Consider the following 57081-nt stretch of genomic DNA (forward strand, 5'->3'; position numbering starts at 1 on the left):
CTGTAAACGGTAACGCGCCACATTGGCTTCCAGCATCCATTGATCCCGTTCGCCGGTTTGACCGTCCAGCCGAAAATTGGCGTTTTGCGCGTTCATATAGTCGGCGGTATCGCCGACACCGTTCAGCCGCGCGCTGGCGTCGCGGTTGACCGCGTTCAAGGTGCCCCGCCAATGTACGCCGTCCGCCAGTTGGCCGCCGTAGCGAACCCCGCCGAAACCGCGCTCCTCGGTGCCGCCGCCGCCGTACAACAAGCCGCCCTGGGTGTCGCGAGCCGAGCGGGTTACGATGTTGACGGTGCCGTTCACTGCGTTGGCGCCCCATAAGGTACCGCTGGGGCCGCGCAGCACTTCGATACGCTCGATGTCCTGCAGCGCCGGATTCTGCTGGCCCCAATACACCCCGCTGATCAATGGGTCGTAAACGCTGCGGCCATCGATCATCACTTGAAGTTTATTGGCGTATAGATCGTTGAAGCCGCGCGCGCTGACGGCCCAATTGGATGCATTGATTTTCGCCACGTTCATGCCCGGCACCATCCGTAACACGTCCGGCAGGCTATTGGCACCGGAACGGCGTATATCTTCGCCGGTAATCACGAAGGCCGCCGCCGGACTGTCCTTGACCGATTGCTGGCGACGCGCCAGACCGGAGACATCCAACTCAGTCAGTTCCTCCCAACTCAGAGGCAGCAGTTCGGCCGTGGAACTGATCGCATCGCTGCCCTCGTCGGCAACGGCCGGTCGGCAAGCCGTGCCTAACAGGCAAAGTATCAGGATCGAATATCGGCAATCGCCAGTGTCGCGCATGACCAATCACTCTCGGTAAGCAATTTACCCGAACATTATACGTTAGCCGGCGCTTCGGCATGCCGATAGCATTGACGGCGCCAAGACCGAACAACATCATCAGCCCCGTCGCCGCGAATATTGGTAAATCGCATCGGGTTTCCAATCCTTTTCCGATACGCCGTCGATTCGACTCGCCCCAGCACTATCGGCGCGATCGAGCGCCAAGGGAATGCTTTAGCCTATCCGGTACCGGGATTCGACAATTCAAGCTTACTCGGTCCGTAACGCCCGCAACGGATTCAGGCGCGCGGCGCGGATCGCCGGCACCACGCCGGCGGCGACGCCTATCGCCAACGACAAAAAAAACGCCGAGATCAGATAACCCCAGGCCAATTCAACCGGTAAACCCGGCAACAGCGCCCGTACCGCCAGCACCACGCCGACGCCGACCGCGAGGCCGCCCAAGCCGCCGCTCATGCTCAACAGCAAGGCTTCGCTGAGAAACAGCCGGAACACCGTACCCCGCTCGGCGCCGATGGCACGCAACAAGCCGATTTCACCGACTCGCTCCGAAACCGCGATGGTCATGATCGTCAAAATACCCACCGAACCGACCAACAGAGAGATTCCGCCCAGCGCGCCAACCGCCATGGTCAGCACGCCCAGCACCGAATCCATTTTTTCCAGCATCTGATTTTGGCTGACCAGCGTGAAATCTTCGCTGCCGTGCCGCGCGATCAATCGGCGTTTGATGGCCTGTTCCACGGTCGCCACGCTCACTTCGCCGCTATACAACAGGTCGATCTCCATCAGGCTCTGCCGGTCGAACATTTCCATCGCCTTGTCGGCGGCGACAAATACCGTGTCGTCCAGGTCAAAGCCCAGCATTTGGCCTTTGGCCTCCATGACGCCGACGATCCGGAATCGGTCGTTGCCGATCCGCAGCCGTTGGCCGAGCGGACTGCTGCGTCCGTACAATTCGCGATACACCTTGCTGCCCAGCACCGCGAAGGCCCGCGAGGCGTGACCGGCGGTGTCGGGCAGGAAGCGGCCGCTGGCGACCCCGAGTTGCCAGACTTGCGGTAAGGCCGCGCCTACGCCAAACACATTGGCGCGGCGCTGGCGATTGCCGGCTTCGATCCGGGCGTTGCCCTGCACCAACGGCATGGCCGCGACGACATTGTCCAGCCGGCCCAAGCTGACCGCATCGGCCACCGACAACGGCCGCACCGTACTGATCGTCGCGCCGGACAAGCCAAAGGTGGTGGTCTTGCCGGGAAACACCGCCAGCAAATGGGTGCCGAACTGGGTAAATTCCGCTAACACGAAACGGTGTATGCCTTGGCCGATCGCGGTCAGGGTCACGACCGCGGCGATGCCGATGATCAGACCCAGCGCGGTCAGCAAGGAGCGCTGCTTATGGCTGAACACGCTGGTCCGAGCCAGCATTAAGGTATCTAGCCAGCTCATGCTTAGCGCCGTCCCAAGGCCGTCACCGGGTTCATACCGGCCGCCTTACGGGCCGGCAACACCCCAAAGCCCAGGCCGGTCGCCAGTGCCACCGCCAGCGAAGCTGTCCAGGCCCAAGCCGGCAAATGCAGCGGGAAATTAGGATACCACCAGCCCAGCGCGGCGATACCGGCGTTGCCCAATAGATTGCCCACTAAAGCGCCGGCCAACGACAACAAGGCGGCTTCGGTCAAGAACAGCGCTTGCAGCTCGGCGCGCCGGGCGCCCAAGGCCTTCAATAGACCGATTTCGGCGGTACGCTGGCTAACGCTGACCAGCATCACGTTCATCACCAGCACGCCGGCCACCGCCAGGCTGACCGAGGCGATGCCGGCCACCGTGTAAGTCAGTGCGCTAAGAATCTTGTCGAAAGTGTTAACCACGCTGTCTTGAGTAATCACGGTAATGTCGTCCTCGCCTTCATGGCGCGCTTGGATGATGCGGCGCACCTCGTCGACAGCTCGGTGCATCGCCGACTCGCTATGCGCCTCGATCAGAATTCGGAACAAGGAGTGACTATCGAACAAGGCCTGCGCCGAGGCCACCGGCACGATCACCAGTTCATCGAAACCGGTACCGATCGACTGGCCTTCCTCGGCCAGCACTCCAACGACCCGGAAGCGGCGGTCGTTGATTCTAAGCCATTCGCCAACCGCTCGACGTTGGCCGAACAAATCCTCGCGGATTTTCTTGCCGATGACGCAGACCGACAGTTCCCGCCCAGCGGCGGCTTCGGGCAGAAATCGGCCCTGGGCAACCGTTAAATGTCGCACCCGCAGCAAGGCATGGGTCGAACCCATGATGTTGGTTTCCCGCTCCAGGCCGGCCACCGACACCGGCGCCGAACCGATATTGACCGGCGCGATCGCGGCGATATTGCGGCTGCGGAACAGGGCTTCGGCGTCGTCCAACGTCAGATCGCGCGGCGTTTCACCGAGCAGCGGCGGGTGGCCGCCGGTGGTTTCGCTACGGCCCGGCAATACAATCAACAAGTGGGTGCCCAGCGACTCGAATTCGTTGACCACATACGTGCGGGCACTGTCACCCAGGGCGGTCAGGATATTCACCGACGCCACGCCGATACTCATCGCCAGCACAATCAAACCGGCTCGTAACGCTTGAGCGGCGATGGCCTTGCCGGCCTGGAGCAGGGTGTCTCTCAAGCGCATGGGTTCACTCCGAGTGAAGAAGGAATTAAAAAAAGGCGGTTATCATTCAGCGCGAAGTAAAAAACACCGTCTCCCGACGGAGCAGGGGAATGAACACCTCAGCGTCAGCTACGCCGTTCGCTGAGCGGAGTCGAAGCGATATCGCTGGCTTCGGCTCCGCTCAGCCAACGCCTTATTTCAGCTCCGCTCAGCCAACGTCCTATTTCAGCTCCGCTCAGCCAACGTCCTATTCGGCTCCGCTTTGACAACTGCTCACATCGACTGTAACCGTTCAACTTAACGCCAATGGTAACCAACTTACCCCAAGCGACATCTGAACAGTTAAAAAAGGCGAATGTTTGTCGCTATTCTCGCGGTAAATGCCGCCCGCGTATACCTCCAACCCGAATCGGGCCGCCGAAGCACCGTCAAAAGCAGGTAAACTAAGCCTTTATCCATTCACCCGACCGTGTCCAAATCCACTTCGCCGCGGGCCGCCCGGCTCGTTTCCAGCGCCGCGCGCCGTCGGCAAACCTTGGGCTTGCTGGACATGATTGCCGCCTGTTTATTGTTCTCGTTGATGAACGCCGGCGTTTACGCCAGCCAACGACTGGACCCCGGCTTGCCGGCGGTGATGGCCAGCTTCATTCGGATTCTGTGCAATCTTGCCGTACTGATCCTTCCCGCATTGGCAGGCCGTCGGCTGACAGCCTTGCTGGGCGACTGCCGGCCGTCGCTATGGTTACGCGGACTGTTCGGCGCCAGCGCACTGATGTTGTCGTTTACCTCGATCGCCTGGATCGGTCCCGGCGAAAGCACGTTTTTAACCTCCAGCAGCGGCGTATTCGTCGCCTTGCTCGGCCCTTTCCTACTGGCGCAGAAGAACTCGTTGGCGGTCTGGCTGGCCATCGTCGGCGCCTTTAGCGGGGTCGGTTTGCTATTCGACTTTCGGCAAAGCGGCAATTTGCTTGGTCAGGCCACCGCGCTCGGCGCCGGCTTGTTGTCGGCGCTGGCCTATTTGATGCTGGCGCGGGCCGGACGCAGCAACCCGGCGACCACGGTGATCTTTTATTTTTGCTTGGCGGCGCTAATCCTGCACGCCGCCTATTTTACGGCGTTCGGCTTCCGCTGGCCGGCCAGTCCGGAGAGTTGGGGCTTGCTGATCGTGGTCGGTCTGCTCGGCAGCGGCGCCCAGCACTATCTAACCCGCGCCTACCAATCGGCACCGGCGGCCTTGGTCAGCTCGGTCGGTTATCTGACGCCGGTGCTGAGTCTGAGCTGGGGCGCGATCTTCTTCGAACAAATCCCCAGCTCAACCGCGCTGCTCGGCGCGGTGTTGATTTTATTGTTTGGCGTGTTGTTGCCATTTTTGCGCTAGCGGCGGGGATTTGCTAGCCACTTGCAGCCATCTTTCGAATTGATAGTTCCATGTTTGCGAGTAGGAATTCCGCCATGTTGCTTAAGCTTGCTTTCGGCGCGGGACGACCATCAAAAAACGGCATAAAAAAGCCCTCGCCAACTTAACGTCGGCGAGGGCTCGGTCGGTCCGGTTAGTTATTCAGCGTCCATTTCGTCGGCCGACAGCTTCTGGCCGGGGATGTAGTTGGGGGCCACGCTGATCAAAATGGTCAGGAAGGTCGCAATATACGGCACCGACTGCACCACCAATACCGCCACCCACAAGCGGCCGCTCAGATTGTCGAACTGTGGTTCCATCCGCATCGCGACCGCGCCGGCCAGCAGCAGGATCAGCAGCAGCAGTTCCTGCCAGATAATCAGCAAACCGGCAACTAGTGGGCCTTGCTGCTCGTATTTGGGCGTCCGCATGAACGGTTTACCGGATGTAAACAAGCCTTGCAAAGTGCCGCGCGCCACGGTGTGGGTCAACGACAAACCGGCCAAGGCCGCGCCCAAGGCTTGCCAGAGCGAGCATGCCACCCTGGCCTTATACAGCCACAGCCCACGTAGGATCTTGAACGCGAACAAACCTATCGTCGGCAACAGAAAGGCGTTGACCGGCAACTCGCTATGTTTCGGATCGTAAAGCAGCAAGGCCGTCAATACCAGGCTGGTACCGGTGAACAGTAGGGCCAATGCGTCGGAAAACCAGGGCAACCAACCGGCGACGAAGTAGTAGCGCTGCGCCGACGTCAACGAGGACTTCTTATTGGGCAAGAAATGCCGCCAATGTTGCTTGATGATCTGCATCGCACCGTAGACCCACCGGAAACGTTGGGTCATGTACCCGGAAAACGTATCCGGCATCAGACCGCGACCGAAGGATTCCTTGCAATAAACCGAGTCGTAACCAGCCTCGTACAAGCGCAAACCCAGTTCGCTATCCTCGCAGATACACCATTCGCCCCACGGACCGACTTTCTCGAAAGCCGACTTACGCACCATCGTCATCGTGCCATGCTGGATAATCGCGTTGTACTCGTTGCGCTGCACCATGCCGATATTGAAAAAGCCGGCATATTCCCAATAGCACATATTTTTGAAGGAACTTTGGTGAGAATCCCGATAGTCTTGCGGCGATTGCACAAAGCCGACGTTTTCCTGATCGAAGTAGGGCACCATGGCTTTCAGCCAATCCGGCGACAGGATGTAATCGCTGTCGATGACCGCGATGATTTCTGCGTCTTCGGCGGTGTTTTCCAGTGCGTAGTTGATCGCGCCGGCTTTATAGCCCGGCCAATTGTCCAAATGGAAGAAGCGGAATTTCGCCCCCAACCGGTCGCAATCGTCGCGGACCGGCCGCCAAACCGCCGGGTCCTTGGTATTGTTGTCCATCACCAGGACTTCGAAGTTCGGGTAATCGACCTTGGCCAGCGCGTTCAGCGTCTTGCGGACCATTTCCGGCGGCTCGTTATGGATCGGCAAATGAATGGACACTTTCGGATAGCGGAAATCCGTCGGCGGCGTTAACGGCGTAAAGGTACGTCGGCCCTTGCGGTGCCATAACACTTCGGCGATTTCCAGACTCTCGGTCAACAGCACCAAAATCGCCATCGCCTGCATCATCAACAAAATCGCCCAAAACACCACGGAGAATCCGGTCTGATATTGCGCGGCGGCGATAGACGCGGACCAAAACAGTACCGACGCCGCCAAGTTGGCGACGATGCCGAAAAACAGCTTGCCGGGTAGCTTCAAGCTCTTGCGGGTGAACAGGAACGCCGCCATCAGGATAATGCTCAACAAGGCCGCGCCGCTGGCCCAGTTGCGCCAAGTCGGGTTGGCCAGCACGTCGCCTTCCATCGGAAACTTGGGTTCTCGATCGACGTTGAACACGCCCCAATACGCGCCGGCGGTCCCTTCGATCTCGATTTTCCAAGGTTGGTCGAAGGCTTCGACAACGTAATAAATCAGTTTTTCTTCGGTGGCGCGATTCAAAAATCCGCGCAAAAATTTAGCCTGATTGGCCAACGAAGCGGTCGAGTGTTTGTAGGGCTGTCCGTCCGACGGCCAACCGACCTCGGAAATCACGATTTGCTTGCCGGGGTACATGGCTTGCAATTCGTGATAGCGCATGAATACGTAATCGACCGCCTCTTCGATCGGAATGCCTTCCCAGTAGGGCAGAATATGCACACCAATGTAATCCACTTCGGCAACCAGCTCGGGATGGGCTTCCCACACGTCCCAGGTTTCCGCGGTACTGACCGGCTTCCAGGTGCGTTTTTTCACCTCGCGGATGTACTCGATCAACTCCTCGATTTCGACGTTCTTGCGGATCTGGGTCTCGTTGCCGACCAGCGTGCGAACAATGGCTTTCGGATATTGGTTGCTAAGCTGGATCAGCGCTTCGATTTCCCGGCGGTTTTTCTCGCGGTCGTCGTCTATCCAGGCGCCCATCGCCAAGTTCAAACCGTTCTTGGCCGCCAGTTCCGGCACGACTTCCATGCCTTCCAACGCGGTATAGGTTCTGATCGAATGCGCCTTGTCCGACAGCAGGTTAATGTCTTCGGCGATTTGTTCCTGGGTCGGGTATTTGCCTTCGCGCGGGTTGGAATCTCGACGCATCGGGCTGAAGGTCAGCCCCATCATGGTTTTATTCCAGGACGGGATTTTTAGGGGATTGTTAATGTAGGACCAGATACCGAGGTTGACGGCAACCAGAAACACCAATGAAAAAAAGGTGGCAATTTTGGCTTTCATTTCGGGTGACAAACTCCGCTAGGGAAAAATTATTGTTGTTATGGCGGTTATCGAGACGCATCGGTCGCACCGACGGACGTTAACGCCGCCACGCCGGGCATTCCCGGCGGACGGCGAATCGGAGGGCACCTCCCGGATCGTCCAATACCGCGATACAGCCACCGGTATTGGAAGCGAACGCGCTTAGGCCAGTCTTAAGCGCTCCGGAGAGACAAAGGAACGATTACTTGAGAGAGACCGTTTCAACGCGGCCTTTCATTTCGATGTTGAGTTTATCTTCCTTAGCCAGCCAGCCCAAGGCCCGCTGTACCTCGTTTTTGCCCAAACCAGTCTCGGTGGTGATTTTGTTGACACTGGCCTCACCGTTGGTATTCAAAAATTGCCAGATTTTTCCGGCCGCTTCACCAATTATCTCTACCATTTCAGCTCCTCACACTTTAAGCAACAAAAAAATCGGGTATTCGGTCCGGCGCCACGCGGCAGACATACAACAAACGCTAAAGCGCGATTAACGTTCGTCGGGCAACACAATATTGAGTTCCAATGTTTCCTGATTGCCATCCTGCTCGAAATTGACGGTAATCGCATCCTGACTGACATTGACGTATTTACGAATCACCGCGAGCAACTCCTGTTGCAATTGCGGCAGATAAGAAGGCTGATTTCGCGAAGCGCGCTCGTGGGCGACCAGAATTTGCAGCCGCTCCTTGGCCAACGATGCGCTACTGGGCTTGGATGACCGGAAATAATCTAACAGACTCATCACTTACTCCCGAACAGCTTGCTAAACAAGCCCTTCTTCTCTTCCTCTATGAATCGGTGGGGACGATCCTCGCCCAAATAACGCGCGACGATGTCGGCGTAAGCCTGACCGGCGTCGCTTTGCTCGTCCAAAATCACCGGGGTGCCTGAGTTGGAGGCATTCAATACCGACTTGGACTCGGGAATCACGCCCAACAGATGCAGCGACAAAATCTCCTGCACGTCATCCACGCTCAACATTTCGCCCAGCTTGACTCGATCGGGGGAATAACGGGTCAGCAACAAATATTCCTTGATCGGCTCGTCACCCTTCTCGGCGCGGCGCGACTTGCTAGCCAGTATACCCAGCATCCGATCCGAATCGCGCACCGACGACACTTCCGGGTTGGTCACGACGAAGGCATCGTCGGCAAAGTACATGGCAAGTGTAGCACCGCGTTCGATTCCAGCGGGCGAATCGCAAACGATGTATTTAAAATCCTTGGCTAGTTCTTCGAGAATGCGCTCGACGCCTTCCAGGGTCAGCGCATCCTTATCGCGGGTTTGCGAGGCGGGCAAGATATAGAGCTGATCGCAACGCTTGTCCTTGATCAGGGCTTGGTTCAAGGTTGCTTCGTTGTTGATCACATTGACCAAATCGTAGACCACTCGCCGTTCGCACCCCATGATCAAATCCAGATTACGCAGACCGACATCGAAATCGATAACAGCGGTTTTATGGCCTTTCTTGGCCAAACCCATCGCGATCGCCGCGCTGGTGGTGGTTTTACCCACGCCGCCTTTTCCTGATGTTACTACGATAATTCTGGCCAATGTCGTTCCTCCTAGAAATCTAAAGTTCTTTGATGATCAGCTTCTGGTTCGCCAGACTGATTTGTACCGGTTTATGCGGGGCGTGCTGACTCAAATCGTCGCGGAGCTGGTAGGTGCCGGCAATCGAAATCAACTCGGCTTGCAAATCGGAACAAAAAATCCGACTCTCGGCGTTGCCTAGCACGCCAGCCAAGGCGCGTCCCCGCAACGAACCGTAGACGTGGATGTTGCCCTCCGCCATGATTTCGGCACCGGCGCTGACAGTCGCGGTCACGATCAAATCGCCTTTGGCGTAAACGCGCTGTCCGGAACGTACCGGTTGAGTGATTAATTTATTTTCGACGTTCGACGCGGCGGGGGCCGATGGTGGCGGCTCCGGCGTCGGCAATGGCTGCTTGGCAGGCTCTTTGCTGATTAACGGTGTATTGCTACCGTGCAGCGAATGCACCGGCAAATTCATCGCCAGCGCTACTTGGTTTTGTTGCTCGTTACCGCCGCGGATGCCGACCGGCATGAAACCGTGGGAACGCACGGTCGCCACGATGTCGGCGAAATCTAGTACCAGATTCTGCGCGTTGAGCTTTTGCAAATCGATCAACAGCGGCGAATTGCGAAAGAACTCCGGGGCCTGGGCGACTTTTTCCTTGAGTTGCTCGTCGATTGCGGGCAAGTCGTTTCCGGACAGCAGCAGCACCGGGACGGTCAATGAGGTGCTTTTAAACTCCAAAGCTGTTTTTTGCGAGTTAATGGTGCCGGTGGACATCGATTTGGGAAAATCAGCTCATGTATGACCCCGAATGTTAGCATTTTCCGTGACAAAAAGCACAATCGCTTACAGTAAAAACAGCGTCGCCAAACCTAAAAAGGTCATAAAACCAACCACATCGGTGACCGTTGTCAACAGCACCCCGCCAGCCAACGCCGGATCGACACCGATTTTTTGTAACAAAACCGGAATCGCCACACCGGAAAAGGCCGCGCAGACCAAATTGATCAGCATCGCCGCGCCGAGCAGGATACCAATGTGCGGATTGTGAAACCAAACTCCGGCCACGGCGGCGACGACGACCGCCCAAATCAGCCCGTTCAACAAGCCGACCGAAATTTCCTTGAACAACAAGCCGCGAGCGTTGCCGCCGCTGATCTGGCCCAGCGCCAAGCCTCTAACCACCAGCGTCAAGGTTTGACTTCCGGCGATACCGCCCATGCTGGCGACGATCGGCATCAATACCGCCAAAACCACGATTTGCTGTATCGTATCTTCGAACAAATCGATGACCCAGGCCGCCAGAAACGCGGTCAACAAATTGACGCCCAGCCACAAGGCCCGGCGTTTGGCGCTGGCCACGACCGGCGCAAACATGTCGTGTTCCTCGGTCAAGCCGGCCATGCTCATCAGCGAATGATCGGCTTCTTCGCGAATCACATCCAGGATGTCGTCGATCGTAATCCTACCCAACACTTTACCGTCGTCGGCCAGTACCGGTACCGACAGCAATTTGCGCCGCTCGAACAGCGCGGCCACGTCTCGGCTCGGGGTTTTGTAGGAAATCCCCGGACTCTTGGTATCCATCAACTCGGAAACCTTGGTGTGCGGATCGTGCGTCAACAACTGGCTGATCGCCAACACCCCCTGAAAACTATCCTTGCGATCGACGACGATCAGGCTGTCGGTGCCGGCCGGCACCCGGCCGCGCAGCCGCAAATAGCGCGACACCACATCCAAGGTAACATCCGCCCGTATCGTCAAGACGTCTTGAGACATCAAGCCGCCCGCCGTATGCTCGCGGTAACTGAGGGCTTGTTCGAACCGATTGCGGTTGTGCACTCCGATCGATTCCATAACCTGAGACAGCAAGGGTTCCGGCAAGACATGCAACAAGTCCACCATGCCGTCGGCACCCATTTGCTCGGTCGCGGCCATCAAATCCTTACGGTCGGTGATCGCCAACAACGCGGTCGCAACTTCGACATTCAACTCGATCAACACCTCGCCCATGACACCGGGCGGAATCAAACGCCACAGGCTGGCGCGCGGCTCCGGTTCCAGCGCCTCCAACACGAATGCCGCTTCGGCCGGATATAGCGAACGCACCAGATTGCGAATTTCGATCTGCGAGCCCTTGGCCAGAATCGCCGTAGCGCGCGCCAAGAGATGTTCGCCGTTTTCCGGCAGGGTGGGTGTTGTCATAAGCTGAAACCGGAAGGTTAGGAGGCCGGGAAACGTAACTCCCGATGCCTGACGATAATGTTAGGGGTAAGGGTTTTAAAGTGTTGCCCCAGCGTCTCGACCAAGTATACCGAACGGTGTTGACCGCCAGTGCAGCCGATCGCGATCGTCAGGTAGCTGCGATTGTCGGACTCGAAACGCGGCGCCCAACGGCCGACGAAATAACCGACATCGTGCAGAAATTCCTTGACGGCCGTTTCGTGCTGCAAAAATTCGACCACTTCGGCGTGTTTACCGGTCAAACCCCTTAGCTGCGGCACCCAATACGGATTCGGCAAACTGCGGGCGTCGAACACGAAATCGGCATCCAGCGGCATGCCGTATTTGAAGCCGAAAGACTGAAACAAAATGGACAGCGAACTCTTGCCTTTCTCGCCCAAGCGGTTTTTCAACAAGTCCCGCAACTGATGGTAATGGGTAAAACTGGTATCGATGACGATATCCGCGATCACCGCCACCGGATGCAACATTTGCCGTTCGATGTCCAGCGCCTCGCGCAACGGCAAGCTTTCGGTGGTCAACGGATGTTTGCGCCGAGTTTCGCTGTAACGCTTCAGGATGATGTTTTCGTCGGCTTCCATGTAAACCACTTCGCAATCGATACCCTTGCCGCGAATAAATGCGATGCAATCGGGGAAGTCCGCCAGTTTTTCGGTGCGATTGCGAGCGTCGATGCCGATCGCGGTCTTGGCGTACGTGGCCGGCGCCTTCGCCATCACGTCGTCGACAAACTGCTGCAACAGCACCACCGGCAGGTTATCGATGCAGTAGTAACCGCAGTCCTCCAAGGTATCCAGGGCGATACTTTTTCCGGAACCGGACAAGCCGCTGACGATGACGAGTTTCATGATGAGAATTCGAGACGGGGACGCCAAACCGTCCCCGCGAACCGATAGGAATTAACGGTGATTTTGGTTTTTTTCTTTGTGTTTGACGATTTGTCTGTCCAGTTTATCGACCATGTTATCGATCGCGACATACATATCTTCCTGGACATCCTCGGCATACAGTTTGGCGCCGCTGATTTGCACGGCCGCTTCGGCTTTTTGCTCCAGTTTCTCGACGGTCAAAATCACGTGAACGTCCACGACGTTGTCGAAATGACGCTTGATCTTGCTGATTTTGTCTTCGACATGAGCTTTTAACGAATCGGTAACTTCTACGTGATGACCGGTGATACTAACTTGCATGGAATACTCCTGTTTTTAAAAATTATGCTTCCGTACTCAGATAAGCCTTTTCCGCTGGCTGGTTGGCGGTATCGACATCGCTTCCCGGTATTTGGCAATGGTGCGGCGGGCGACGTTGATGCCTTTTTCATTCAATAAGTCGGATATTTTACTATCGCTTAATGGCTTGGCCGGGTTTTCGGAACCGACCAATTCTTTGATCAGCGCCCGAATCGCGGTCGCCGAACATTCTCCGCCGCCATCGGTACTGACATGGCTGGAGAAGAAGTATTTGAATTCGATGACGCCGTGCGGCGTGTGCATGTATTTTTGGGTGGTGACCCTGGAAATCGTCGACTCGTGAAGTTCCAGTTCCTCGGCGATATCCCGCAACACCATCGGTTTCATCGCGATCGCGCCGTGCTCGAAAAAATCGCCCTGCTTTTCGACGATGCTGCGCGCGACCCGCAACAAGGTGTCGTTGCGGCTGTGCAGGCTTTTGATAAACCAGCGCGCTTCCTGCAGATGGTTTTTCATGCTGACGTTGTCCTGGCTGTTGTCGGCCCGCTTGATCATTCCGGAATAAAACGGATTAATCCGTAATTTCGGGGCGATTTCCGGATTCAGATTGACTTGCCACGCCCCGGCTACCTTCGCGACGAACACATCGGGCACCACGTATTCGACGCTAACTTCCTGGACTTGACCGCCAGGCTTGGGGTCCAAGGTGCGGATCAAGGCCAACACGCCCCGCAACACGTCCTCGGTCATACCGACGCGCTTGATCAAGCGGGCTTGATCGCAAGTCGCCAGTAAATCCAGATGCCGTTTCACAAAATCCAGCGCATCCTCACGGTAGGGTGTCGTCGCCGGCAACTGCAGCAACTGCAAACGCAGGCAATCGGCCAAGTCCAAAGCCGCCACGCCGACCGGGTCGAAATTCTGCAGCATGTGCAACACGGCCTGAACCTCGTCGATTTCCAGGTTGTCGAGCTGCTCCTGCAAGCCCTGACAAATGTCGTTCAGATCGGTAGCGATGTAACCGTCGTCGTTGATGGCATCGATAATCGCCGCCGCGATCGCGTAGTCGCGGTCGGAGATGGGCAGCAACTCCAATTGCCAGAATAAATGATCGTGCAGACTTTCGGACTTACTGCGGAAGCTTTCGAATTCCGGCGTGTCGCCGTCGTCTCCGCCACTGGGCAAACTGCTTTCGTAAACATCGTCCCAGCTGACGTCGACCGGCAATTCGTCCGGCATGTCGGTTTGCGACCCCTCGCTGGTGACTTGATCGGGGTTTTCGGCTTTCTTTTCTCGAAAATCCAAATTCAGCGACTCTTCCTCTTCCACCTCCAGCATCATATTGGATTCAAGCGCCTGCTGGATTTCCTGCTGCAAATCCAGGGTCGACATCTGCAACAATTTGATCGCCTGCTGCAATTGCGGCGTCATCGTCAGACTCTGACCGATACGGAGTTGTAAGGATTGCTTCATGTGTATTTAAAAATCTATAAGCTAAATTTATCGCCCAGATACACTCTGCGCACTTCCGCATTGTCGACCAGTTCGCGGGATACACCCTCCGCGATAACCTTGCCGTCATTCAGGATGTAGGCGCGATCGCATATCTCCAATGTTTCTCTGACCTTATGCTCGGTAATCAAAATACCGATGCCGCGCTGCTTCAGATGCGCGATGATTTTTTGCAATTCCAGCACCGAAATCGGATCGACGCCGGCAAACGGTTCGTCCAGCAAAATAAATTGCGGCTCGCTGGCCAAGGCACGGGCGATTTCAACCCGGCGCCGCTCGCCGCCGGACAAGCCCAGCGCCAGTTGCTTGCGCAAATGGTTGATATTAAATTCCGCCAGCAGTTCGTCAATCATTAGCTCGATCTGACCGTCGGTCAAGTCGTCGCGAATCTGTAACACCGCCCGCAAATTATCCGCCACGCTCAATTTGCGAAACACCGACGCTTCTTGGGCCAGATAGCCTATCCCCAAGCGAGCCCGCCGATGCATCGGCTGGTAGGTGATGCGCTGATCGTCCAGGTAAATATCGCCCTTATCCGCCCGAATCAAACCGACCAGCATGTAAAAGCTGGTGGTCTTCCCGGCGCCGTTGGGGCCGAGTAAGCCGACGACTTCGCCGGTATCGACCTGCAAACCGACACCATCAACCACGTTACGGTTGTTGTAGCGCTTGTACAACTGCTCGGCAAGCAAACGCGCCATTACGGAGCCTTTTTGGTCTTGGGTTGGATCACCGAATGCACCCGCTTGCCGTCGGTGCTCTGCTCGCCGGCCTTCAACAGCGAGTTCTTGGTATCGTACTCGATATACTCGCTGGACTGTTTGGCGTCGCCCTGCCAAACCGAGGCGTTCTTCATGAAAATCAGCAGATTTTTTTCCGGGTAGAATTCGTTGACCAAGCCTTCGCCGTGCATTTCGTCCTTGCCGACGGCGGGCAACTGTTTGAAGCGCGACGGCTTACCGGTGGCAATTAGCTTGGTGATGGCTCCGTCCTTCAGGTAAACCACCAACTGATCGGCATCGATACGAATCGTGCCTTGCGTCGCGACGACGCCGCCGGTATAGGTGCTGACCTGGGTTTTCTCGTCGTAGACGGCATTGTTCGAGTCGATGTAAATCGGTTGTTCCGAATCCGACTCCAGCGCAACGACCGCCGGCGCGAGCCATAACAGGCTCCAACCCAGCATTTTACTTAATTTCATAGCGACCTTTCACTTTGGACAACAATTTCAGGTGAATCGGACTGACGAAAGTCGCTTCCATACCTATTCCCGCCGTTTTATTGGGCGGGCCGATAATTTCGGCCCAAGCCGCTGTCTCCGCATAATGGCTGGCGAGATTAACCCGCAAATCCGAAGTATTGACGGTCAGCGCCGCGTTGGTTTTGGACGCCTCCCGATTGATAAAAACCGTGCCGTTCAATTGCAAATGTTCGCCGTCGGCGGCCATCACGCCACTATCGGCTTTAATCACCCAGGGCATTTGGTTGGGGTTGTACAGCGTCATCACCGGCTTTTGCAAATGGGTGCTGCCGTCGGTTTTAAAATGCTGCATCCGCTCGGCAGACAGCTCGTTTTTAGCGATACCGTCCAGACCCATTTCCTGTTTGTAATAGACCTCGCTGAAAAAATCGGGACTGTTTTCCTCGATCTTGATCTGCTCCTGACGCAGCTCATGCATTTCCGCCAGCCACCAGGACAACGCCGCCGCCAGCGCGACGTAAGCGTACACGGCCAGATTGCGGATGCGTCCCTTCATAGATAGGCCTGCAAAACCGAATCGAAACGCCCCTGCACCTGCATGATCAGATCGCAAACCTCGCGCACCGCGCCTAATCCGCCAGCCGCTTCGGTTTGCCAGTCGGCGTAACGTTTGACCGCGAAATTGGCATCGGCAACCGCCACCGCGAAACCCACCTGGCGCATAATCGGCAAATCCAACACATCGTCGCCGACATAGCCGACCTGCTCGGCTCGCAACCCCAACAACTCCAGAATCTCGGCGAATGCGGCTCGTTTGTTCTCGTGGCCCTGGTACACGTGTTCGACGCCCAGACCACGCATGCGCAACGTCACCGAATTCGACTTGCGGCCGGAAATGACCGCCACCTCGACGCCGGTCTGCCGCAACAACTTGATACCGTGCCCGTCGCGGGCATGAAAACATTTATATTCTCGCCCCTCGTCGTCGAAAAACAGCCGGCCGTCGGTCAACACGCCGTCGACGTCCAAAATCAACAGCTTGAGGTTTTCAATGACTTGCAGCTTTTGTCTATCCAATCCAAACATGTCGCAATGCCCTCAAACGATGCCGGCCCGCAGCAAGTCGTGGGTATTGAGCGCACCCTGCAAGACCCGCTCGTGATCGACAACCAACAAGGCGTTGATTTTTTTGGTTTCCATAATGCGCATCGCCTCCGCCGCCAACATTCCGGCATCGATGACTGTGCCGGGTCGGCTCATGACTTGCGCGACTTGGGTAATGTGAACATCGAGATTTTTCTCCAGCATCCGCCGCAAATCGCCGTCGGTAAAAACTCCCACCACCTTGCGATCGGCATCGACCACCGCCGTCATGCCCAATTTCTTTTCGGTCATTTCCAGCAAGGCCCGACTAACCAAGACGTCGTCGGCCACCACCGGCACTTCGTCGCCGCGATGCATCATATCCTCGACCCGCAACAGCAGGCGCTTGCCCAGGCTACCGCCCGGATGCGACAACGCAAAATCGTCGCGGGTAAAACCGCGGGTTTCCAATAAGGACACCGCCAACGCGTCGCCCATCACCAGGGCCACCGTCGTGCTGGCGGTCGGCGCCAAGCCCAAAGGACAAGCTTCCTGTTCCACCGAGACGTCCAGATGCACGCTGGCCATGCGAGCCAGCGTCGAATCGGCATTGCCGGTCATCGCCACCAAGGGCACGCCCAGTCGCTTAATGATAGGCAAGATCGTCAAAATTTCCCCGGTCTCGCCGGAGTTGGATAATGCCAACACCACGTCCTGGCGAGTAATCATACCCAGATCGCCATGGCTCGCCTCGCCCGGATGTACGAAAAACGCCGGCGTCCCGGTGCTGGCCAGCGTCGCGGCAATCTTACCGGCAATATGCCCGGACTTGCCCATGCCGGTCACGACCACCCGTCCCTTGCAGTCCAACAACAAATGGCAGGCCCGCACGAACGCCTCGTCGATCCGTTCCGCCAGACGCGCGACGGCCTGCATTTCGGTCTGAATCACCGCCAGCGCCAAGGCCTGAATATCGTTATCGCCGCTCACCCGTTACCCTGCCCCAAAACCGCAAAATAAAAAGGAACCATTATTGCATGTAACCGCCGATAATTTCACGCAACACTTACATCCCAGCGACGATTACACCGCAAAACCGGGCGCGCAAATCCTCAATATTAACCTAACGATCATGAAACGATTTGTCACTGCGGACAATGAATAAGGAAGGGCGTCGTAGCGGGTTCAGTGGCGATCGAAGGCGTTCCGACCCAGGTATGCCGGTCCTTTGCCCAATGGCTTTCATAAACAGTCACCAAAATTGGGAAAAAATCCGCAAGCTCACGACAAATCCAACCGTCGCAAGACTTGCCGAGCATGCAAGCTGGCGGCGAACGACAACCCGAATTCGGCCAACATCCGGCACCTAGAAACAGACGCTAGACTTCTAGTTCGAGAAGATCACCGCGATGACGGACCATGCAGCACATCGACAAAATCATCAAATTCCATAATCGGCTAAAACACCGGCGCACACCGATTTCCGGAAAAGAACTCGATAAACAACTGGGATGCTCAAAATCCACTCGACAACGCCTGACGAAGGAACTGCCCGACCATTTAAACGCGCCGCTGATCTGCAACCGCTCGGCGGGCGGTTATTACTACGACCGTACCGACCCGCGTTACCCGTTCGAACTGCCCGGCATTTGGCTGACCGCCGACGAGCTGCAAGCCTTGATTGCCTGCCAGCATCTGCTCGGCAACCTGGCGCCTGGATTGTTACGCAACGAAATCGGCCAACTCCGCGACCATCTGCAAAAATTACTGGACCGCTCGCCGGGCATCAAAACCCAGAAACTGAGCCGGGTCAAAATCCTCAGCCACGCTTACCGCTGCCGCGACGGCGACTTGTTCCTAACGCTGGCCCAAGCCCTGTTCGAGCAACAACGGCTACTGGTTCATTACCACGCCCGTAGTGACGACCAAACCAGCGCACGGACCATCTCGCCGCAAAACCTGGTTTTATATAAAGACAACTGGTACTTGGACGCCTACTGCCACCAACTCGACGAACCGCGCACCTTCGCGCTGGACCGAATCAGGTCCGCAACCGCCAGCGGCGAACCGGCGCTTCTGCTGGAGCCGGACACACTGCAACAACACTTCGCTCCGCCTACGGCATCTTCGCCGGCACCCCCAAAACATACCGCCATCCTCAATTTCTCCGCCAAGGCCGGCCGCTGGGTAGCGGACGAAACCTGGCATAGCCGACAAGAATCCGAGTGGCTGACCGACGGCCGTTACCAACTACGCATCCCCTTCAACCGCCACGAAGAATTGCTGATGGATATTCTGAAATACGGCGCCGAGGTGGAAGTGGTGGAGCCAGGGTTTTTGCGGGAGTTGGTGAAGGCGGCCGCAGAGAAAATGTTAGCGATGTATCGGTCGAATATCCGCGCTGACCGTGCGAGTTTGGTCAATAAACTGATCAAATTACCCGGCATCAAGGTCTGTCTGGAAGCCACCGGTATTTACCATTTCGATCTCGCTATTGCGCTACATGACGCCGGCATTCCGGTGATGGTGGTTAATCCCAAGGCTTCGCATAACTTCGCCAAGGCCTTGATGAAAAACAGTAAAACCGACGCCGTCGATGCCAATACCCTCGCCGAATATGTCGAGCGCATGGATTTCGTCGCCTGGACACCCCCTTCGAATCAGGTGTTGGCCTTGCGTGGTTTTGCTCGCCGCATCGACGCACTGACGGGTCAAAAAGCCGCCGCGAAAAATCATCTGCATGCGCTGAGTGCGACAGAGGAAACTCCGAAGGCCTTGCTGCGCGATGCCAAATTGGCGATTAGTCAGCTGGAAAAACGTATCGATACGTTGGCTAGCGAGGCGCTGGCGTTGATCGACCAGTACCCGGACCTTCAACGAATATTCGAACTGCTGACCGGCATCAAAGGCATTGCCCAAACCAGCGCCATCGCCTTGATGGGCGAGCTGCTGCTATTGCCGCCCAATCTATCGCACCGCGAATGGGTCAAGTTTGCCGGACTCGACCCCAAGGCCTTTGAGTCGGGCAAAAGCGTACACAAGAAAATGCGGCTGTCCAAGGCCGGTAACCGACATATTCGTTCGGCGTTGTATATGCCGGCCTTGAGTGCCAAACAGCACGATCCGCATGTGCGGGCGTACGTCCAACATTTGCTCGACAACGGCAAGAAACCTTTGCAAGCCGTCTGCGCCGTCATGCGTAAATTACTGCATGCGATCCATGGCATGCTGAAGCACGATCAGCCGTTCGATAACACACGCTTTTATGCCATTCCGGTACCAAATGTCGCGCAATAAAGAAACGACGAAATTTGTTGATTTTGAACAGAGTATCTACGAGCTGAAGCGGGTGGACCGGATAATTGACAGCTTTATCGGCGGATGACGCTTCGCTTATCCGCCCTACGGCCCTCGTCGCCGAAACCTTGCCGTTCGGCAGGATAACGTTTTCCAAAAAAGCTCGACGGTTTTGTCGGAGAGCTAGAAACCAGAATCGCTGAGTTCGGAACATCCGTCGTCGCGTTCCAGACCGCAAGCGGCGGCATGAACCCACCGCGCTAGCGTCGTCGCTAAAAACGAATGCCGGAACCGACCGAAATCCGCCGCTTTTGCGGATGGGCGATCAGATACCTTCGGGCAATTTCGCCGCCATCATCGCCCGCCGATCCAGTTTTATGCCGTCGGCAACGAAACTGCCGTCGCCGACTGCGTGCAGGGTGCGGCGTTCCGCGCGTTCGTCGTCCAGGTAAGCGGCCAGCCCCTCCAGCACGACGATGTTATGGCGTTCGACGATGTCGATCACCCGGCATTCGATGTTCGCCAAGCATTCTTGGATTAAAGGCGCCGCGACGTGCTGGCCGCGTAGCGCGGTCAAACCGAATTTGGCGAATTTGTCGGTATCGCTGCCCGAGCAAATGCCTATGCCGACCACCCGGTCGAGCAAGTCCAGCGTCGGAATCGCCAGCACACAGGCCTTGGTGTCGCGAAGCGCTTGATAGGAATGGTTCCACGGCCCGGTTGCGATCGCGAACTTGGGCGAGAAGTCCAACACCATGGTCCAGGAAACAGTCATCACGTTGTCGCGCCGGCCGGCGTTGGTCGTCACCCACACCACCGGGCCGGGTTCGATCAACGTGAAGGCTTGGTTGAGGGGCAGGGTTTTCATCCGGCTAGACTCCGAAAGGGGCGCCGGTAAAGCCGTCACAGCTTCACAAGCGGTCGTGATGCATCGCGTACCACGGGTACCGGCATAAGCTTATCACCGTAGCGAAGCCGGAAACAACGCGGTAGGTTCGTACTGGTTGGTAAGCGCTTAACAACAAATCACCATGCATTAAAATAGCGAGATTTCAGGTGTGGTGGTAGCGACAGAATGCGGGCAAGAGCAATAGAATTGAACGAAAGCGAACGAGAGCAGCTCCAGCAAATTATCAAAAAAGGGAGCGATTGGCGAGAACGGGAGCGGGCACAGACCATTTTGATGTTAGCCAATGGCCAGACAGTCATTGCGATTGCAGAACAGCAAGGCGTGAAACCGGAAGCTATACGGGAGCGGCGGCGGAAGTGGTGGAGAAATGGGCTGAACAGTTTACCGGATCAACCCCGCAGTGGTGCACCAAGTAAATTGACTGACGCGCATCGATGCCGGCTCAAAGAATGGATCGATGCGGAACCTTTAAACTGCCGGGCATTGGTCAGTCGTCTAACGACGGAATGCGACGTGACGATTAGCGCCAGCACCTTGCGGAACGAGTTAAAACGGATGGGCTATGTATGGAAGCGCACCCGTTACAGTTTAAAAAAAAGCGTGATCCCGAGCGCTTCGAGCGGGCCCAACACGACATTGCCGCACTGATTCAGCAAGCGCAAGCCGGCGAAATCGAATTGGCCTATGTGGATGAGGCCGGATTTGCACCACAACCACCGAATCGTTCGGCTTGGACCAAAAGCGGAGAAGTTCATGCCATTACCGCTAAACGCGCGCAGCGGATGAACGTCATTGGCGCTTTGCTTTCATCGGGTCGATTAATGCTGACTAAGCTGTGGCAAAGCGTCAATGGTCTGTGGTTTTTGGGCTTTCTGATGGCATTGGTCCAACGCGTCAGCAAGCCATTGGTGGTGATTTTGTAAGCGGTCCTTTAACAGCATCTGTATAAACAGCTCGAAAGGAACGAAGATAGTGTCCACTTATAATCAGGTGGACACCTATGAAGGAGCATAACACGCGATTATCGCGGCCATTAATCGTGGGGCACGGGCGAGACGGCCGTTGCCTTTATGATCCGGAAGCCAAGCGGGAGCTAGTGAAAGTTTGCTTGCATTCGGGCACATCGGTTGCCAAGATCGCTCTGCAATACGGTATCAATGCCAATCTGCTGCGCAAGTGGATGGGGCATTACCGAGAAACAGGACATCCGAATCCGAACAGTCCATTAACGTTGCCGGCTTTTGTGCCCGTTCAGTCGCTGAGCGCAGAGAAACCGGCTGAGTCAGCGCTCAGTGCGGAGTTGCCCAACGGCGTTAAACTCGCGTTACAGCCTGTCGCACTGAGCGACCTGCCGGTGATTTTGAAGGCGTTGGCCGAGCTGCCATGTTTCGTTTCGACGCAGGATTGAAGGTCTACCTGCACCGCGAGCCGGTCGACGGCCGCAAGGCCATCAATGGTTTAGCGCTGCTGGTTGAGCAGGCATTAGGCTTGAATCCGTTCGAGCCGGCCATCTACGTGTTCAGCAACCGCCGGCGGGATCGGATCAAACTGCTGTTGTGGGACCGCACCGGTTTTTGGTTGATGCTCAAGCGGCTGGAAGCCGACCGTTTTCACTGGCCGAAAGAGGCAGCAGTTGTGATGTTGACGGTCGAGCAACTCCACTGGTTGTTAGCCGGTATTGACTTGGCCGCGATGCGGCCGCATCCGGCACGAACCTATACCCAAGTGGGCTGAAACGCGGATGTAAAGCCGGTAAAATAACGGCATGACGCCCACCATCACGCTGTCCACCGAAGACTACCAAGCCTTGCTGGCCGAGCAGCAACGGCTGGCGAGTCAACTGCGGTTGGTGACGGTCGAGCGGGATTTATTGAAAGAACGTGTGGATGCCTTTCTGCATAGGCTGTATGCCGCAAAATCCGAGGCGCGGGCCAATCCGGCCCAGCGCGACCTGTTCCTGAACGAAGCCGAAGTGTTGGCGCCGAACGGTGCTCCAATCGCCGAGGAAGCCACGCCCGAAGCGGTCGAGGTGGCCGGTCACCGCCGTAAGAAACGCGGTCGCAAACCGCTCGATCCGCATCTGCCGCGTGAGATCGTGCGCCATGAATTAGCGGAAGCCGAACGCATCTGTGCGCATGACGGTACTCGTCTGGTGGAAATCGGCGCTGAAATCAGCGAGCAGCTCGACATCGTGCCGCAACAGGTGCGAGTCATTCAACATCACCGCGTCAAATATGCCTGCCCGTGCTGCGATGAAAGCATTCGCGTGACGCCGGCACCGGTTCGCATCATCCCCAAAGGCTTACTCACCGAAACGGCATTAGCCTGGGTCGTCACCGCCAAATACCAGGATAGCCTGCCGCTGTATCGGCAAGCCGCGCTGTTGAGCCGTTTCGGCGGCGATCTGTCGCGCAACACGCTGGCGGCTAGCATGGTGCGGGTTGGCGACGCAGTGCAACCCATCATCAACTTGCTGCGCGACCATCTGCTCGATGCCGATCTGATCCTGGGCGACGAAACCGTGGTTCAAGTGCTCAAAGAATCCGGCCGAGCCGCGCAAAGCAAAAGCTATCTGTGGGCACAAATGACCGGCTCCGGACCGCCGATTCGGCTGTTCAGCTACACGCCGGGGCGCGGCGGAACGCATGCGCAGCCGTTGTATGAAGGCATCAAACCCGGCGCGGTACTGATGAGCGACGGCTATGAGGTGTATAACGCCATTGCAGCCAGCCGGGGTGCGATTCACCTCGGCTGTTGGGCGCATGCGCGGCGTTATTTTGTCGAGGCCGAAGCCGCCATTCCTAAAGCCGCGCGCGGCCCGGAGCAACTGGCGACGCAGTTTATCGCGGCGATGGGTGAACTGTACGCGATTGAAACTCAGACGGAAGACCTGAGCGTCGAACAGCGTGGGCAGCGGCGCCAGGAGCAAAGCCGACCGGTTTTGGTCAAAATCGAAGCCCTGCTGCTACAACATCTGCATGCGGTAATCCCCGGTAGTTTGCTGGGCAAGGCTTTGCATTACTTGTCATCGCAGTGGTCCAAACTGATCCGCTTCGTCGACAACGGCGCTTGGCCCATCGACAACAACCTCTGCGAAAACGCCATACGCCCCTTCGTGGTGGGCCGCCGCAATTGGTTGTTTTGCGATACGGTGGCCGGCGCCCGTGCCAGCGCTAATCTTTACTCGTTGATCGAAACCTGCAAGGCCAATAGCGTCGACCCTTACACCTATCTGGTCGATCTGTTCCGAAAGCTTCCCACCGCAAAAACTGTCGAAGAGTTCGAAGCGCTGTTGCCTTGGAATCTCGACGCCCTAACGGACTAATCGTACGCCAACGGTTAAGTCATTGTCCGTTTCAGTTCTAGTGCGTCCTTCAAAGATCGCTTACGTGATTTTAGATAATGCGTCCATTCATACGGCCAAAAAACTGAAGCCGTATTGGGATTTGCTGGAAGAGAAAGGTATTCGATTTTATTTCCTGCCGCCCTATAGCCCTGAGTTGAATCGGATTGAATTGCTGTGGCATAAAATGAAATATGAATGGCTGCCATTCAAAACATTTATGCCGGATGAGCTTGAGCAGGCTATTGACGAAATTGGCCGAGGGTTTGGCTCACAATACACGCTAACTTTTTGCTAAGAGCTTATTGCGTAGCCTTGATGCAGTGTTAGCGGAATCGAGGGTGTCGGCGGTTCTGTCACGTGACTAACATCGGCGAGTTGTGGGGGATAGCCGATTTCATCAAGGCTTGTTACGGCCTTTGCGATAAGTTGTTTGTCCCATATTAGACTATTCCTTTAATAGGCGAGCTAAGGTGTCGAGCATGTCAAGATTCGAAATTGATATTTTTTGATTATTAGATAAATATCTGTATTTTGATATATCGTCTCTAAAATCGATGCATTTTAGTAAGAATAGAAATTCTATAAAAACGCCAAATAGCAAGTAACTCAGGTTAAAGCTAGATTTCGCCGTGTTATATACTTCAATGATCCCGGCTCCACCAGGATTGTTTGCATTGCTCTGGATAATAGATATGAACTTTGAAAAATCCGATTTTAAGTCAGAGCTAAATAAGTCTAATATCCCTTCATGCTGTAAGTCCTGCGGCAGGAGATTGCCGCTAGATATTTTGTCAATAAATTGATCCAGGTTGTCTTCGTTGGATAAGTGTTCGCTTAATGTAGTCCGATTACCGCTATTAATACTGTTGTTAAGCATAAGCGCTACTAACACTCGGCTAGTTCTTAAATTGCCAGCCGTCCTTGAGGTTGTAAGGTCATTCTGTGTTTTCATTAACTCACCGGTTAAGGAGTTGTTCTGCTCTTTTGCTTTGCTGATTTCAAGGTTGTGGTTGCCAATAATGCTGTTTAGATATTCATGGCTAACTATGGTTGTCTTTCTTCCATCATATATTTTTTTATTCCGATGGTTCTCTATTTTATCCGTTAACAAGGTTATGTATAAGTCAAAAATCGGGTAAATAAATAGATACGATATGGCTGCCAAAAAAGGGAAGACCAAGTAATGGGCCCAGGCTTCGTTGATGAAAAATACACATTTGGTATACAGTATGTTATCGATATAAAAAAATTTGTCAGGAAATGAGTTTTCGCTAAATATTATTGATATAAAGCGATAATTAGAAATCAGCCAGGATATGCTAAATGCAATAAAAAACTTACTTCGGAGTCGTTCGATAATTAAATCGGAAAATTTGTCCAGAAAGCTCTTCATGGTTGTATTAAATGGGATTTGAGAGTTTAGCCAACGTCATGTGGAAGAAAGGCCGTAAGGCGTAATTGTAGGGCGTCAATAGGCGAAGCCGTATTGCGCCACATGTTGGCTTTTAATCATTCGGCGCATTACGCTATCGCTAATGCGCCCTACGCGGGCTGGTTAGCGATTATTGATCGGGAAAACAATACTGACATTCTTATATATCTCCTCTAGCTGACCGGCTTCCAAACCAAGAATGGCATAAAGCCTAAAATCACCGGACTGACCAACCATTTCAATTTTCATAGTAATGTGGCCTAGTGATGTGCTTGTAGCCGAAAGACTAAGTTCACCGTCAAGCGCTGACCATACTTTCTCCCCTTTCCACCCTTTCCATGATTCAGCCATTTCTCGGAATAAGAGGGTAGGTGGACCCGAAAAATATGTAGTTGAATGAACCTCTCCAACAAATGGCGCTCCAGTAAGCGATGCAACAAATTCGATTGCGTCGCTTGTGCGCCTCGACAACCGAAAGCTGAGGATCGTGGAATCGTCACATGACTTAATTGAAACTGTGTCCATGCTGATAGCTAGCGCCACAATTCACCAGAGGCAAAAACATAGCGAGGAACGAGCGGCGCTTTTTCCCGTCCGAGTGAAATTGACTTGTTATGCTTGTTTCCATATTTTGTTTGTCATTTCATTATATTCCCTAATAAATTCATCATCTAAATTTTCTGGATTACAAAATATCAACTCAGGCAACTGATCTTTTCTCAATATACTCTCGTGAGGTTCATAGCAATCTTTGTCTGTAGGATTGTTTGTTTCCCTCTGACAAGGTCGAAATAGCGCCGCACAACCACCATGCAAAAACGTTACACCATTATTAATTGCCGCCACAGCATCCTCAAAACTGCCATAAGATTTTCCTGATAAGTCTGCCGTACCGCCGGGTGGCGTCCAACAGAAACAATACTGTTCAGGGCAAAAGTCAAATTTAGGCTTTTCGTTTACATCCCATTTCTTCATTATTTTTCGAGCATAACGTTAAAGCTGTGCACTGCAAACGAAGTGCAGCGTAGTTTGCATCCGAACGAGCGCCTTGTTAGCCATTAGCCTGATGCCGCAATAAAGACTCTATGAGTGCACCACTTCTTAATGACTTATTAAATAGCTCATTTGATAAATTATCTATATATTCTTTATGCTCAATGGACTTCTCGTGTTCTTCAATTAGACTGACCATAAATTCCTCCTCTGTTCCTTCGCACTCTTTGGGCACAATAATGTATTGTGTAAAGTTCATGGCTCTATTGAAGTTCATAGAGGTATCGGACAATATACTTCTACACCTGTCAATAATTACCATTTCTTCTTCGACTAGCTCTTTGGGAAGGATTGGCATATTCAAGGCCAAACATTCCGCATATTTATTGAAAGCAGAGGTCGCGGATTTGTTATAGTGAGGCCAGTGATCCTGGTGTATTTTTCGATAGACTTCGTAGTCTGATAACTCTTCCTGTTCTCTATCATCAATTTGAAATTTGAAGTAATTTGCTGCTTCCTCTACCCATATATTAGTGATATCTGTTAATTACTTAATCTTCTTGATGGTTAAATAATGGTTCTGGTTTAGAAGAAGAATGCTATCGACTTTCTTCTCTAGAAATCTTGATTGCTGACTGCCCAGAACCTCTAACTGTGATTTGAAATGAGTTACTTCAATCTGAAGTTCTTTATTTAGCTCATTTTTCTTATGTTCAAGCTGCCCAATAGCTGGTTGTTTTTCTCCGCCAAATCGATTGCGTATTTCGCGTCAATTTTCTTAAAAAACCACGACTGCCCAAATTTAACGACAACCGCCAACGTCAATCCCGAGCCCACTAAGGCTGAAAATATCGATTTTAAAAACTCCCATGTTTCGGGATTCATGGATTCTCCATTAGATGGCTAACTAGTTATTAGATAGTTTCCGTATATCATCGGAGCCAAGTAGATAGAGTAGGTCTACAACAAGTTGCCGGCATTGAATCAGATTGAACGGTAGGCTGCAACCGCGCGCAGGCCGGTGCGCAGCCCCCAACTCACCTCTCCCCCAACAACGCATAACAAGCCGGGGTCAAAATCAAGCTGGCGGCCATGCCGATCAGCAGGCCGGCGGACAGCGACAGCGTCATCGGGATCAGGAATTGGGCTTGGGGGCTGGTTTCCAGCAGGGTGGGCAGGAAGCCGGCGAAGTTGGTCAGGAAGGCCAATAGGATGGGCCGGAAGCGGGAACAGCAGGCCTCGGCGATCAGCACGTCCACCGGCCGCTGGTCGCCGTCGTGCTGGCGCAGATAGTCCAGCAACACCAGGCTGTCGTTAACCACCACGCCGCTGGCGGCGATCATGCCGACCAAGGATTCCATCGACAGCGGCAGGCCGGCCGCCCAGTGGGCCAACACCGCGCCGCACCAGGCCACCGGCGCCGCCAGCAGAAAGATCAGCGGTTTGGCGTAGGAGCGAAACGGCACCGCGATCAATGCGTAAATCACCAACAGCGCGATCAGCGTGTTTTTGCCGAATGCGGCCAGCAGCTCTTTCTGCTCTTGGCGTTGCTGGCCGATTTTAACGTTCAGGCCGGGAAAGCGGCTTTCCAGCGTTGGGAACACGTCGCGTTCCAGCACCGCGTAGACTTCGTTGGCGTCGGCCACGGTTGGATCGACCCTGGCCTGGACTTTCAGTACTCGTTGCCGGTCCTCGCGGATGATGCGGGCGTAGCCTTGCAGCACTTCCACGTCGGCCAAGCTCGCCAGCGGCGCGCTGGCACCGTTGGGCAGCCGTACCGGTTGGGCTTGTAGTTGCTCCAGCGAGCGGCGCTCGCGCAACGGAAAACGCACCATCACCTTGACTTCCTTGCGGCCGCGCATGAAGCGATGCACTTCCTCGCCGTAATAGCCGTTGCGGACCTGCTCGGCCAGTTGTTCCAGGCGCATGCCCAGCCGTTCGGCCTCGGGCTTCAGGGTTAAATGAATTTCCGGCTTGCCGGGCTCGCCGGAATCGATCACGTCGTAGGCGCCGCGAAAGCCCTTGATTTGTTGCTTGAGTTGTTCGACCGCCGGGCCGAGTTGGGCCGGATTGTCGGCGCCGACCGTCAGCTCCAGGTCGTAGGGTTCGTCGCCTTCCTTGAAAATGAAATCCACCTGGCCGATTTGAATGTCGCCGATGCGCTTGCGCCAGTCGCGGATGAAATCCTCGACCTTGATGCGCTGGCGGCCCGCCGCCGACAATTCCAGCCACAGTCCGCCGCCGTGTTCCCAGACGATGGTTTCGACGCCGACAATGACGCTATGCTCGGGATCGTGACCGCGTTTGCCGGCCGTGGGCGGCACGCCGTCCAGTTCGTCGCGCAATTCGAACAAGGCGTTTTCGACGCGGGTGGCCAGGGCTTGCGCCTCGCTATACGGCGCGCTTTGCGGCAGCCGGATCGAGACCCAAAAGCTGTCCTTGGATACATCCGGATTGATCGATTGACGGACCCGGTCGCTGGCGACCAAACCCCAGCAAATAATCAGCAGGGCCGCGAACAGCGCGACGGTCAGATAGCGCCAGCGCAAGGCCGCCGCCAGTAGCGGCCGGTACACCCGCTCGACCAAACGGTCCAGGCCGCCGTTCAGCCGCGCGCGCAGCCGGTGCAAGGCGTTGCCCGAGGCCGGCGCTTGTACCGGCGCGACCAGATGCGAGGGCAGGATCAGCAGCGCCTCGATCAGCGAAAACACCAGCGTTAGGATCATGATCAGACAGATCGGCCGCATCATTTGCCCGGCCCAACCCGGCAAATACAAGCCCGGCAGAAACGCGACCAACACGATCAACACCGACAGGGTCACCGGCAAGGCCACCGCGCGTACGCCGTTGACGGCGGCTTGCAGCGGGGTTTCGCCGCCTTCGATCTGGCGGCTGTGCACGCTTTCGCCGATGATGATCGCATCGTCGACCAACACGCCCATCGCCAGCAAAAAACCGAACAAGGACAGCATGTTCAGCGAAATATCCAGCGCCGGCATCAGCCAGAACGCGCCCAGTACCGACGTGAAAATGCCGACGCCGGCCCACAAGGCTACCCGCACCCGTAGGAACAGCGTCAACACCAAACACACCAGCAAAAAGCCGCTCAGGCCGTCTTCGAGTAAGGTGCCGATGCGCTCGTCGTAGGCCTGGGAATCGTCCCACCAGCTAATCAGGCGCAAACCTTCCGGCAGACCGGCGCGGATGGCCTCGATTTCAGCCTTGACCTTGCGCGCCACCGCCACGCTGTCGCGCTCGGTGTGGATTTCCCAGCCCTGCGCGGTTTCGCCGTTGTGGCGCCAGTCGTACAAGCGTTCCTCCAGGCCGTCGCGGATCGTGGCAATCTGGTCCAGCCGCAGCCGGTTGCCGTCAGGCAGGGTCTTGACGATCAGCGCGCCGACCGCGTCGGCGTCCTTGGCGCGGCCGGCCACCCGCAGCAGCAATTCGCCGTCCGGATTGCGGATCAGGCCGCCGGGCAGGTCGACCGACGCCGCCCGCACCGCTTGGGTGACTTCGTCCAGCGTCAATTGATATTTGCGCATTTGTTCCGGCGCGACTTCGATGCCGATTTCGTAAGCCCGTTCTCCGTAATTGCGCACCCGGCTGACGCCGGGGATGGTCGACAGCTGTTGCTGAATCCGGTCGCCGAACTGTTGCAATTTGAAGGCATCGGTGTCGCCGTGCAGCGCCACCCAGATCACGCCGTCGTCGTCCTTGCGGTCGGCCGGCAGTACGTCGATTTTTTCCAGTTGTTTGGGCAGACGCGGAATGGCTTGCACCCTGGCGCGCAACAAGGCCATCATTTGTTCGCGATCCCGGTCGGGGCGGATTTCGACCGACACCAGACAGGTATCGCCCTGGATTTCGCCGTGCAAATGCTTGATACCGGGCAAGTCCTGAATCGCTTCCTCGATCGGGATGCACACCGATTCCTCGACTTCGGACGGTCCCGCGCCGGGGAAGGTGGTGGCGATCTCGATCTGATGCGGACTGAAGCGCGGAAACACTTCCTTGTCGACGTCCAGCATGCCGATCACCCCGCCGGCCAGAATCAGCAGCATCAGCAAATTGGCCGCGACCGGGTTGCCGGCAAACCAAGCCAAGACCCCGCCCCGGCGGGCCGCGCCGTGCGAGCGGCTCATGGCCGTTCTGCCGAGACTTCGACCCGCATGCCGGCCACCGGCATCGGCATGTCCGAAACCACGATGCGCTCGCCGGCGTTCAGGCCGGATTTGACGATGACCCGGCCGGGCTCGCCGCGCAGAAGCTCCACGTCGCGGAAGGTCAGGCGTTGTTCGGCATCGACCAGCTTGACTTGGCCCAGATTATTCAAGGCGTTGCGCGGCAAGGCGTACAGTCCGGCCCGAGCCACGCCTTCGATCTCGGCTTGCACGAACAAGCCGCTCAATAGCGGCGCTCCGCCGTCGCGGCTGTTATCGGGTTGTTCGACCTGCGCGACCAGAAACAATTGGCCGCTGCTGCTGTCCAGCTCGGCTTCGCCGCGAACGATGCGCCCCCGCCAGGTTTGCGGCTGGCCGGCCACCTCGGCGCTCAAGGTCACCGCCGGCCATTGCCCGGTCCGGCCGGATTGACCCAGCGGCAAATCCAGAAATGCCAGTTCGTTGATGCCGACCGGTAGCCGGATTTCGGCGATGTCGTTGGCGTAAATCCGGGCGATCGTCGCGCCGGCCGGCAGAAACTGGCCGCGGCCGACTTGCTTATTCAGCACCCGGCCGGAAAACGGCGCGCGGATTTCGCAGCGACTACGGTCCAGCTTGGCCTTGGCCAGATCGGCTTCGGCGGCCTGCAATTTGGCTTCGGCTTCGGCCAGCTGCGGTTTGCGCAAGGCCAGGTCGCTGGCTTCGCCCTCACCCAGCGCCTGCCATTCGCTACGGGCTTGCTCGGCCTGGGCGCGTTCGTTGATCAACACCCGTTTGGCTTCGGCGATCTTGGCTTGGGTCGCGACGATAGCGTAATCGTAGTCGCGCGGATCGATGCTCGCCAGCAGCTCGTCGGCCTTGAAGAAGCCGCCGGACACCAGGGCCGGGTGCATCTTCTCCACCTTGCCGGCGACTTGGGCGATCAAGTCGATGGCTTCGCGCGGCGCGACCACGCCTTGCGAATGCACGTTCAATTTCAAGGTTTGCGGCTCGGCTTTGATGACCTCGACACGCGGCACCGGCGGCTCGGCCGGCGCCGGCAGACTGCCGGGTCGCAACGCGATCATCGCCCAGGCCGCGCCGACCGCGGCGGTCAGCACCACGGCCGGCAAAATCAGTGGTAACCATCGGGATTTTTCGTTCACACCGGGCCGCCCAAGGCCAAATACAAGTTAATGCGATTGGTTAATAACTGCCGCCGCACCGCCAGATGCGCGCTTTGCGCGTTCAAAGTGCTGCGGTAGCTGTCCAGCAAGGTCAGGATTTCGATCAAACCTTGCTGATAGGAATATACCGCCAACTTGCGGCTGGCTTCGGTTTGCTCGACCGCCTCGCGCAGCGCGCGTTCCTGGTCGCGCAGCCTGGCCTCGGCGGCCAATGCCTGTTCGACTTCGCGAAACGCGTTCAGCGCCACGCTTTGGTATTGCTGGTAGGCGTCGCGGACGCGGGCTTCGTTCAGGCGGATGTCGGCTTGCAAGCGATCGCCGGTGAACAAGGGTTGGGCCAGACCGGCCGCCAAATTCCAGGCCGCCGAGCGTGGATCGACGATGTCGGCCAGGGCCGGCGTACTGGTGCCGCCGCTGCCGGTCAGCGTCACGCGCGGCAGCAAGGCTTTTTGCGCGCTTTCCAGCCGGGCGTCGGCGGCCGCCAAGCGTCGAAACGCGGCGGCGATATCGGGGCGGCGTGTCAGCAATTCCGCCGGCAAGCCGACTGCCAAGGCCTGGGGCGTTTCCGGCAAGGCCCTGCGGCCGGCTAATTCGCCGTCGGGGTAGCGGGCGATCAGACTCTGCAAGCGCTTGGCCAGAATCTGCACGCCGTTAAGCGCGCTGGCCGATTGCGCTTCGGCGTTGGCCAGATCGGTCAGGGCCAGACGCAAGTCCAAGCCGCGGGTCAGGCCGCGATTGAAACGGCCGCGGATCAAATCGACGATCACTCTGCGATCCTTAACCGACTGGGCGGCGACTTCGGCTTGCCATTGCGCTTCCAGCCATTCGAAGTAGGTCTGGGCGATCGCGGCGGCCAGCGACAGACGCGCGGCGGCGTAATCGGCGCCGGTCGCGTCGGCCTCGCGTTCCTGGCCGATTTGGGCGGCCTTGATTCGGCCCCAGACATCCAGCTCCCAGCTGGCGCTGAACAGCGCGCCGAAGGCGCCGGACTCCACCGATTGGCGGCCGTCGGCGTCGCCGCGCTGGTAGCCGGGAACGAAGGACAGTTGCGGCCAGCGACCGGAGCCGGCGATCACGGCTTGTTCGCGCGCGGCATCGACCCGCGCGGCGGCGGACAGCAGGTCGAAGTTCTCGGCCAGCCCCACCCGGATCAGCGCGTTCAGTTGCTCGTCGCCGAAACCGGCCAGCCAGCCGGCTACCGGTTCCTGCACGCTCACCGCTTCTCGCCATTGCGCGGGCACGGCCAAGGTCAACGCGGCCGGATCGCGTTCCGGCGCGGTTTCGCAAGCGCTTAGCACGCCGGCCAGACTGCCGACCAGCGCCGCGCGGCGGACATTGAATTTCGGTATTCGAATCAAGCGATGAGCGATTTAATGGGTTTTAGGACGGCGCTTTTTCAACCAGATGACCACGCCGGTGACCGACAGCATCACAATGGTCAAACCCAGCAGGCACACGAAGATCCGGTAGGGCATGCCGAACACGTTGGCCATGTGCAAGGCCGCCAGCCAAGCGGTAATGGTATTGCCATTGTATTGGCCGCTGGGCAAAAGCAGCATTTTTGGCGCGCCGCTGACCGCGTCGATCACCACCCGCAATTGGCCGCCCTTGTCTTGGAAATCCAGGTCGCTACGCGCGCTGTATACGTAAAAGCCTCGGCCGGCGTTATACCAGATCGCCGCGGGTTGCAATACCGCGAAGCCTTGCTCGGCCCCGGCCTTGCGCGCGGCGGCATCCGCCAACTCAAAGGCCTCGCCGATCACGACCGGCGGGTTTTGCAAGGGTTGCGGCAATTCGGGAATGTCGGTCCAGGGCTGCCGGAAATCGCTGACCGTCTGCATCACCTTGGCGTAAACCGTATCGCCCAAGTTCATGTACACACTGGACCAGGCGAAAGCCAATAACGCGATCCACACCCACAAACCGCCGGCGCGGTGCAAGTCGTAATTGATGCGGAACGGCGAGCCGCGCCATTTCACGGCCCAGGCCGGCCGCCAGCGCCGCCAAAACGATGGGCCCGCGGCGCGAGCCGTTAGTGGCTTGGCCGGCAAGGTCAGATAAAAACCGACGAAACAATCCAGGGTCCACACCAGCGCGGTGATGCCCAATGTCCAGGCGCCGATGTCGTCCAGGGCCAGGTTGTAATGCAGTTTATAGATAAAGGGCATCAAGTTGTTTATGCCTTCGGTAATCGAGCCCCAGTGCCGTCGGCCCAGTTCCGCGCCGGTGTAGGGGTCCAGTATCACTTGATCGAAATCCAATGCCAACGGTTGGCCGGTTTGGGCGTCGTTGTTGGGCGAAACGCCGATATCGACGTGGCGCGGCGACAGCCACAAGGAGGCTACCCGCGCGCGGCTGCCCAAGGCGTGTTCGGCGCTATCGAGTAATTGCGGAATCGGCAAAGTTTGCCGCCCGGCGGGTTCGGCGTACAGGTGCGGGCTGACCAGGCCGTCCAATTCCTCGTAGAAGGCCAACAGACTGCCGGTCAAACCGACCACGATCAAAAACGCGGTCATCGCCAAGCCGGCATAACGATGCACCAGCACCCAAAACGGGCGAATTTTCATAAGCTCTCCTTTTCGATTCGGACTTACCAGCCGTTAGTTTGGCACTCAATCTAATAAGACGACTGAGACCGCAAAATCCCCACCAAAACAGCCGATTATTTGGATTGATGGATGAAGATGGGAAATTTGCCTGGGTGTTTGCGGCATTCGAACCGGAGGCGATCGGCGCAATGCCGGCCGATTCACTGGTCTGGGCGCTAGGTTGACGCCGTTAGCGAAGACTGGGACGAAATTGGCGGCATGTCGCGATAACCCGGCTGAACAGGCTCGCCCGAATCTTTGCGTTACGCGTTCTCGGCTGAAAATTACTGTTCGAAGCGCCGCGGGGGGCACTCCCCCCACGTCCGAAAATCGCGCCGATTTATTGCTCTCTGCGCTGGTATGTCCAATTAGGGTTATATTTTTCAGGCGACGCGAGGGGCTGGGTGTTCGCATTGAATGCGGGATCGAAAATCTTTCCAAAATTTAGGCATATGCTAGGATAGGCGTGTGTGCATATATGCTGGCAATTTTGCATGGCAATTAGAGTGGTTGTAGATACAAATGTCCTGGTTGCCGGCTTGATCGGCGGTAAAGGACCGAATCGAGAAGTTCTTCGCCGTTGCCTCCAAGGCGATTTACAGCCCTTTGTCGGCAACGCACTTTACCTTGAATATCAAGACCTTCTTAATCGGCCGAAGATTCAGGCTCTTTGCAACCAAACTTCGGTGGCTTTGCAGGAATTTCTTGATGGTTTTGCACAGGTTTGTACCGCAATCGACGCCCGCTACTTATGGCGGCCCAATTTAAAGGACGAAGCGGATAATCATTTGGTGGAACTGGCGATTGCCGCTCGTGCCGCTTACATCATCACCAACAATGTGTCGGACTTTGCCCATGCCGAGCTTAAACGGTTGGGTTACGAAGTCGTGACACCGGAGCAAATATTGAGGTTATTAAAATCATGACAACCTTATCCATTCGATTGCCCGACGATATGGCCGAAAGGCTGAAAAACATAGCCAAGGTCCGCGACATCAGCCTCAACAAGCTGATGTTCGAATTATCCACCCAAGCCTTGGCGGAAGAGGATGCCAAACAACGCTTTCTAGCCGCCCAACTGCGAGGCGACCCTAAGCGGGCTTTACGGTTGTTGGACGAATTGGATGCGCTGGGGCTTTAAGAAGCCTGTAATTTGTAGGGTACATTAGCGGCAGCGTAATGCGCCGCATGATTAAAGGCCAACATGCGGCGCAATACGGCTACGCTTATTGACGCCCTACTATTACGTCTTACGGCCTTGTGCAGACACGCCCGGATCTTCGCGTTACGCGTTCTCGGCGGAAAATGAATGTGCGAAGCGCTGCGGGGTGGTGGGCGTTCCTTGTTCGTTCCTATTAGGGGCTCGCGCTGTTTATACTCTCCGCAGATACGTTCAGTTGCTACGATTGACCGTAGCCGCTGATTACATTTGTAAACCGGCTAATTAATTTGTTAGGCTTTTGGGGCGACGAGATTGCTTGAGCAAATGGGGGTGACGCAATTCGACCCTTTGCGGTCTATCGCTCCATCTGATTCAATGACGGAAACTTCGCCATTACCGGCCATTGTTACTGATCATCGATGATATACAGAAAGGAAAATCCGTGCCGTTCATAAATTTATTATGGCAACACAACTTCTTGGTGGATATACGGAAATCTATTAATTACTCGTTAGCCATAGGAAATGTATGATGCAAACATGCTACATGTGTGAAAAGGAATCGACATCTGTGGAGCATGCTCCACCAAGATGTATTTTTCCAGAACAAAAAGATTTGCAGCCAGGCGAAAATTATCGCGTGAATCTAATCACGGTACCATCATGTGACGAACATAACACGCAAAAGTCTAAAGAAGATGAATACCTGTTATATATTCTGCCATCTACAGTTGGTGTCAATGAAGTTGGATTAAACCAATTTCTAACAAAGGTGCAGCGGGCAATTGTTCGAAAACCATCATTAGGCAGCCAACTCGCCAACAATCCTATTCCAGTAAAAATTCATGATACCAAGACTAATATATTGTCTGATGCTGTTGCGCTAGAAATTGATATTGGGCGAATACAAGATGCTCTAGAGAAGACTGCGCGCGCAATATATTTTCATCATACAAATAAAAAACACATGGGGTCATTGAATGTCGTGGGGAACTTCTCACTGAATTTACAGAATATCCTACTAAACGAACAGTCGGCAGCTCTTTTCGAAATGGCAGATGTTCTGCTAGAAAGTCAGCAATATTACGGAGATAACCAAAAAGTATTTAAATATAGGTTTGTAGAGACCGGAAAAATAGGAATTTTAGATCTTACGTTCTACGGCTCAAACAGAGCGCTGGCAGTTATGAACTATGGCTAACTGTAAGGAAATGTATAGGGACGCTGTTGTTACATTCATAGATATTCTCGGTTTTCGTGAGATCGTCATGACCTCTGAACCTGATGTTGTGCGAAGAAAATTGACCGCAATAAAAAGATTTGCTGTTCCAAGGAGTGTGGCTTCCGAAGATGAGGAAGAGTTCGAACCAATTACCATTCAATTTTCTGATTCAATAGTAAGAGTTAGACCAGTCGACACTGAGACGAATCAGATGTATCCAATTGGAATCGTTTTTCACGAGTTGCTGGATATGGTTCATGCTCAGGGTGAGCTCGTAAAAGAGGGGGTATTATTGAGAGGTGGGATTGCATATGGTCAAATTCACTATGATGGTTCTGTGCTCTATGGGCCAGCCTTAATCAAAGCATATGACCTTGAATCCAAATATGCAGTCCATCCTAGAATTGTTGTAGAGCCAGAGCTAATCTCGGAGTTAAAGTCAAATCAATACTTGCAATCTAAACACAACTCATTAGAACAGGAGCTTGAATATATAGAAAAACTGCTTAGACAAAATGATGATGGAATATGGTTTGTAGATTATATTAGGGCGGTAGCATCAGAGCTTGATGAAATAGAAATGTACCCTGAATTTCTTGAAGATCATAGAAATCTAATTGTAAATGCAGCATCAGCTCATCCGGGCTTTAGTACAGTTTCGGCCAAGTACATGTGGCTCGCAAAATATCATAATTCATGTATAGAGGAGTTGTCTGATGAATGGTATGAGCACTACTCTCTTGAGAAGAGCGATCTTATGATTACTTCTGATCATATACCGGTCTTGCAGGAAATAAAGCCCTAACAAATCCACAAACTCGGCCCCAAAGAAGCCCGCTCCTTCGCCGCTCTGATTTTTGGTCGGGTTATAACTGGAGCCCGTAGAATGCGGTAAACAACGTGCACCGCATGTGCGCCTGTGAAGGCGCGTAAACAGCACGGTGAAAGTCCGTGTCGGAGAAAGCCATAGCTCCGTAATCAAAAGTCACTGCGTCGCCGTGAGGTGGGGTGGAGAGCAACTGGCGATGAAAGACCAGTCCGTAGGAGACGAACCCGATTCGGCGGGATGGGGCGGCGAGCCTGCATGTGGAAGGCGAAGCCCGAAAATCGTCCTTGACGTTACGATGGCGGATAAAACGATCAAGGAGCCTATCAAGTGGTTGGGGATGGAATGGTCGGAAGTTTACGCGAGATAAGCAGGGAGACCTGTCGTAGCGAGAGAACGACGGCAGGAGTCAGAGCCTCCGTAAGGCCATAAGGTGCGCAGACTATAGGGTGCTGCCATCAGGCGCACCGTTCGCGATCGTTGCGCCTCGCATGGCTCGGCACAACCTATAGGCGGTCGCACTTTTTTGGGATTACGGCTGGCGGCTGTAGATCAATTAACAGACCTTCGTCAGAAAAACTATCCGTCCGCAATTGGCCGTAAGCCGTCACTAAATTTTAGCGACACTCGACCGCAGCACGGGTTCAGGTCTTGCTTCAGCAGGTCATTGGCGCCGATCAGGTCTTCAGGGCTTTGATAGTTCGATATCAAGGCGTCGAGCAGGTCAGTCGGGATGGTTTTCGATGATACGGTCATGGCTTCCTCCTTATCGGAATCGGTAGTCTCCTACCTCAGGACCGTTTACACAAAAATTCTTACACTCTCCACTGGCGCCCGAGTAATCAAGGCTCCGAGCCTTGCCCGCAACTCTAAAAGCCTTGCGCGCAACACTCCGAGTAATAAACACAGGGCTCCGAGCCTTGCCCGTAACTCTAAAAGCCTGACGCGCAACACTCCGAGTGATAAACGCAAGGCTCCGAGCCTTGCCCGCAACTCTAAAAGTCTCGCGCGCAACACTCCGAGTGATAAACGCAAGGCTCCGAGCCTTGCTCGCAACTCTAAAAGTCTTGCGCGCAACACTCCGAGTGATAAACGCAAGGCTCCGAGCCTTGCTCGCGATTTTAAAAGCCTAGTCAGCTATTCCCGCTGCGCGACGCGCTTATTTACGCCGAATACGGGATTGGTCGGTAGGCATATTCCTGCCGGTAGTTGCTAAAAATGCGGCCCTATTGATCAGGGGAATTCCGTCGGGCCGAGTTCGTTGAAGCCCCGGCTGGTGCGCCCTTCGACAGGCGGGCGGTATTTAAGGGCCGGGCAATAACGAGCCGGAACGGACTTTTCCCGGCGTGTGCAAAAAATAGACACATGCCGATCAGGTGTTGCGGATCGCGCTTAAAGCTGTTTCCGCATCGGTTTGTTTGATGCGCCTGGGACAACGTCCTGTCATGCTCGTTGGGGTAAGCGGAGCATCAAACGGCTCTGCGAACCTGCGTTGGCCGGTAGGCGCGGCTGGCGTTTTCGGTGGGTTGGCGGCGGATTCCGGCCGAAAACGCCGACGCAAAAAAAGCCCCCGATCCGATCCCGGACGGGGGCTGTGGAAGTACAGAGCACTTAACAACGGGAGGTACTACGAACTTACAGCAACGTCGGAAAACTCGGTCTAGCTGTTTCCGACGCTCGCGCGTCCGTGCGCTCCGAGGATGCCGACTCGATCGGCACCCGAGTTAAAACCGGGACATCGCTCGCGCGGGCTTGGCTTGTTGCAGATTGCTGGCTAACGCGGCGGCGCCGAACAAGGCCATGGATAACAGCCATTGCTCCAACACCAATCCAAAAATGCCGGCTGAAAAGAACGCGCCGGTCGCGATATCTCTGTATAAAGAGTCGGCCTTTTTCATTTCTGCTCCTAGACTGCATCGAGTCGGTTAGTGAAGTTGGTTTCACTTTAGGCCTGAGCGGATTTATTTACAATACGCATTTTTACAGATTTAAAATTTCCAAATAAGAAACAAAATTCTTCCCACAAGAACGGCCGCTCTTGTTACTATCTTTAGGATTGGCTAGAAACCGTCATTAACTTGTAAAGACGGCCGGGAATGGCGTCACCGGCAGGGAGACGACAAGTACGCTTAGGCCTCGTTCTCGCGTCAATCCATGCGTCGCAAAACCGTCAGCGGCGCTTGCCGCACCACGCCGCGCACGCCCCAGAATCCCGCCAAACCCACGCCCAGCATGCCGATCAACGGCAATGCCAGCCACAGCGTAAAGTTGGGCCGGTATTCGATCTGCATCACTCGGTTATACAAAGCAAACAACACCGCTTCCGAGGCGATCACCGCCAGCACGCCGGCTGCTCCGCCCAACACCGCGAACTCGATCCAATGGCCGCGCCGCAAGAAGCCGCGGCCGGCACCGAGCGTGCGCAACAAGGCGCTCTCGCGGATGCGCCGGTCCAGGCTGGCGTAAACCGCCGCGAACAATACGGTAAACCCGGCGGCCAACGCGAAGTACAGCAAGACGTCGATGGCGCGGGTCAGTTGGGTCAGGATGGTTTTGAACTGCTTCAACAACAGATCGACTTCCAGGATCGTCGTCGCCGGAAAGCGCTTGACCAAACCGGTCAACAGCGATTTTTGCGATTCGTCCAGATAAAAGCTGGTCATGTAGGTGGCGGGGAAGCCGGTCAACGTGCCGGGCGAGAAAATCATGTAAAAATTCGGCTGCATCGTATCCCAACGCACGCTGCGCAGATTGGCGACCGTCGCGGTCAAGCGCTCGCTACCGACCGTGAAACTCAATCGGTCGCCGGGATGAATCCCGAGATTGTCGGCCAGCTTTTGTTCGACCGATACCAGGCCGGGCACCAAGCCCCGCCAGGCGTCGCCGGCGACGACGCGGTTATCCTCGGGCAATTGCTCGGCCCAGGTCAGGCTCAGTTCGCGTTGGGTCGCCGCTTCGCCGGTGCTGTCCTTACTAACTCGGCGCTGCACCGCTTCTTGATTGATCTCGATTAGACGTCCCCGCACCACCGGGTAGAACGGGCTGGCGGTGATGCCGAGTCCAGCGATGTCCCCACTAAAACCGCCGACCTGGTCCGGCAGAATGTTAAGCGCAAAGTGGTTGGGCGCCTGGTCCGGCAATTGCTTTTGCCACTCGGCGATCAAATCGGACCGTACGGTAAAGCTCAAGGCCATTGCCGCCAGGGTTACGCCGAAGGCCAGGATTTGACCGATGCCGGCTGGGCCGTGACTGATCAGGCCGCGCAAGGCCATGCGCCAGCCCAGATTCATGGCCGGCAGCGCGCGGCGGGCGGCCCGCAGCAGGCCGTAGAGCAACAAGCCCAGCAGCGCCAAGGTCAGCGCGCCGATGCCGAGTATCGTCGCGGTCATTTTCCAATCGCCGGTATAGCGCCAGATCAACGCGCCGACCACGCTCAGCGCCAGCCCGTAAATCAACCAGCCGCTGGCCGGCATCGGTTCCAGGTCGCGGCGCAACACCCGCAGCGGCGCGACCCGGCGCAGCCGCAACAGCGGCGGCAATGCAAATCCCAGCAGAATCGCCAGCCCGGTGGCGAAGCCGAAACCGACCGCCAGCCAGCCGGGGTCGGCAACCCGCGCCGGCAATAAATCGTGCAGCATCAGGAATAAGCCGTGCTGGGCCAGCCAGCCCAGCAGCGCGCCGCTGCCGCTGGTAACGATACCCAACATTAAAAATTGCCCCAAGTACAGCGCCACGATTTCACCCTGCTTGCAACCCAGGCAGCGTAACAGCGCGGTAGCGTTGAAATGCCGCTCGGTATAGCGGCCGGCGGCCATCGCGATCGCGACGCCGGCGATTAAAATCACGACGACGCTGGACAGGCCCAGATAGCGCTCGGCCCGGCTCAACGCCGAATCCAGCTCCGGCCTGTCGTTGCGCACGTCCAGCAGGCGTTGCGACGGGTTCAATTGCGGTTTCAGCCAGTCGCGGTAAGTGGCCAGCGCGGTTTCGTCGCCGCTGAACTGATACGCGAAGCGTACCCGGCTGCCCGGTTGAACCACGCCGGTCGCGGCGAGATCGGCCAGCGCCATCATCACTCGCGGCGAGAAACTGTACAGATCGCCGCGCCGATCCGGCTCGTAACCCAACACTCGAGTCACGGTCAGCACGGCCTCGCCGACGGTCAGCCGGGCGCCCGGTTCCAGTTTCAAAGCTTGCAGCACCCGCTTGTCGACCCAAACGGTGCCGGGTTCCGGACCGGCGTGGACTTCGCTCAAATGATCGAACGCGCCGTCGCCGGTTTTCAGGTAGCCGCGCAACGGATAACCGCCGCCGGTCGCCTTGATCGAGGCCAACAACATCTCGCCGTTCTCCAGCAACATGCTTGGGAATTCGACGGTTTGCGATTGAGCCAAGCCCAGTTCGCCGGCCTTGCCCAGCCAGGCCGGATCGATCGCGGCCGGGCCGGCGACGGCTAGGTCGCCGGCCAGAAATTCGGCGGCCTGCAGCGTCATCGTGCGCTGCAGTCGGTCGGCGAACAGCGCAATCGCGGTCGAACTGGTCACCGCGATCAGCAAAGCCATCACCAACAGGGTCAATTCGCCGGAACGGCCGTCGCGCCACAGCATTTTCATCGCCAAGCGAAAGCGCTTCATACGATGCTCCCGGCTTCCAGCCGTATCGTGCGCTGGCAACGCGCCGCCAAGCTCATGTCGTGGGTTACCAGAATCAGGGTCGTGTGTAATTCCTGGTTCAATTCGAATAATAATTCGACGATGTGCGCACCGGTGTTGCTGTCCAGATTGCCGGTCGGCTCGTCGGCGAACAAAATCGCCGGCCGGCCGACGAAGGCTCGCGCCAACGCGACGCGTTGCTGTTCTCCGCCGGACAGTTGCCGAGGCGTATGTTGCAGCCGCTTACCTAGGCCGACCCGCTCCAGCAAGGTTCGGGCGGCCGGTTCGGCGTTCGCGTTCCCGGCCAGCTCCAACGGCAGCATGACGTTTTCCAGCGCGGTCAAGGCCGGCAGCAATTGGAAGGACTGGAACACGAATCCGACCAACTCGTTGCGCAGCGCGGCCCGGCCGTCTTCGTTCATTTGGGTCAAATCGCGGCCGGCAACGATCACCGAGCCGCTACTCGGGGTGTCCAGCCCGGCCAGCAGACTCAACAGCGTGGACTTGCCCGATCCGGATTCGCCGACGATCGCGATGCTTTCGCCCGGCTTGATGATTAAATTCACCGATGCCAAGATATGCAAATCCCCATCCGAGGTGGGAACGGTTTTGCCGAGACCTTCGGCGACAATGACAGGTAGAGCGGCTGTGCGATTAAGTGACATGACTGGAATGGTCCTTGCGATGGTATTAAGTGTGGCACCCGCCGGGGCCGCGGCTAAGACGATCGTGGTGTTGGGAGACAGTATTAGTGCCGGTTACGGCATCGAAGTTCAGCTCGGCTGGGTCGCGCTGCTGCAAAAAAAACTGGTCGACGCCGGCAGCCCCCATGCGATATTCAACGAAAGTATCAGCGGCGACACGTCGGCCGGCGGCTTGGCGCGTTTGGAGTCGATCTTGGCGCGTCACAAGCCCGATGTCGTGGTGCTGGAGTTGGGCGCCAACGATGGCTTGCGCGGCCTGTCGCCGCAAGAAATGAAGCGTAATCTGACCGAAATCGTCAACCGCTCGCGACACATCGGCGCTGAAGTGTTGTTGTTGGCGATGAAGATTCCCCCCAATTACGGCAAACGCTATATCGAGATGTTTTACGAAGTTTACCCGCAATTAGCCGGCGAGCTACGGTTGGCATGGGTGCCGTTCATTTTGGAAGACATTGCGCTGAAACCGGAACTGATGCAGGCCGACGGCCTGCATCCCAACGCCGACGCCCAACCGCTGCTGGTCGAGAAAATTTGGCCGTCCTTACTTCCGCTGCTGAAATAGCTGCCGTCAACCGGCGATGAACGGCGACTTCCAATTGCCGGAACGGTAGCGTTCCAGATTGTCGCGAAATACCCCGGCGCCGCGGTATTCCCAATAGCCGGACAATTGGCCGAGGTTGTTGCAAAAACTGCGGACCATGACGATGACCGGCACGTAAAACCAATAGCTCGGCCGCAAGTCGGGGTTGTTGCGCTTTAAGGTGGTGATGACCGGATTGACCAGCGTGAAAAACATGAAGCTCAGTACCGCCATCGCGATCAACCAAAAACCGAAAAAGCCGAAGCCCAGCAGCAGTGCCAGCATCCAGATCACGTGGTTGCGCAAGTGATAAAACACGATGTTTAGATCGGTCTGGCCGATCCGGCCGGTCCCCTTGCCGTACAAATAATATTGCTTGGCGAGTTTTTTCAGATTTGGGCGCGGGCGCCAGGAGATGATGGCTTCCGGCGCCACCGCCACCTTGCAGCCCAAGGCCTTGGCGCGCTGGGCGAATAAGGTGTCCTCGGCGGTATACAGCCATTCCGGATAACCGCCGGCGGCCAGCCAGACGCTTTTACGAAACGCCGAATTCCGGCCGTGAAACACCCGTTCCTCCTCGTTGGCGGCGTTGCCCGACGTGGATAGTTTGCCGGCGAAGAACTCGAAGTCGTTGATGCTTTCGACATTCCTGACCCCGGTCACGGCGCCGTAGTTCGGGTCGTTCAGCAAGGGTTGCACCAGCGCGGCCAGCCAGCCGTCCACCGGCCGGCAACCGCCGTCGGTGACGGCGACAATATCGCAATGGCTGCGGGCGATCGCGATATTGCGGCCCTGGGCAATATTGACGCCCGGCTCGACAAAGAACTTAACGTTGCGATGTTCGGCCGCGTAAGCGTTCAGCACGTCCAATGTACCGTCGCTGGAGCCGCCGTCGACGATGACGATTTCATCGGCGCGCAAGCTTTGCCGCAAGAAAGCGTCCAGCAATTGCCGAATGCTTTCGCGTTCGTTTAACACCGTGGAAATGATGGCTATAGTTGGTCTTTGCATGGGCTGCACACTTACCTTTTGGGGTTGATCGGAGCGACTCCGCCGCTACAAAGGATTGTCGAAATAGTCGCCGTCGAGTCCGCTACGATACCAAGCTTCCGTTACGGCGGCGGGTAACGGCGGCTCGCTAAAAACATGGTAACGATTGCCCTGCGACGGCAGGGCCTCGTAACCCAGGTCGCGAAACACCGACGTCAGCCAGGGCGCCGCGACTTCCAGGTTGATCCAGGTCATACCGATTTCCCGCCAGTAGGCATATAGACGATACAGCAAGGCCGGCAGGGCTTCGCTGTCGTCGAGCCGGTAAAACACATCGCGCAACACCGCCATGTCGATCCCGTCGCCGAAGGCTTGGCGGTGCCAGACGGCGTAAGCTCTCAATCGCCCGCTAGCGTCGCGCAAACCCATTAGTTTCAACGGACAAGTCGGAAAATCGAATATACGCCAATTCAAATACCGGCTGCTTCTTTCCAGACAGGAGACATAGCCGCCGCGTGCCTGGTTCCACAATACGTCGTACTCGTCGCCGCAACGGGTTTCCTCGGTCAGATTGAAGCCGGCGCGGCGCAGTTTGGCATCGCGAAGCAACAGACTCAAATCGAACAGCGAGCCGATGATTCGGCCGGCCGAAGTGCCGACCCGTTTTTGCCACGAGGCCTTGAAGCTGCTCCGCAAGCGGAAAAAATCGTTGCTGTCGCCGCCGATCGCCGCGTACCCGAGTTTCCGGTAGGCTTTTTGGGTAACGACGCCGGCCGAGGTACTGCTGGTCATCGCCGCGAAATGTCGGCATTGATCGATCAGCTCGGTCCCTATACCGCGACCGCGATAGGTCGAATCGACACTGGTGTTGGCGGCGAAGGCGATAACGGTGGCTTGGCCGTCCAGCCACCACGGCTGGGCGAAGATGGCCCGAAACCCGATCAGTTTGCCCTGGTCCCGGACCCCGACGCCGATACCCGGAAATGCGGCCTGCCACGGGTTGTTGAGAATTCGGCGCTCCAGCCAATCGCCGACGCATTCCGGCGTTTGCTGAAACTCGGTAAAACTGTTCAATACCACTTGAATGCAGTCCGGAATATCGGCCGGACCGATGAATGAATAGCTGAAATTGTCTGCCTGATCGGGCTTGGACATGGAGATTCTCTAAAACTGGACGGAAAACGCGGCGGCCCAAGGCTCGCGCGCTACCCGGCAATCATAGTAGAAGCCCGGCGGCTTTGCCAGCGCCGGCGCCGCCAGTCCTTAAGTCCGGCTCTCCATTCAAGCTCGCGCTAATCGCTTGCCGACGGCCGCCCGTTTTTGTAAGCCCAGTAAAGTCAGCATGCCGCTTAAAAACAGCCAGGCGGCCGACGGCAACGCGCCTTTTAGATCGATAGATCGGGTCTCCTCGACGATGGGTTGAAACACGCTATTCAGTAACAGGGGAAAGTCGATGTCGATACTGCTAGTACTGACGCTACCGATCGCCGTGATCGCGCCGCCCAAGGTTTGCTCGGCTTCGAATCGAACTTGTTCGAAAACCGCTTCCGCTAAATCCCGAGCGGCGCCGACGCTAAGCGGCGCGGCGTCGGCGGCAAGCGCGGCGCCGCCTAAACCGATGCTTTCGTTACCGTTGGCCGGCGTGAGATTGGCCGCTAAACCCGCGTCCGCCCATAATGGACAGACTAACAAAATAACAGTCGAAAACCGCGTGATGTTCTCCATATAAACTCCCTATCAATATTCCAAAACCGATGGCTCGTGTGTTTCCCCTTCGAACCCGCGCGATCGGCCGCTTCAACAAGCCGGACTCAGGCGACCGCCATCCCGATCAGTAGTTTAGCAACTAACACGCCAGATGCCAGTCTCGATGGCCCATTTTTTTCAGGCTGACCGTGGCTTCCGGCGAACTGGTTCCAGGAATCGCCGTGACGAATGCTGGATTGCCGACAAATATTGCCTGGCACTTGTTGCACATACAACAATTCGGTCGGCGCCGACATTGATCGCCGCGAAGGTCCGCCCCGGCACGTCCCGAATCTCAGGGAAATCCCTCAGGGAAATACGGTTGAAAGATCGGCGCAACTTGCTACAGTAGCCGGCAGGTCGCCAACTCAAGGACTGCCGCCATGCTACGCAAAATCCTGATCGCCAATCGCGGCGAAATCGCGGTGCGGATCATTCGCGCCTGCGCCGAAATGGGTATCCGCTCGGCGGCGGTCTATACCGAGGCCGACCGGTTTGCATTGCACGTCAAGAAGGCCGACGAGTCGTATTGCATCGGCAGCGAGCCGGTCGCCGGCTATCTCAATATCTACGGTTTGGTCGATCTGGCGCTACGCACCGGTTGCGATGCCATCCATCCCGGCTACGGATTTCTGTCGGAAAACGCGTTGTTCGCGACCGCCTGCCAGGAACGCGGCCTGGTCTTCATCGGCCCGTCCGCCGAAGTGATCCGCAAGATGGGCGACAAGACCGAAGCTCGCGCGGCGATGCGGGCCGCCGGCCTGCCGGTCACGCCCGGCAGCGACGGCAACGTGGCCGATGTGGAACAGGCGCTGCAAGTGGCGGACGCGATCGGTTATCCGGTGATGCTGAAAGCCACTTCCGGTGGCGGCGGGCGCGGCATCCGCCGCTGCGACGGCCCGGACGAACTGCGCCAACAGTATCCGCGGGTGATTTCCGAAGCCGGCAAGGCCTTCGGCAGCGCCGAGGTGTTTCTGGAAAAATGCATCGTCGATCCGCTGCATATCGAGGTGCAAGTCCTGGCCGATCAATTCGGCAATACCATCCATCTCTACGAGCGCGACTGCTCGATTCAGCGCCGCAACCAGAAGCTGATCGAAATCGCCCCTTCGCCGCAACTCGACGAAGCCCAACGCCAGTATCTGGGCGGTCTGGCGGTCATGGCGGCCAAGGCGGTCGGCTATACCAACGCCGGCACCGTCGAATTTCTGCTGGATCGCGACGGCCGCTTTTACTTCATGGAAATGAATACCCGCGTCCAGGTGGAACACACGATTACCGAGACCATCACCGGCGTCGATATCGTCGAAGAACAGATTCGCGTCGCCGCCGGTTTGCCGTTGCGCTTTCGCCAGGAAGAGATCGTCCGGCGCGGTTACGCAATTCAATTTCGGGTGAACGCCGAAGATCCGCAGAACAGCTTTCTGCCCAGTTTCGGCCATATTTCCCGCTACTATGCGCCGGGCGGGCCGGGCGTGCGTACCGACACCGCGATTTATACCGGTTACGAAGTGCCGCCGTTTTTCGATTCGATGCTGGCCAAGGTCATCGTCAGTGCCATGACCTGGGAAGACGCGCTCAATCGCGGCGAACGGGCATTGCGCGACATGGGCTTGTTCGGCATCAAGACCACGATCCCGTATTACCTGGAAATCCTGCGTCATCCGGATTTTCGGCGCGGCCGCTTCAATACCGGTTTCGTCGAGGCGCACCCGGAATTGGTCAACTACTCCAACAAACCCCGCCCGGAAATTCTCGCCAGCGTGCTGGCGGCGGTGGTTGCGTCCCACACCGGCTTGTAAGCCGAGGAGCTAGCGATGAAAAAAGTCTATGTTACCGACGTGATTTTGCGCGACGCTCATCAATCGCTGATCGCCACCCGCTTGCGTACCGAAGACATGTTGCCGGCCTGCGCGCTGCTGGACGACATCGGCTATTGGTCGCTGGAATGCTGGGGCGGCGCCACCTTCGACGCTTGTTTGCGTTTTCTGAAGGAAGATCCGTGGGAGCGTTTGACTAAACTGAAAGCCGCGCTGCCCAACACCCGGCTGCAAATGCTGTTGCGCGGCCAGAACTTGCTCGGTTACCGGCATTATTCCGACGACGTGGTACGTAAATTCGTCGAAACCGCTGCCCAAAACGGCATAGACGTATTCCGGGTTTTCGATGCGCTGAACGACATCCGCAATCTGGAAACCGCCGTCGCGGCCGCCAAGGCCGCCGGCAAGCATGCCCAGGGCACGATTTGCTACACCACCAGCCCGGTCCACGATATCGCCAGTTTCATCGCGCTGGGCAAGGGCTTGGCCGACCTGGGCTGCGATTCGATCGCGATCAAGGACATGGCCGGCCTGCTGACGCCCTATCGGGCCGGCGAGTTGGTCAAGGCCTTGAAAAATGCGGTCGATCTGCCGCTGCATCTGCACTGCCACGCCACGGCCGGACTGGCCGAAATGTGCCAGCTCAAGGCCATCGAGGCCGGTTGCGAGCACGTCGATACCGCCTTATCGTCCTGGGCCGGCGGCACCAGTCATCCGCCGACCGAAAGCCTGGTCACCGCGTTGCGGGGTAGCGAATACGACACCGGCCTGGATTTGGACAAACTGCAGGCGGTTAACCAATACTTCGCCGAAGTCCGCAAGAAATACCGGCGCTACGAAAGCGAGTTCACCGGCATCGACACCCGCGTCCACATTTTTCAGGTGCCGGGCGGGATGATTTCGAACCTAGCCAATCAACTAAAGGAACGCAACGCGCTGGACCGCATCGGCGAGGTGTACCGGGAGATTCCGGCGGTGCGCAAGGACCTTGGCTATCCGCCGCTGGTGACGCCGACTTCGCAAATCGTCGGCACCCAGGCGGTCTTGAACGTGTTGACCGGCAAGCGCTACGAGACCATCAGCAACGAGGTCAAACGCTACCTGCACGGCGGTTACGGCAAGGCGCCGGCGCCGGTCGATCCGGAACTGCTGAAGAAAGCGGTTGGTAAGGAAGAGCCGATCGACTGCCGGCCGGCCGATCTGTTGAAGCCGGAGTTTTTGCATCTGCGCGGCGAGATCGGCCATCTGGCGTTGAACGACGAAGACGTGCTCAGTTACTCGATGTTTCCGGAAGTCGGCAAGCAATTTTTGGAGTTGCGTTCGACCGGCAATCTGGTCCCGGAACCGCTGGAACTGGAGGCCCCGCCGGAGGCTGTGGACAGCAAGAAAGCGCCGACCGAATTCAACGTCGCGCTACACGGCGAGTCCTATCACGTCAAAGTCACCGGCGCCGGCCCCAAAAACCAGAGCCTGCGGCATTTTTACTTCACCGTGGACGGCATGCCGGAAGAAATCGTCATCGAAACCCTGGACGAAATCGTGCTGGACGGCGGCGCCCAGGGTGCGGTGAAAAGCGCGATCGCCAGCAAGCGGCGCCGGCCGGCCGCGCCGGGCGACGTGGTCACCAGCATGCCTTGCAACATCATCGACGTATTGATCCGCGAAGGCCAAAAAGTCGTGGCCGGCCAGGCCTTGCTGGTGACCGAAGCGATGAAAATGGAGACCGAAATCACCGCCCCGCTGGCCGGCACCGTCAAGGCGATTTTCGTTGCCAAGGGTGATGCGGTGAATCCGGACGAGGTGTTGATCGAAATAATTTAACACCCAACCGCCGGCTCGGAAGGTAAAATAGGCCGTTTGCTATCGAGACCGGCATCCTCCAAACACAACCAGCCGCGCGCGGCCGGGGGGAGCAACCGGCTCCAGTCTCATCGTTTATCTAGCCGGCAAAGACATTGACTCCGACTCCCGTCACCGAACAATCGATTAATCAGGCCGCCGATTTGTTGCGGCGCGGCGAATTGGTCGCCTTTCCGACCGAAACCGTCTACGGCCTGGGCGGCGATGCCGCTAACCCGGCCGCGGTCGCCAAAATTTTCGCGGCCAAAGGCCGCCCGGCCGACCATCCGCTGATTGTGCACATCGCCTCGGCCGCGCATTTGAGCGAATGGGCCGTCGAGATTCCGGACGCCGCGCTGAAACTGGCCGAGCAGTTCTGGCCAGGCCCGTTGACGATGATTTTGAACAAGCGCCCGGACGTGCCGGACGCCGTGACCGGCGGTCAAACCACGATCGCGGTGCGGGTGCCGTCCAACCCGGTCGCGTTGCAGTTATTGCAAGCCTTCGGCGGCGGGATCGCGGCGCCGTCGGCCAACCGCTTCGGCCGGATCAGCCCGACCCAGGCCGGCCACGTCGCCGAGGAATTGGGCGATCGCGTCGCCTGCATTCTGGACGGCGGCGCTTGCTCGGTCGGCGTGGAATCGACGATCATCGATCTCAGCGACGGCCAGCCGGCCATCCTGCGGCCGGGCCGGATCACCCGCAGCCAGCTCAAGGCCGCGCTGGGTACCGAAGTCCGCCTGTCGCCGCAGAGCAAAATCCGCGCGCCCGGCATGCTGGCGGTACATTACGCGCCGAATACGATGGCCTTGCTGTGTCCGGCCGATACCTTGATCGCGATGACCGACGAGCTGTGCGGCCAGGGTAAGCGCATCGGCATTCTGGCCTTCAGTCCGGCCATCGCCGAGATTCCCTGCCCGAACCTGATCAAATTGCCCGAGCAAGCCGAACACTACGAAAGCGCGCTGTACAGCGCCTTGCGCGAATTGGATAGCCGGCAACTGGACACGATTTTGATCGAGCAACCGCCCGACAGCGAAGCCTGGGCCGCCGTCAACGACCGTTTGAGCAAAGCCACGGTGTGAAATGACCGACGCCGAATGGATGCGCCACGCCATCCGCCTGGCGCAACGCGCCGAAGCGCAAGGCGAGGTGCCGGTCGGCGCGCTGTTGGTGCTGAACCAGCGCTGCATCGCCGAAGGCTGGAACCAGCCGATACAAAGCGACGATCCTACCGCCCACGCCGAAATCGTCACTCTGCGCAAGGCCGGCCGGGCGCTGCATAACTACCGCTTGATCGACACCACCTTGTACGTGACGCTGGAACCCTGCGTAATGTGCATGGGCGCCATCGCCCACGCCCGCGTCAAACGTCTGGTGTTCGGCGCTTACGATCCTAAGCGCGGCGCGGTCTGTCATGCCCTGCAACTCAGCGACGCGCCGTTTTTGAATCATCGGGTGGAATGGAGCGGCGGCGTGCTGGAGGCCGACTGCGCCGAACTACTCAGCGATTTTTTCCGAGCCCGGCGCCGTTAACGACATGCATCAGTTTCTGGGTCGAAGTAGGTCGAAATGGTGCAAACTCAGGGGGATATCGTAGACTCCCCGAAAATTGGCGCTGGTAACGCGCCGGTTTGACCGCACCGAGAATTCCGTCGGGCGCAAAGGCTGCGGCCTGCCATGCGACGGTCGTGTGGGGCTGGGGCTTGGTAGCGCCTCACCCGTTTCTGGAACCAGCCAAAGAGAGCAAGCGATGGGAAAGCGTTACACCGAATTGTCCGATAAACACATGCAATTCATCCGCGAACAAAAGCTGTTTTTCGTCGGCACCGCCACGGCCGACAGTCGGGTTAATATCTCGCCCAAGGGCATGGACTCGTTCAAGGTGCTGGGGCCGGCACGGGTGGCCTGGCTGAACGTCACCGGTAGCGGTAACGAAACCGCCGCCCACGTGCGAATCGCCCCGCGGATGACGATCATGTTTTGCGCCTTCGTCGGTTCGCCGTTGATCTTGCGCTTATACGGCAACGCCCGCGTCGTGCATCCGGGCGATGCCGACTGGCCGGACTTGTTCGGCAAATTCCGGCCGCTACCCGGCGCCCGGCAAATCTTCGATGTAGAAATCGACTTGGTGCAGACTTCCTGCGGCATGGCGGTGCCGTTTTTCGATTACGCCGGCGAACGCGAACAGTTGTCCGATTGGGCCGCTGATCAAGGCGAGGCCGGCATCCGTCGTTATTGGCACGACAAAAACCAGCTCAGCATCGACGGTCTTCCGACTTATATCGTCGAAAAAGGCCACTGAAATCGCCGAGTACAAACCGAGGTTTGCAGGCCAACCCGCCACGTCGCGGAGTACAAACCTAGGTTTGTATTCCAATCATCGGTGAATCGGCCTTTGGCGTGGCTTAGATGCTACCCGGTTTCGTTGTCTTCAAGCATTGCTCCCCCGCGTTGGCGATAACGCCAGACCGCCAAGCCACGGAGTACAAACCTAGGTTTGTACTCCTACCGGCGCCAAAACGAGATTGGCCCGGCTTAAAGCTTATCCAGTGAACAGACCGCTCTCTTTGCCATCGCCGCCGGTTTTCGCCTATGCTAAGCGGCTGATTCCACTCAATGGCTCGTTACCATGCACGTTACCCTCGTTCACGTCCACGTCAAACCCGAACATATCGACGACTTCATCGCCGCCACCCGTTTGAACCACTTGGCCTCGGTGCAAGAGGCCGGCAACCGCCGTTTCGATGTCCTGCAAACGCCAGACGACCCCAGCCAATTTATCTTGTACGAAGTCTATGCCTCAGCCGAAGACGCGGCCGCGCACAAGCAGACCGAACATTACCTGGTCTGGCGCGACACGGTCGCAGACTGGATGGCCGAACCGCGCCGGGGCGTGCCGTATAAAGCCTTGTTTCCGGAGGCTTGAGCATGCAGACTTTCAAACCGTTTTACATCGCCCGCCTGCCGCGCATTTTGTTCGGGCGCGGCCGCCTGAACGAGGCGCCGGCCTTGATCGCCGGTTACGGCCGCAAAGCCTTGCTGGTCACCGGCAATCAGTCGTTTTTCGGCACGCCGGGCTGGCAAAGCTTTATCGACGCGTTGGCCGGGCAAGGTGTGGCATGGCAACATTGCACGGTGTCCGGCGAACCCTCGCCGCAATTGATCGATGACACGGTGAGCCGATTTCGCGAGCAGAACATCGAAGTCGTGGTCGCGATCGGCGGCGGTAGCGTACTCGACGCCGCCAAGGCCATCGCCGGTCTGCTGCCCAGCGGCGATTCGGTGATGGACTATCTGGAAGGCGTCGGCCGTAACCAAACCTATCACGGTCCCAGCACGCCTTTCATTGCCGTACCGACCACCGCCGGCACCGGCAGCGAAGCCACCAAAAACGCGGTGCTCAGCGTGCAAGGCCCGGACGGCTTCAAAAAATCGTTTCGCGACGAATGTCTGGTGCCGGAATACGCCATCCTCGATCCGGACTTGCTGGCGACTTGTTCGCCGGCATTGATCGCCGCCGACGGCATGGACGCGTTGACCCAATTGCTGGAATCCTACGTGTCGGCCAAGGCCAATCCGTTCACCGACGCGCTGGCCTGGAGCGGCATGCAAGCGGTCAAGTCCGGATTCTTCGCGGCCTGGCGCGGCGTGGAACCGGACGCCGGCGAAGGTCGCGCGGCAATGGCCTATGCGGCGCTGTTGTCCGGCATCACGCTGGCGCAAGTCGGCCTGGGTTCGGTACACGGCTTGGCTTCGCCGCTGGGCGCTTTCTTCCCGATCCCGCACGGCGTTGTGTGCGGCACACTGGTCGCTGCTGCGACCGAGGTCAACATCCGCGCGCTGCAAGCCCGCGAACCGGCCAATCCGGCCCTGCTTAAGTATGCCCAAGTCGGTCGGCTATTGGCCGGCGACGATGCGCCGGACGACCAACAAGCCCGCGACGCATTGATCGCGCTGCTGGCCGACTGGAGCGACTCCTTGCAATTGGATCGCCTCGGCGCCTACGGCATCGCCGAAGCCGACTTCCCGCTGATCGTCGCCAACGCGCGAGGCAGCAGCATGCAGACCAATCCCATCGTATTGACCGACGAAGAGATTGGGGAGATTCTGGCGCGGCGGATTTGAGTCGAATGAGCCGTCCGGAATGGCGACGCCCCTGTATTGTCTCGGGATTCAATGAGCGCGAAGCGATGGATTCCGTTTTCGGAGGTTTAAGTTCCCTTCGGCTCCGCTCAGGGAACGAACGACAGGTTCTCCGGCGCAGCGGTGAGTTCCCTGGATGGATTTCGCCTTCGAGTTTTAAATTCCCTTGGGCGCCGCTCAGGGACCGAGCGACACGTTCTGCGGTACAGCGGTGAGTTTCCTGGATGGATTTCGCCTTTGAATTTTAAATTCTCTTGGGCTCCGCTCAGGGAGCGATCGACACGTTCTCTGGTACAACGGAGCGTTCCCTGAATGGATTTCGCCTTTGAATTTTAAATTCCCTTGGGTTCCGCTCAGGGAACGACCGACACGTTCATCGGCACAGCGGAGCGTTCCCTGAATGGATTTCGCCTTCGAGTTTTAAATTCCCTTGGGTTCCGCTCAGGGAGCGACCGACGCGTTCTGCGGTACAGCGGTGAGTTCCCTGAATGGATTTCGCCTTCGAGTTTTAAATTCCCTTGGGTTCTGCTCAGGGAACGACCGACACGTTCTGCGGTACAGCGTGCGTTCTACGGCACACCGCGCGTTCCCTGAGCGGAGCCGAAGGGAACATGCCGGTGGGTTCAACCCCTTACAAGCCCGATCTATAAACCACAAAACCCAGGCATTCACCAAAAACGGGAGTACACAGTGAGTTCGAAACGATATTTTAATCATCCGCTATATGCGTTTTTTCTGATTTCGGCCTTGCTATCCGCCTGCGCCGCTAATCAGCCCGAGCCACCCGCTAAACCCATCGCCGAGACTGCCACGGTCAGCGAACCGGCGGTTTCCGAGCCGTCGTTGCCGGCCGACCAAAAAACCGGCCCGATCGACGTGTATATCCTGCCGCTGGACGATTTTTCCGACGACGCGGCGGTCGAGGTGGCGAAGATTGTCGGCCGGGAATTCGGCATCTGGGCGAAAGCCAGTTTGCCGCTCGGCGCGCTGGCAATCCAAGCCTTTCCGGGCACCCGGCAATTCGCGGCGGAAGACATTTTCGAGCAAGCCCGCGCCGTGATGCGGCGCCTGCCGGAAACCGACCCCAACACTCATTTCGTGTTTTTGACCAATCGCGACATCAACAGCCGTACCCGCAATTTCCGTTTTCAGTTCTCACATCACGATCGGGTGTGCCGCTGCTCGGTGATCTCCACCGCCCGCATGCACCAGCCGGGCGACCGCAATGCCAACCAGGCTGCCGCGACCCGGCTGTTGAAAATGACCAAGCGCGCGATCGGCGAAATGGATTTCGGCTGGACCCGCTCCGCCGACATCAAGGACCTGATGTACGCGCCGATCATGAGCCTGGACGATCTCGACGCCATCGGCGACCGCCACCCGCCGATTCCGTTGCGTTGAGATTGCGCTAATCCTGTCGCCTTAGGCGCGTTTTGCTAGCGTCAAGTCACCAATGGAGCACGCCGCGCCGGTTGTATTGGTAGCTGTAAGCGCCGTCGCTGGTGGTGTTGCCGGCGGCATCCCGTTCTCGCCGACTGTGCCAAGCGGCCGGGGCGTGCCGTGCGATTGGCGTAGCGAAATCGCACGAATGCCGGCTTTCGTTCCTCCGATTACGCTTCGCTAATCGGAGCTACGCGGGCTACATGTGCATGTTCCTGCTGTCCGGGAACGTGTGGATTATCAATCCAAACTGTTGTGCCACCACCAAGATCAATAGGTTGACCAGAACTGGCAAGACCTTCCGGATCAATAAGGTTACCGGGTTATTCTCAACATAGGTGTATATGTTTGGTCACTTCGTCGTAGGCCTATATTCTGTAGCTAGTTCCCATGCATCCGGTTCATTACAGGCATTTCTAGTCACCTTACTATCTGAGTCAACAATCTCAAATATCATGTTCCTATCTTTATTAGGCTTGCTTCGTAACTTTAATGATTTAGAAAGCTCTTTCTCTATCCCGCTTGAGCTTCGGATATAACCATAAGTGCTTGGTAACTGAATATTCAAACCAGTATCAATACCAAAGAATGTTAGTTCTTGACCTATTTTAAAGTTAAATAAATGCTCTGTATTATCAAACCATGTGCAGACTAAGCGCTTTTCATTTTTGACAACATGACCTTTATATTTCTTTATAACCTCAACTTCTAAAATGCCTATCTGTTTAGTACCTAAGCCAACGACAAGCCCTTTTTCAATCGTCTTTTCATTTAGAACTTTTCCAATAAAAATGGTATCTGATTGAGTTACAACACGATTCATTACATTTTGGAATGATTCAATAGGGTACTTAGAATACGCGTTACTAGATAGCAACAGAAAAACTATAAAAATCAATTTCATTGCTTTAAGGCCTCTTCACGTTGTTTGCTATAGTATTGAATTTGTTCTGGAGATAAGTTTGGATAATCCTTTTGGAGTTTAGCGGGCGTTGGCATAGAAGTGCCATAAGCTTTATATTCAAGAATATAAGCGTCCATTTCAGTATAATTCAGTGGTTTAGAATGCGAAACCTCGTGAAGTAAAGTGCTAGGTAGTGAACCGCATTTGCCAGGGTTAAAAGCATTTCTTAGATAAATATCCGGGTCATTATTTGCCCCGCAATAATTTTTGTTTTTCTCTGGTTTCTTACAAATGAAATTTGCAGTTTCAAGGGCTTGGGAAAAACCAGGCCCAATTCCCTGTTTATTAGCAGCGTCCTGTGCATTTGCAACTGCTTTGTCAATCAATTCACACTGAGCATCATTACAACCTGTTTTGCTATACAAGCCTAAAGGATCAGTCCATCTTAGTGGATTATTTAAAGCATAGGTGTAAGTATTAATGCCCCCCAACACCCCAATCGGATCGGAGGAGATATAGCGGCCGGTCTTGGGTTGGTAATACCGGTGCATATTGTAGTGCAGACCGGTTTCGGCGTCGTAATACTGGCCGGGGAAGCGCAGGTTGAGCTGGGTGATTTGGCCGTTGCCGTCCGGGTCTTGATTGGGCGCGGTGGCGCCGAAGGCTTCGTGGGTCCAGCGCCAGACCACGTTGCCCTGGCTGTTGCTGGCGTCGCTCGGGCTGCCCAGCGCGTCGGTGTGCAGTATCAGGCTTTCCAAGGT

At 56.7% G+C, this 57081-nt stretch carries 56 protein-coding genes (2 of these 56 running past the window's edge); 21 read left to right on the plus strand and 35 right to left on the minus strand.

The features are described 5' to 3' along the window. From ACQE3E_RS21730 to ACQE3E_RS21740, 3 genes are all read right to left on the minus strand, one after another. Positions 1–807, minus strand: partial view of a TonB-dependent receptor plug domain-containing protein gene (locus ACQE3E_RS21730; protein ID WP_427501060.1) — the 5' portion only. The gene continues 1218 nt to the left of window position 1, outside the view; 807 of the gene's 2025 nt are visible here — the first part of the coding sequence; its start codon is at positions 805–807; the stop codon falls past the left edge of the window. A 252-nt stretch (positions 808–1059) separates the two neighbouring features. Continuing rightward, on the minus strand, positions 1060–2259 hold the full coding sequence (locus tag ACQE3E_RS21735) for an ABC transporter permease (RefSeq protein ID WP_427501061.1): 1200 nt from the start codon (positions 2257–2259) through the stop codon (positions 1060–1062). Positions 2260–2261: 2 nt separating this feature from the next. Further along, on the minus strand, positions 2262–3467 hold the full coding sequence (locus ACQE3E_RS21740; protein WP_427501062.1) for an ABC transporter permease: 1206 nt from the start codon (positions 3465–3467) through the stop codon (positions 2262–2264). 448 nt (positions 3468–3915) lie between these two features. On the opposite strand from ACQE3E_RS21740, the gene ACQE3E_RS21745 reads away from it, so the two are divergent. Then, complete coding sequence (locus ACQE3E_RS21745; protein ID WP_427501063.1) at positions 3916–4824, plus strand: DMT family transporter; 909 nt, start codon at positions 3916–3918, stop codon at positions 4822–4824. Positions 4825–5000: 176 nt separating this feature from the next. On the opposite strand, the gene ACQE3E_RS21750 is transcribed toward ACQE3E_RS21745, so the two are convergent. The 14 genes from ACQE3E_RS21750 to ACQE3E_RS21815 form a co-directional block, all read right to left on the minus strand. Beyond that, complete coding sequence (locus tag ACQE3E_RS21750; protein WP_427501064.1) at positions 5001–7607, minus strand: glycosyltransferase; 2607 nt, start codon at positions 7605–7607, stop codon at positions 5001–5003. Between the two features lie 223 nt (positions 7608–7830). After that, the gene (locus tag ACQE3E_RS21755; RefSeq protein WP_064028147.1) at positions 7831–8028 is read right to left on the minus strand and encodes a winged helix-turn-helix domain-containing protein; all 198 of its coding nucleotides are present in this window, start codon (positions 8026–8028) and stop codon (positions 7831–7833) included. A gap of 87 nt (positions 8029–8115) precedes the next feature. Continuing rightward, the gene (minE, locus tag ACQE3E_RS21760) at positions 8116–8370 is read right to left on the minus strand and encodes a cell division topological specificity factor MinE (RefSeq protein WP_064028145.1); all 255 of its coding nucleotides are present in this window, start codon (positions 8368–8370) and stop codon (positions 8116–8118) included. Beyond that, complete coding sequence (minD, locus tag ACQE3E_RS21765) at positions 8370–9182, minus strand: septum site-determining protein MinD (protein ID WP_064028142.1); 813 nt, start codon at positions 9180–9182, stop codon at positions 8370–8372. Before minD ends, minE begins: the two co-directional genes overlap by 1 nt. Before the next feature lie 19 nt (positions 9183–9201). Then, positions 9202–9945 (minus strand): septum site-determining protein MinC, encoded by a 744-nt coding sequence (gene minC, locus ACQE3E_RS21770; protein ID WP_071159105.1) that lies wholly within the window; start codon positions 9943–9945, stop codon positions 9202–9204. A gap of 69 nt (positions 9946–10014) precedes the next feature. Then, positions 10015–11373 carry a magnesium transporter gene (gene mgtE, locus ACQE3E_RS21775; RefSeq protein WP_064028140.1) on the minus strand — a complete coding sequence of 453 codons (1359 nt, stop codon included), beginning with the start codon at positions 11371–11373 and terminating at the stop codon, positions 10015–10017. 17 nt (positions 11374–11390) lie between these two features. Next, positions 11391–12260 (minus strand): RNase adapter RapZ, encoded by an 870-nt coding sequence (gene rapZ / locus ACQE3E_RS21780; RefSeq protein ID WP_064028138.1) that lies wholly within the window; start codon positions 12258–12260, stop codon positions 11391–11393. Positions 12261–12311: 51 nt separating this feature from the next. Beyond that, positions 12312–12602 (minus strand): ribosome hibernation-promoting factor, HPF/YfiA family, encoded by a 291-nt coding sequence (gene hpf / locus ACQE3E_RS21785; protein WP_064028135.1) that lies wholly within the window; start codon positions 12600–12602, stop codon positions 12312–12314. A gap of 36 nt (positions 12603–12638) precedes the next feature. Next, on the minus strand, positions 12639–14075 hold the full coding sequence (locus ACQE3E_RS21790) for an RNA polymerase factor sigma-54 (protein WP_071159110.1): 1437 nt from the start codon (positions 14073–14075) through the stop codon (positions 12639–12641). Between the two features lie 14 nt (positions 14076–14089). Beyond that, the gene (gene lptB, locus ACQE3E_RS21795; RefSeq protein WP_064028131.1) at positions 14090–14815 is read right to left on the minus strand and encodes an LPS export ABC transporter ATP-binding protein; all 726 of its coding nucleotides are present in this window, start codon (positions 14813–14815) and stop codon (positions 14090–14092) included. After that, entirely contained in the window at positions 14815–15315 is a 501-nt protein-coding gene (lptA, locus tag ACQE3E_RS21800) for a lipopolysaccharide transport periplasmic protein LptA (RefSeq protein ID WP_064028129.1), read from the minus strand. Before lptA ends, lptB begins: the two co-directional genes overlap by 1 nt. Continuing rightward, positions 15302–15871 carry an LPS export ABC transporter periplasmic protein LptC gene (gene lptC, locus ACQE3E_RS21805; protein WP_064028127.1) on the minus strand — a complete coding sequence of 190 codons (570 nt, stop codon included), beginning with the start codon at positions 15869–15871 and terminating at the stop codon, positions 15302–15304. Before lptC ends, lptA begins: the two co-directional genes overlap by 14 nt. Then, positions 15868–16401 carry a 3-deoxy-manno-octulosonate-8-phosphatase KdsC gene (kdsC, locus tag ACQE3E_RS21810; protein ID WP_064028125.1) on the minus strand — a complete coding sequence of 178 codons (534 nt, stop codon included), beginning with the start codon at positions 16399–16401 and terminating at the stop codon, positions 15868–15870. Before kdsC ends, lptC begins: the two co-directional genes overlap by 4 nt. Positions 16402–16413: 12 nt before the next feature. Further along, complete coding sequence (locus tag ACQE3E_RS21815) at positions 16414–17388, minus strand: KpsF/GutQ family sugar-phosphate isomerase (RefSeq protein WP_064028123.1); 975 nt, start codon at positions 17386–17388, stop codon at positions 16414–16416. Positions 17389–17817: 429 nt separating this feature from the next. On the opposite strand from ACQE3E_RS21815, the gene ACQE3E_RS21820 reads away from it, so the two are divergent. After that, the gene (locus ACQE3E_RS21820; RefSeq protein ID WP_427501065.1) at positions 17818–19695 is read left to right on the plus strand and encodes an IS110 family transposase; all 1878 of its coding nucleotides are present in this window, start codon (positions 17818–17820) and stop codon (positions 19693–19695) included. Positions 19696–20020: 325 nt separating this feature from the next. On the opposite strand, the gene ACQE3E_RS21825 is transcribed toward ACQE3E_RS21820, so the two are convergent. Then, positions 20021–20563 (minus strand): flavin reductase family protein, encoded by a 543-nt coding sequence (locus ACQE3E_RS21825; protein WP_427501066.1) that lies wholly within the window; start codon positions 20561–20563, stop codon positions 20021–20023. 207 nt (positions 20564–20770) lie between these two features. Here ACQE3E_RS21825 and ACQE3E_RS21830 point away from each other — a divergent pair, with 207 nt between their 5' ends. The 6 genes from ACQE3E_RS21830 (at position 20771) to ACQE3E_RS21855 (ending at position 24246) form a co-directional block, all read left to right on the plus strand. Further along, the gene (locus ACQE3E_RS21830; RefSeq protein WP_313728406.1) at positions 20771–21253 is read left to right on the plus strand and encodes a helix-turn-helix domain-containing protein; all 483 of its coding nucleotides are present in this window, start codon (positions 20771–20773) and stop codon (positions 21251–21253) included. After that, positions 21172–21528 (plus strand): transposase, encoded by a 357-nt coding sequence (locus ACQE3E_RS21835; protein ID WP_427501067.1) that lies wholly within the window; start codon positions 21172–21174, stop codon positions 21526–21528. The genes ACQE3E_RS21830 and ACQE3E_RS21835 overlap by 82 nt, the downstream gene beginning before the upstream one ends. 77 nt (positions 21529–21605) lie before the next feature. After that, positions 21606–22013 (plus strand): transposase, encoded by a 408-nt coding sequence (locus tag ACQE3E_RS21840; protein WP_231883784.1) that lies wholly within the window; start codon positions 21606–21608, stop codon positions 22011–22013. Then, positions 21989–22339, plus strand: coding sequence for an IS66 family insertion sequence element accessory protein TnpB (gene tnpB, locus ACQE3E_RS21845; protein WP_313727828.1), 351 nt, complete (start codon positions 21989–21991; stop codon positions 22337–22339). The genes ACQE3E_RS21840 and tnpB overlap by 25 nt, the downstream gene beginning before the upstream one ends. Before the next feature lie 31 nt (positions 22340–22370). Further along, complete coding sequence (tnpC, locus tag ACQE3E_RS21850; protein WP_313728405.1) at positions 22371–23930, plus strand: IS66 family transposase; 1560 nt, start codon at positions 22371–22373, stop codon at positions 23928–23930. 22 nt (positions 23931–23952) lie between these two features. Next, positions 23953–24246: a transposase gene (locus ACQE3E_RS21855; RefSeq protein WP_427501068.1), complete on the plus strand. Its 294-nt coding sequence runs from the start codon at positions 23953–23955 to the stop codon at positions 24244–24246. Positions 24247–24396: 150 nt separating this feature from the next. Here ACQE3E_RS21855 and ACQE3E_RS21860 read toward each other — a convergent pair whose 3' ends face one another. The 8 genes from ACQE3E_RS21860 to ACQE3E_RS21895 form a co-directional block, all read right to left on the minus strand. After that, positions 24397–25116 carry a hypothetical protein gene (locus ACQE3E_RS21860; RefSeq protein WP_427501069.1) on the minus strand — a complete coding sequence of 240 codons (720 nt, stop codon included), beginning with the start codon at positions 25114–25116 and terminating at the stop codon, positions 24397–24399. A 390-nt stretch (positions 25117–25506) separates the two neighbouring features. Next, positions 25507–25908 (minus strand): DUF6228 family protein, encoded by a 402-nt coding sequence (locus tag ACQE3E_RS21865; protein ID WP_427501070.1) that lies wholly within the window; start codon positions 25906–25908, stop codon positions 25507–25509. 87 nt (positions 25909–25995) lie between these two features. Further along, positions 25996–26358, minus strand: coding sequence for a hypothetical protein (locus ACQE3E_RS21870; RefSeq protein WP_281021698.1), 363 nt, complete (start codon positions 26356–26358; stop codon positions 25996–25998). 76 nt (positions 26359–26434) lie between these two features. Then, complete coding sequence (locus ACQE3E_RS21875; protein WP_427501071.1) at positions 26435–26740, minus strand: hypothetical protein; 306 nt, start codon at positions 26738–26740, stop codon at positions 26435–26437. 673 nt (positions 26741–27413) lie between these two features. Next, positions 27414–30518 (minus strand): efflux RND transporter permease subunit, encoded by a 3105-nt coding sequence (locus tag ACQE3E_RS21880; protein WP_427501072.1) that lies wholly within the window; start codon positions 30516–30518, stop codon positions 27414–27416. Beyond that, the gene (locus ACQE3E_RS21885) at positions 30515–31681 is read right to left on the minus strand and encodes an efflux RND transporter periplasmic adaptor subunit (protein WP_427501073.1); all 1167 of its coding nucleotides are present in this window, start codon (positions 31679–31681) and stop codon (positions 30515–30517) included. The genes ACQE3E_RS21880 and ACQE3E_RS21885 overlap by 4 nt, the downstream gene beginning before the upstream one ends. Beyond that, positions 31678–33060: an efflux transporter outer membrane subunit gene (locus tag ACQE3E_RS21890; protein ID WP_427501074.1), complete on the minus strand. Its 1383-nt coding sequence runs from the start codon at positions 33058–33060 to the stop codon at positions 31678–31680. The genes ACQE3E_RS21885 and ACQE3E_RS21890 overlap by 4 nt, the downstream gene beginning before the upstream one ends. 12 nt (positions 33061–33072) lie before the next feature. Then, positions 33073–34269, minus strand: a complete 1197-nt coding sequence (locus tag ACQE3E_RS21895) for a PepSY-associated TM helix domain-containing protein (RefSeq protein WP_427501075.1) — start codon at positions 34267–34269, stop codon at positions 33073–33075. A 515-nt stretch (positions 34270–34784) separates the two neighbouring features. On the opposite strand from ACQE3E_RS21895, the gene ACQE3E_RS21900 reads away from it, so the two are divergent. The 4 genes from ACQE3E_RS21900 (at position 34785) to ACQE3E_RS21915 (ending at position 37478) form a co-directional block, all read left to right on the plus strand. Further along, on the plus strand, positions 34785–35216 hold the full coding sequence (locus ACQE3E_RS21900; protein ID WP_064023876.1) for a putative toxin-antitoxin system toxin component, PIN family: 432 nt from the start codon (positions 34785–34787) through the stop codon (positions 35214–35216). Beyond that, on the plus strand, positions 35213–35431 hold the full coding sequence (locus ACQE3E_RS21905; RefSeq protein WP_427501076.1) for a ribbon-helix-helix protein, CopG family: 219 nt from the start codon (positions 35213–35215) through the stop codon (positions 35429–35431). Before ACQE3E_RS21900 ends, ACQE3E_RS21905 begins: the two co-directional genes overlap by 4 nt. Positions 35432–35998: 567 nt before the next feature. Further along, positions 35999–36652 carry a hypothetical protein gene (locus tag ACQE3E_RS21910; protein ID WP_427501077.1) on the plus strand — a complete coding sequence of 218 codons (654 nt, stop codon included), beginning with the start codon at positions 35999–36001 and terminating at the stop codon, positions 36650–36652. After that, the gene (locus ACQE3E_RS21915) at positions 36645–37478 is read left to right on the plus strand and encodes a hypothetical protein (RefSeq protein ID WP_427501078.1); all 834 of its coding nucleotides are present in this window, start codon (positions 36645–36647) and stop codon (positions 37476–37478) included. Before ACQE3E_RS21910 ends, ACQE3E_RS21915 begins: the two co-directional genes overlap by 8 nt. A 600-nt stretch (positions 37479–38078) precedes the next feature. On the opposite strand, the gene ACQE3E_RS21920 is transcribed toward ACQE3E_RS21915, so the two are convergent. The 4 genes from ACQE3E_RS21920 to ACQE3E_RS21935 form a co-directional block, all read right to left on the minus strand. Then, entirely contained in the window at positions 38079–38255 is a 177-nt protein-coding gene (locus tag ACQE3E_RS21920) for a hypothetical protein (protein ID WP_427501665.1), read from the minus strand. Between the two features lie 968 nt (positions 38256–39223). Then, positions 39224–39397, minus strand: coding sequence for a hypothetical protein (locus ACQE3E_RS21925; protein ID WP_281021708.1), 174 nt, complete (start codon positions 39395–39397; stop codon positions 39224–39226). A gap of 249 nt (positions 39398–39646) precedes the next feature. Next, on the minus strand, positions 39647–42133 hold the full coding sequence (locus ACQE3E_RS21930; protein WP_427501079.1) for an ABC transporter permease: 2487 nt from the start codon (positions 42131–42133) through the stop codon (positions 39647–39649). Then, positions 42130–42816, minus strand: a complete 687-nt coding sequence (locus tag ACQE3E_RS21935) for an ABC transporter ATP-binding protein (RefSeq protein ID WP_427501080.1) — start codon at positions 42814–42816, stop codon at positions 42130–42132. The genes ACQE3E_RS21930 and ACQE3E_RS21935 overlap by 4 nt, the downstream gene beginning before the upstream one ends. On the opposite strand from ACQE3E_RS21935, the gene ACQE3E_RS21940 reads away from it, so the two are divergent. After that, positions 42815–43417, plus strand: a complete 603-nt coding sequence (locus ACQE3E_RS21940; protein WP_427501081.1) for an arylesterase — start codon at positions 42815–42817, stop codon at positions 43415–43417. The genes ACQE3E_RS21935 and ACQE3E_RS21940 overlap by 2 nt on opposite strands. 6 nt (positions 43418–43423) lie before the next feature. Here the strand turns inward: ACQE3E_RS21940 and ACQE3E_RS21945 are convergent, their stop codons facing one another. From ACQE3E_RS21945 to ACQE3E_RS21955, 3 genes are all read right to left on the minus strand, one after another. After that, positions 43424–44446: a glycosyltransferase gene (locus ACQE3E_RS21945; RefSeq protein ID WP_427501082.1), complete on the minus strand. Its 1023-nt coding sequence runs from the start codon at positions 44444–44446 to the stop codon at positions 43424–43426. 45 nt (positions 44447–44491) lie between these two features. Continuing rightward, positions 44492–45580, minus strand: a complete 1089-nt coding sequence (locus ACQE3E_RS21950) for a GNAT family N-acetyltransferase (protein ID WP_427501083.1) — start codon at positions 45578–45580, stop codon at positions 44492–44494. A 126-nt stretch (positions 45581–45706) separates the two neighbouring features. Next, on the minus strand, positions 45707–46150 hold the full coding sequence (locus ACQE3E_RS21955) for a hypothetical protein (protein WP_427501084.1): 444 nt from the start codon (positions 46148–46150) through the stop codon (positions 45707–45709). Between the two features lie 404 nt (positions 46151–46554). On the opposite strand from ACQE3E_RS21955, the gene ACQE3E_RS21960 reads away from it, so the two are divergent. The 8 genes from ACQE3E_RS21960 (at position 46555) to ACQE3E_RS21995 (ending at position 55377) form a co-directional block, all read left to right on the plus strand. Further along, a complete protein-coding gene (locus tag ACQE3E_RS21960; RefSeq protein ID WP_427501085.1) occupies positions 46555–47973 on the plus strand; it encodes an acetyl-CoA carboxylase biotin carboxylase subunit in 1419 nt (472 codons plus the stop codon). A 15-nt stretch (positions 47974–47988) separates the two neighbouring features. After that, positions 47989–49812 carry a sodium-extruding oxaloacetate decarboxylase subunit alpha gene (gene oadA, locus ACQE3E_RS21965; protein ID WP_427501086.1) on the plus strand — a complete coding sequence of 608 codons (1824 nt, stop codon included), beginning with the start codon at positions 47989–47991 and terminating at the stop codon, positions 49810–49812. Between the two features lie 134 nt (positions 49813–49946). After that, entirely contained in the window at positions 49947–50915 is a 969-nt protein-coding gene (locus ACQE3E_RS21970; protein WP_281021715.1) for an L-threonylcarbamoyladenylate synthase, read from the plus strand. Between the two features lies 1 nt (position 50916). Next, positions 50917–51366 (plus strand): tRNA adenosine(34) deaminase TadA, encoded by a 450-nt coding sequence (gene tadA, locus ACQE3E_RS21975; protein WP_168028427.1) that lies wholly within the window; start codon positions 50917–50919, stop codon positions 51364–51366. 217 nt (positions 51367–51583) lie between these two features. Next, on the plus strand, positions 51584–52135 hold the full coding sequence (locus ACQE3E_RS21980) for a pyridoxamine 5'-phosphate oxidase family protein (RefSeq protein ID WP_168028425.1): 552 nt from the start codon (positions 51584–51586) through the stop codon (positions 52133–52135). Positions 52136–52462: 327 nt separating this feature from the next. After that, positions 52463–52759: an antibiotic biosynthesis monooxygenase gene (locus tag ACQE3E_RS21985; protein ID WP_313730291.1), complete on the plus strand. Its 297-nt coding sequence runs from the start codon at positions 52463–52465 to the stop codon at positions 52757–52759. A gap of 2 nt (positions 52760–52761) precedes the next feature. Continuing rightward, the gene (locus ACQE3E_RS21990; RefSeq protein ID WP_427501087.1) at positions 52762–53958 is read left to right on the plus strand and encodes an iron-containing alcohol dehydrogenase; all 1197 of its coding nucleotides are present in this window, start codon (positions 52762–52764) and stop codon (positions 53956–53958) included. Between the two features lie 708 nt (positions 53959–54666). Beyond that, positions 54667–55377 (plus strand): hypothetical protein, encoded by a 711-nt coding sequence (locus tag ACQE3E_RS21995; RefSeq protein WP_313730289.1) that lies wholly within the window; start codon positions 54667–54669, stop codon positions 55375–55377. 391 nt (positions 55378–55768) lie between these two features. On the opposite strand, the gene ACQE3E_RS22000 is transcribed toward ACQE3E_RS21995, so the two are convergent. Then, positions 55769–56320 (minus strand): hypothetical protein, encoded by a 552-nt coding sequence (locus ACQE3E_RS22000; RefSeq protein ID WP_064028112.1) that lies wholly within the window; start codon positions 56318–56320, stop codon positions 55769–55771. Further along, positions 56317–57081 carry the 3' portion of an RHS repeat domain-containing protein gene (locus ACQE3E_RS22005; RefSeq protein WP_313730288.1) on the minus strand. 321 nt of this gene lie beyond the right edge of the window, so only the last 765 of its 1086 coding nucleotides appear in the window; its start codon lies off the right edge, out of view; its stop codon occupies positions 56317–56319. Before ACQE3E_RS22005 ends, ACQE3E_RS22000 begins: the two co-directional genes overlap by 4 nt.

Origin of the sequence: Methylomonas sp. MED-D (assembly GCF_050276835.1) — a bacterium.
Lineage (GTDB): Bacteria > Pseudomonadota > Gammaproteobacteria > Methylococcales > Methylomonadaceae > Methylomonas > Methylomonas koyamae_A.

Bases quoted from the DNA above. Each gene is read 5' to 3' on its own strand.
- ACQE3E_RS21735 (WP_427501061.1), bottom strand. From the start codon at position 2,259: ATGAGCTGGCTAGATACCTTAATGCTGGCTCGGACCAGCGTGTTCAGC.
- ACQE3E_RS21740 (WP_427501062.1), bottom strand. From the start codon at position 3,467: ATGCGCTTGAGAGACACCCTGCTCCAGGCCGGCAAGGCCATCGCCGCT.
- ACQE3E_RS21750 (WP_427501064.1), bottom strand. From the start codon at position 7,607: ATGAAAGCCAAAATTGCCACCTTTTTTTCATTGGTGTTTCTGGTTGCC.
- ACQE3E_RS21755 (WP_064028147.1), bottom strand. From the start codon at position 8,028: ATGGTAGAGATAATTGGTGAAGCGGCCGGAAAAATCTGGCAATTTTTG.
- minE (WP_064028145.1), bottom strand. From the start codon at position 8,370: ATGAGTCTGTTAGATTATTTCCGGTCATCCAAGCCCAGTAGCGCATCG.
- minC (WP_071159105.1), bottom strand. From the start codon at position 9,945: ATGTCCACCGGCACCATTAACTCGCAAAAAACAGCTTTGGAGTTTAAA.
- mgtE (WP_064028140.1), bottom strand. From the start codon at position 11,373: ATGACAACACCCACCCTGCCGGAAAACGGCGAACATCTCTTGGCGCGC.
- rapZ (WP_064028138.1), bottom strand. From the start codon at position 12,260: ATGAAACTCGTCATCGTCAGCGGCTTGTCCGGTTCCGGAAAAAGTATC.
- hpf (WP_064028135.1), bottom strand. From the start codon at position 12,602: ATGCAAGTTAGTATCACCGGTCATCACGTAGAAGTTACCGATTCGTTA.
- ACQE3E_RS21790 (WP_071159110.1), bottom strand. From the start codon at position 14,075: ATGAAGCAATCCTTACAACTCCGTATCGGTCAGAGTCTGACGATGACG.
- lptB (WP_064028131.1), bottom strand. From the start codon at position 14,815: ATGGCGCGTTTGCTTGCCGAGCAGTTGTACAAGCGCTACAACAACCGT.
- lptA (WP_064028129.1), bottom strand. From the start codon at position 15,315: ATGAAATTAAGTAAAATGCTGGGTTGGAGCCTGTTATGGCTCGCGCCG.
- lptC (WP_064028127.1), bottom strand. From the start codon at position 15,871: ATGAAGGGACGCATCCGCAATCTGGCCGTGTACGCTTACGTCGCGCTG.
- kdsC (WP_064028125.1), bottom strand. From the start codon at position 16,401: ATGTTTGGATTGGATAGACAAAAGCTGCAAGTCATTGAAAACCTCAAG.
- ACQE3E_RS21820 (WP_427501065.1), top strand. From the start codon at position 17,818: ATGCAGCACATCGACAAAATCATCAAATTCCATAATCGGCTAAAACAC.
- ACQE3E_RS21825 (WP_427501066.1), bottom strand. From the start codon at position 20,563: ATGAAAACCCTGCCCCTCAACCAAGCCTTCACGTTGATCGAACCCGGC.
- ACQE3E_RS21830 (WP_313728406.1), top strand. From the start codon at position 20,771: ATGCGGGCAAGAGCAATAGAATTGAACGAAAGCGAACGAGAGCAGCTC.
- ACQE3E_RS21835 (WP_427501067.1), top strand. From the start codon at position 21,172: ATGGAAGCGCACCCGTTACAGTTTAAAAAAAAGCGTGATCCCGAGCGC.
- ACQE3E_RS21840 (WP_231883784.1), top strand. From the start codon at position 21,606: ATGAAGGAGCATAACACGCGATTATCGCGGCCATTAATCGTGGGGCAC.
- tnpB (WP_313727828.1), top strand. From the start codon at position 21,989: ATGTTTCGTTTCGACGCAGGATTGAAGGTCTACCTGCACCGCGAGCCG.
- tnpC (WP_313728405.1), top strand. From the start codon at position 22,371: ATGACGCCCACCATCACGCTGTCCACCGAAGACTACCAAGCCTTGCTG.
- ACQE3E_RS21865 (WP_427501070.1), bottom strand. From the start codon at position 25,908: ATGGACACAGTTTCAATTAAGTCATGTGACGATTCCACGATCCTCAGC.
- ACQE3E_RS21870 (WP_281021698.1), bottom strand. From the start codon at position 26,358: ATGAAGAAATGGGATGTAAACGAAAAGCCTAAATTTGACTTTTGCCCT.
- ACQE3E_RS21880 (WP_427501072.1), bottom strand. From the start codon at position 30,518: ATGAGCCGCTCGCACGGCGCGGCCCGCCGGGGCGGGGTCTTGGCTTGG.
- ACQE3E_RS21895 (WP_427501075.1), bottom strand. From the start codon at position 34,269: ATGAAAATTCGCCCGTTTTGGGTGCTGGTGCATCGTTATGCCGGCTTG.
- ACQE3E_RS21900 (WP_064023876.1), top strand. From the start codon at position 34,785: ATGGCAATTAGAGTGGTTGTAGATACAAATGTCCTGGTTGCCGGCTTG.
- ACQE3E_RS21905 (WP_427501076.1), top strand. From the start codon at position 35,213: ATGACAACCTTATCCATTCGATTGCCCGACGATATGGCCGAAAGGCTG.
- ACQE3E_RS21910 (WP_427501077.1), top strand. From the start codon at position 35,999: ATGTGTGAAAAGGAATCGACATCTGTGGAGCATGCTCCACCAAGATGT.
- ACQE3E_RS21915 (WP_427501078.1), top strand. From the start codon at position 36,645: ATGGCTAACTGTAAGGAAATGTATAGGGACGCTGTTGTTACATTCATA.
- ACQE3E_RS21920 (WP_427501665.1), bottom strand. From the start codon at position 38,255: ATGACCGTATCATCGAAAACCATCCCGACTGACCTGCTCGACGCCTTG.
- ACQE3E_RS21925 (WP_281021708.1), bottom strand. From the start codon at position 39,397: ATGAAAAAGGCCGACTCTTTATACAGAGATATCGCGACCGGCGCGTTC.
- ACQE3E_RS21930 (WP_427501079.1), bottom strand. From the start codon at position 42,133: ATGAAGCGCTTTCGCTTGGCGATGAAAATGCTGTGGCGCGACGGCCGT.
- ACQE3E_RS21940 (WP_427501081.1), top strand. From the start codon at position 42,815: ATGACTGGAATGGTCCTTGCGATGGTATTAAGTGTGGCACCCGCCGGG.
- ACQE3E_RS21935 (WP_427501080.1), bottom strand. From the start codon at position 42,816: ATGTCACTTAATCGCACAGCCGCTCTACCTGTCATTGTCGCCGAAGGT.
- ACQE3E_RS21945 (WP_427501082.1), bottom strand. From the start codon at position 44,446: ATGCAAAGACCAACTATAGCCATCATTTCCACGGTGTTAAACGAACGC.
- ACQE3E_RS21950 (WP_427501083.1), bottom strand. From the start codon at position 45,580: ATGTCCAAGCCCGATCAGGCAGACAATTTCAGCTATTCATTCATCGGT.
- ACQE3E_RS21955 (WP_427501084.1), bottom strand. From the start codon at position 46,150: ATGGAGAACATCACGCGGTTTTCGACTGTTATTTTGTTAGTCTGTCCA.
- ACQE3E_RS21960 (WP_427501085.1), top strand. From the start codon at position 46,555: ATGCTACGCAAAATCCTGATCGCCAATCGCGGCGAAATCGCGGTGCGG.
- oadA (WP_427501086.1), top strand. From the start codon at position 47,989: ATGAAAAAAGTCTATGTTACCGACGTGATTTTGCGCGACGCTCATCAA.
- tadA (WP_168028427.1), top strand. From the start codon at position 50,917: ATGACCGACGCCGAATGGATGCGCCACGCCATCCGCCTGGCGCAACGC.
- ACQE3E_RS21980 (WP_168028425.1), top strand. From the start codon at position 51,584: ATGGGAAAGCGTTACACCGAATTGTCCGATAAACACATGCAATTCATC.
- ACQE3E_RS21985 (WP_313730291.1), top strand. From the start codon at position 52,463: ATGCACGTTACCCTCGTTCACGTCCACGTCAAACCCGAACATATCGAC.
- ACQE3E_RS21990 (WP_427501087.1), top strand. From the start codon at position 52,762: ATGCAGACTTTCAAACCGTTTTACATCGCCCGCCTGCCGCGCATTTTG.
- ACQE3E_RS22000 (WP_064028112.1), bottom strand. From the start codon at position 56,320: ATGAAATTGATTTTTATAGTTTTTCTGTTGCTATCTAGTAACGCGTAT.